This is a genomic window from Dysgonomonas massiliensis (assembly GCF_900240225.1).
GTDB lineage: Bacteria > Bacteroidota > Bacteroidia > Bacteroidales > Dysgonomonadaceae > Dysgonomonas > Dysgonomonas massiliensis.
In genome coordinates this window covers 1-57,671 of the sequence record NZ_OEPV01000002.1, presented here as the reverse complement: position 1 = coordinate 57,671, position 57,671 = coordinate 1, and the positions used below count along the sequence as shown (strand labels likewise).

Below are 57,671 nucleotides of genomic sequence, written 5' to 3'. Positions count from 1 at the left end.
GAATATTTGCCTCAAATTATAGCAACAGCTGCTGTTTTTTTGATAGTTCCGACAATAAAATATCTGATGCGCAAGTATATTCGTTTCTTTACCGAAAGAAGAGGTAAGACCGAAGCGCGTATGTTGCAAGTGATACACCTTACATCGTGGGTTATCAATATATTCGCTATTTTTGTTCTAATAGTAATATGGGGCGTAAAAGCAGAGGATATACTGGTGGCCTTGGGATCTGTACTACTATTTGTGGGTGTTGGCGTATTCGCTCAATGGTCAATCCTAAGTAATGTGACGGCTGGTTTGGTAATTTTCTTCTCCACACCATTCCGTATTGGCGATCGTATTGAAATACACGATAAAGATTTACCAATGAAAGCTACTATTGAAGGCATTATGACATTCTACACACATCTTAGAACTGATGATGGGAGTTTAGTTGTTATATCGAATACCTTATTCCTTCAAAAAACAATATCTTTGTTAGAAGAGAGAATTGAATCATAATTGAAAATAAAAAAAGATGTCTGTAAATAAAGTTATACTAATAGGAAACGTCGGGAAAGATCCTGATGTCAAGTACTTCGATAATGGCAATGCTGTAGCTAACTTCACACTGGCTACAACTGAGAGAGGCTATTCTACATCAAGCGGAGTTCAGGTGCCGGATCGTACAGAATGGCACAATATTGTATGTTGGCGAGGTTTGGCTAAGATTGCAGAGCAATATGTCCGTAAAGGAACAATGCTTTATATCGAAGGTAAAATTCGTACTCGTAGCTACGATGATACTTCAGGTGTGAAAAGATATGTGACAGAAATCTATGTTGATAATCTGGAACTATTAAGTCGTCGTGACCCATCTGCAGCGAACTCGATTAATACACCAGTTCAAAATCCGCCAATCAGCAATATGAATGACACCGGAACTGTTTCGCCGGCCGATATGGAAGATGATCTGCCTTTCTAAAAAAATATGGCTATGCCATCTTATTATCTACTTTTTTCTCTTTTCGTGTAGCAGTGCACCTAAAGAGAAAGAGCAAACAAGTTCTATTCGTAAGACGAATGAACTGGTAAAATATGAAACCGCAAGTTTCTCTTTCGATTACAATAAAGGGCAGATTATTATACCCAAAACAGCCGATTCATCCGATGAAATCTGGTTCGATATCCTAGACTCGGATATTGATGCAACAATCTATTGCTCGTATTTGCCCATAAACCAAGCGAGTCTTTATAAGACACTCGAGGATAGCTATCGTTTAGCATACAGTCATGTGTCGGTTTCTGATGGAATCAGCCAATCGGTTGTATCAAATAATAACCTGAAAACCTATGCTACTATCTACGATATTGATGGACAAGTTGCCACGCCTATTCAGTTTTTCGTGACTGATAGTACATCCCACTTTCTACGGGGATCTTTGTATTATAACAAGGCAGTAAAAAACGATTCGGTAGCCTCAACTACAAAACTGCTTCGCGATGATATACTTACACTGATAAGCAGTCTCCGTTGGAAAGATTAATAGTATATGATAACAGAAACTGCACAGAAGCCTTTTAAGCCAATATTTTTTCTTTATGGACTGCTTGTCTGTATAGGATGCAGTTTATTCTTATATCTCGATTATATTAATCTGGAGTTGTATTATGACGATGCTTATGCATTGCAGATGATCCGATGGGATGTGAATGAAATATTTTCCCTAACAACGCGTTCCGATCTTAATCCTCCGTTGTATTACTTGATGCTTAAAGGCTATACAGCAATTCTGGGAGATTCTGTTTTTGTGGCTCGTACATTTTCTTGTCTTGCTGTATTTGCAACTATGCTTCTAGCTGTATTTCCTATCCGAAAACGATTTGGAGATCGCGTCAGTATATCTTTCCTTATTCTGCTTATACTTTTCCCAATTTCTCAATTTCTTGCTACCGAGATAAGGGTATATTCTTGGGCTATGTTCTTTGTCCTGGCAACGGCGATCTGTGCTTATGATATTTACGAAAAAGGGCGAAATCGGGATTGGATTAAATTCACAATTCTGGCGATCTGTTCGGCATATCTTCATTATTATGCTCTGATCACCATTGGTTGGCTATTCCTGATTTTAGGGGCTTCGCTATTGTTGCAGAAGAAAATGAAATGGGTAAAATTTTCCCTTGTTGCTATTGCTTGTATTATAGCTTATGCACCATGGTTTGTGTATTTGTTTTTCCAATTAGAAAGAGCAAGCGCCTTGTTGCAAGCAAATGCAGTAGGATGGTACGAGCGAATCTATTATTTCTACTACTTCTATTCTATCAAGAAAGAATGGCTCCCATTCTCAGATTCTGCTAAGTCTTTTCTGATGTATGGTGCGGCAATCATTATTGTTTTGCAGATCGTATTGATAGTGAATGCCCTGATACGTGCACATCGAAAAAGAGATAAATTGTCAAAGATCGGTCTTATAGCGCTGGTGCTGTTTATCCTTCCTATTGTTTCGGGAGGGATTGTATCCTATCTGTTTTATCCAATTATAGCTGCACGATACATGACAGTAATGTTTGGATTATGGTTGTTTGCTTTTGCCATTTTTCTTGCTCAATCATTCGAATCGAAACAATTTCGGGTTGTAGGTCTATTATTCCTCCTGTTTCTCGTAGTCTATGGAGGCATGAGATATTATGCGAGCGAAAGGCACTATAAAGAATGGCAGTCAGATTATATGCGTGTCAAAGAATTTGTAGATCCGACCGAAAACAATCATCATATCTTTCTGTCAGAATACTATGCAGCAGATGCTTTGTCTGCATTGAGCGTATATTATCCCGATAATTCTTTCTATGTCCTCATTCAAAAAGGTTGGTATGATGATTTCGCACCATTCCCTTATAAGCAAATCAATCACGAAGAGCCATTTGCTTCTGAATTTATACTGGCTCAGAAAGATAGCTATCATCACAAAAGACTTGCAGTAGCATTCAAAGAAGCCTTGGATCAGAACTTTCAAACGACAGACAGCCTGACGGCTATGGGCGTCAGGCTGTATAAAATGAAAGCCCGATCAGTGAATGAAACTGCTTCGGACTAGAATATCTACAATGGACTGGTAATCTCTATTTTTAGCACAGTAAGACCTGTCTCGTTGGTAACTTCTTTCGTTAGCTCAATGCGCATTAAACCTCCTATGCTACTGTACTTGATTGGCATGCCTGATTCGAGAGCAAAACATCCTTTGGCTTCTGATGTATCAATAGGTAAATAGACTATATCATTTGGTTTATCGAGCGTAATATATAGAAAGTGCTTTCCTTCGATTGTTTTCTGGGTTAGATAAATCCCCTTGTCTACTTCCATTTTCACGGGGCTAGCTCCGTATACAGCTTCTCCGTTCGAATACAGCCATGCTCCCATTTCGCGTAGACGTCTTGTTGCTGCCGAAGGAAATGTTCCATCAGGTTTAGGACCTATATTCAGTAGATAGTTCCCGCCTTTCGATGTGTTATTTACCAGATAGCCAAGCATGCGGCTTGAAGATTTCCAGTTGTAGTCGTAAGCATGCCATCCCCAAGAATGCACCATCGTAGCCGGTGTTTGCCAAGGTTTATCCAGCATTGATTCGGGGTATTTGTTGTCCAAAAGTTCAAGGAAATCGATATTATCTCCAGGATTAGAGAATGCTATTCGGCCATTGATCAGACATTTGTCGCTATTCGATCTGACCAAGGCGATCAGTTCGTCTCGTCTGGCTTCGGTGATATGTACACCTTCGGTCCCCCATGTGTCGAACCATAGCAAATCTGGATCGAACATATTTATCAATTCCTTAACCTGAGGAAGAGCTTTTTGCTGCCAATATTTCTCGAATTCGGCATCCGTGCGTTGCTCGTGCCATTCGGGTAATGCTCCTTGCGGATGCTCCCAATCTTGCCAATGCGAATAATAAAATCCATATTTGATACCGTATTTCTTGCAGGCATCCACTAGCTGTCGAAGAATGTCCTTTTTGTACGGAGTGTTCATTATATCAAAATCGGATACTTTTGAGTCCCAAAGCGCGAATCCATCGTGATGTTTGGATGTTATAACAAAGTAGCGTGCTCCGGCATTCTTTACTTCTTTTATCCATGCATCAGCATCGAAATCTGTCGGATTAAATTTGTTTATCAGAGGTTGATACTCTTTGGCAGGAATGTCCAATCGCATTTGTATCCATTCGGCATACCATGTCTGTCCATTCGGGAATTGTTCTTTATCTACGTCCGGAGTCAGGATAATATCTTTGTATTTTCCCTCAAGAATAGAGTATAATCCCCAGTGTACGAATATTCCAAATTTTGCATCTCGAAACCATTCGGACTGTTTTGGATCAATTGACAATTTCTTCTGTGTCTGCGACTTGGCTGTGCCTGCTGTCGCCATCATAGCAATGACTAAGAGATAAAAGGTTAGTTTTTGGGTCATAAGTAGTATTATTTAAAGAAATATTTCACACCAATAGTCAAATTGGTCTTTTGTTTTAGTTCCGAATTTACTAAGCTGAGCTCTGACCTTATCAACGCTTTTTTCGGTCATGTCGCCCGACTTGGAAAAGAAGCAGTCGGCAAAACAGATAATTTGTTCTTCAATACTGATCGGAATCATATCCCGAAGCGGAAGAGGTAATTTCTGACGCTCTATATCTTCTACGCTAAGTCCCGTTCCGGTATGTCGTTCGCAAACCAATGCGTGTTTGGGCAAGCCTTCATTACGCAGAATATCTGCTCCCAGATATCCGTGGCAAATATAAGGCTTTTTTCCATGACAAAAGATCGAAGGGGCATTAGTTAAGTAAATACCTATATCGTGCAGCATTGCTGCTTCGGATATAAATTGAGTATCTGTATTCAATTCGGGGTGATTTTTTGCAATGCTCAAAGCTTTATTCATCACCTGCGCACTATGTTTGACAAGAAGTTTGTACAAGTCGCTGTTCTTGTCATAGTACTTCTCAATAATATCTAAAGGGTTCATCGTGTCAACTATATTTTAATTACATTTGCTACTAACTATTACTTACAAAATAACAAAATAACTCGATATAATGAAGCAAATTCAGCGAATAGCTTTTGTTCTAATCTTATCTTTTTGTTCTGTTTCTCTTCTTTTCTCGCAAGAAGTAAAAGTTGGAGCAGACCGTCTTGATAACTTGTTGCCAATGCTCGAAGGTAAAAAAGTTGCATTGGTTATCAATCAAACATCCGTTTTATCCGATAAAACCAGCCTTTTGGACACTCTCTTGAGCAGTAATGTTCATATCGAAAAAATATTCGCTCCCGAACATGGATTTCGCGGAACAGCCGATGCCGGCGCGCGTATTAAGGATGGGCACGATCCCATAACAAAGATAAAGGTAGAATCGCTTTATGGAAAAAATTATAAACCCTCGAAAGAACAGCTCGATGAAATCGATATCGTTGTGTTCGATATTCAAGATGTAGGAGCTCGTTTCTATACTTATATCAGTACGATGCACTATGTGATGGAGGCTTGTGCTGAGAACGGTAAAGACTGTATTATCCTCGATCGTCCGAATCCGAATGATCACGTTGCAGGTCCGGTTCTGGATATGAAATACAAGTCTTTCGTAGGAATGCACCCTATCCCTGTGCAGCATGGTTTAACTGTAGGAGAATTGGCTATGATGATCAATGGCGAAGGTTGGCTGGCTAACGCTGCGAAATGCCGATTGTTTGTCATTCGTGTTGATGGCTGGAAACATGGTCAGCCGTTTAGCTTACAGATTGCTCCATCGCCCAATTTGCCGAACGATCAGTCGATAGCTGTTTATCCATCTCTATGTTTTTTCGAGGCTACCAAAGTGAGTGTTGGTCGAGGGACAGACTTTGCTTTTCAGGTTGCCGGAGCTCCTGGTAAGCAAAACGGGAACTTTGTATTTACACCTCAATCCAGAGAAGGTGCTCGCAGTCCGATGCATCAGAATGTAAAATGCTATGGTGTTGACTTACGTGATCTGAAGACCGATGGAAAGCTGGATATCAGCTATCTGTTGGATTTCTATAAAAAGTCGGGCAAAGGGGCTTTGTTCTTTTCAAGCCGCCAGTTTATGGATATGCTCTCGGGTTCGGATAAGCTTCGTAAGCAGATAATCAATGGCGAAACGAAAGAATCTATCGAAAAAAGCTGGGAGGAGGACCTTGAGGCTTATCGTGTATTGCGTGCAAAATATCTATTATATCCTGATAAAGATTAGTAGGCTGATAATCAGATTATATTTTGTTAAAAAGTAACACTTGTGTACAGGTTTTGTGCGAATTTACAACTGAAAATTTTCCCATAAGATTTCAAATTGATCGCCTGATATTTCGATAATATCCCATCGATCATAATAATCTGTTAAGCTTAAGTTTGTATCAACCCAAAATCCATAGTTTTTCTCGAAAGGACTTATAATTATTACATTTCCATTTTCATCTAACCCAATTTCTCTATTTGTGTAATTGTTTACTGTATCATATTCGATGCACCAATATTTTACAGAGTCGTATTTCTCCTCGAAGTTAGGATTAGCTTTAGGTATTATTAGACGAAACAGTCTATCCATATTTTTTTCAAAAATAGAATGCTTAGTCTCTCTTGACTGAACAAATCTTGGCTCAAATTTAAAATATTCCATATTTTATAGATAAACTTCCAATAGATTTATCAAAACACCTTATCAATAATATCCTTAGCGACTTCTGTTTTCGATTTCAACGGGAAATCTTGTTTCGATCCCGATCTAGATAGAAGTGTGATTTTATTTGTGTCGTGCTGAAAGCCTGCGCCTGCGTCATTTAGTGAATTCAGTACGATGAAATCGAGATTTTTACGCTCCATTTTGCCTAAAGCATTCGATTCTTCATCGTTGGTTTCAAGGGCAAATCCTACTAATGTCTGATTCGCTGTTTTCATTTTGCCAAGCTCGGCAGCGATATCTTTATTAGGAACAAGTTCGATATTCAAATCATCACCCGTACGCTTGATTTTCTGCGTAGCCTGCTCTTTTACTCTGTAATCGGCTACGGCTGCACAAAGAATAGCACAATCCATATCACGAAAAGCAGCTACTGAAGCCTGATACATTTCTTCGGCCGATTCTACATCAATGCGTTTGATGTTTGGCGAAATTGTTTTTAACGAGACCGGTCCCGCTACAAGAGTAACCTCTGCTCCGCGAGCAGCGCATTCTTCGGCTAGAGCAAAGCCCATTTTACCCGACGAATAGTTGCCGATAAAACGTACCGGATCTATTTTCTCATAAGTCGGCCCTGCTGTTATCAGTATTTTTTTTTTAGAAAGGCTGTTTTGTTTTTCGAAGAAATTGATCACATATTCGAGAATCTTCTCAGGCTCTTCCATACGACCCTTGCCTATCAGATGACTTGCCAATTCGCCCGAAGCCGGTTCGATAATATGATTCCCATAAGAGCGAAGAATATCCAGATTGCGGTGTGTAGATGGATGTGCAAACATATCCAAATCCATTGCCGGAGCTACAATAATTGGCGCTTTCATCGACATATAAGTTGTACAAAGCATGTTGTCGGCTATACCGTTTGCCATCTTTCCGATAGTTGCAGCCGTTGCCGGAGCTATGACCATCAGATCGGCCCACAAGCCTAAGTCAACATGACTGTGCCAAGTACCGTCGTTTGCCGTGAAAAATTCGCTAACTACGGGTTTTCCGGTTAATGCCGATAGTGTAACCGGAGTTATAAACTCTTTGCCCGAAGGTGTCATTACGATCTGAACTTCAGCTCCTGATTTGATGAATAAACGAGCCAATGAAGCAGCTTTGTATGCTGCTATACTTCCGGTTATACCCAGTACTATATGCTTGCCTTTTAGTGTCATTTCTTTTGATTGTAAATTACACGACAAAGATACATGATTCTGATATAATGACAAGGTTTTTATTTCGAATAGAATTTTAATTGATCATGAAAAAGGAATTTGTTCGATATTGCTAAGTCGCATTACGGCTTTTTCTTTACTTTTGTACGTTTGCCTTTGAAAAAACAATTATAAAATAAATATTATGGTCGAAGTTCTTCAGAAAAAATTGAGCGACTCTAAAGGTGCACGTTGGACCGTGCTGATTTTAGTTTCGTTTACTATGCTTTGTGCATACTTCCTTACCGACGTAATGTCGCCGTTGAAACCAATGCTTGAATCTCAATTAGGTTGGACAAGTACTAATTATGGGGTATTTACAAGTGCTTATGGTTGGTTTAATGTATTCTTGCTGATGCTTATCATCGGAGGTATTATCCTTGATAAGATGGGGGTTCGTTTTACTGGTTTAATGGCTTGTGTATTAATGATTGGAGGGTGTTTCCTAAAGTATTATGCAATTGCAAATTTGACAGGAGCGGTTGGTGAGGTAGTAGGTATACCTACTCAAGTATTTTATGCTTGTTTAGGTTATGCTATTTTTGGTGTTGGGGTAGAAATTGCCGGTATCACAGTATCAAAAATTATTGTTCGTTGGTTTAAGGGTAAAGAAATGGCTTTAGCGATGGGGATGGAGATGGCTTGTGCTCGTATAGGTACTGGCTTGGCTCTGGGTATTACTCCTTTCATTGCATCAAGCTTCAATAGCGTGTCAGCTCCAATTCTATTAGCTTTAATTTTGTTATGCGTCGGCTTAATCGCTTTTCTTGTTTTCGTGGTAATGGATAAGAAGCTCGATGCTTCAATGGATACTTCGGAAGAAGAGGCAGAAGAGCCTTTTAAAATTAAAGATATCGGATTGATTGTTACTAATAAGGGTTTCTGGTTGATTGCTATTTTGTGTGTATTATTCTACTCAGCTGTATTCCCCTTCTTGAAATATGCCTCAGATCTGATGGTTAATAAATATGGATTAGAGGAGAAATATGCAGGCTTAATTCCAATGCTTCTTCCATTCGGAAATATTTTACTGACACCTTTATTTGGATTCTTGTATGATAAAAAAGGACGTGGAGCAACATTGATGATCATCGGGTCGGTATTACTGATTAGTGTTCATTTATTGTTTAGTCTCCCTATGTTTAATGTATGGCAATTTGCTGCATTTGTTACAATAATTTTAGGTATTGCTTTCTCTCTTGTACCTTCTGCAATGTGGCCTTCAGTACCCAAAATTATACCAGAGAGACAATTGGGAACAGCATACTCATTGATCTTTTGGGTTCAAAACTGGGGTTTGATGGGTGTTCCATTACTGATAGGTTGGGTTCTTGACAAATATTGTATCGTTGGCACAAGAATTGTTATAGATGAAAAGATAGTTGATGGTGTAGCTACTATTGTGGAAAGAACAGTAAATGTATATGACTATACTCTTCCTATGACTATTTTCACATGTTTCGGAGTTCTTGCTTTATTTGTTGCCTTATTATTGAAACGAGAAGATAAGATTAAAGGCTACGGGCTGGAGCAACCAAATATTAAAGCTTAGTCATACTTATGATTTAAAATATATCGCAAAGAGCTGTTCGTTAAATATTTCGAGCAGCTCTTTTTTTTGGCTCTGTAAATAAAAAATAACTAAACAGAGAAAAAGATTTTTATTGAAAAAAACTATTTTTGGAAATAAATATAGAAGAAATATATGTGTGGAATTGTAGGTTATATTGGGTTTAGAGAAGCCTTTCCCATCTTGATAAAAGGACTTCACCGATTAGAATACCGTGGATACGACAGCTCGGGAGTAGCAATCATTAATTCGGAGAATACACTATCAGTCTACAAGGCTAAAGGCAAAGTAGCCGATCTGGAAGAATTTACGAAAGACAAGGATACAACTGGAACTATTGGCATAGCTCATACACGTTGGGCTACTCATGGTGAACCAAATAATATCAATGCCCATCCGCATTATTCGCAATCCGAATCGTTAGCTCTGATTCATAACGGAATCATCGAAAATTATGCTGTTCTGAAGTCTGAATTGATAAATAATGGTTACACATTCTCGAGTCAGACCGATACAGAAGTACTTGTGCAATTTATCGATTATATCAAGACGTTAAATAATTGCGACCTTTTCACCGCTGTGCAGATTGCATTGAATCAGGTTGTAGGTTCGTATGCAATTGCAGTCCTCGAGAAAGGAAATCCCGATCAGATTATTGCAGCCCGTAAAAGTAGTCCTTTAGTAGTCGGTATCGGTGAAAACGAGTTTTTCTTGGGTTCCGATGCTTCGCCTATCATCGAATATACCGACAAAGTGGTGTATTTGGACGATGAAGAAATAGCTGTTATCAAACGAGGAGAACCTCTGAAAGTGGTTACTATCACAAATGTAGAGAAGACGCACGAAATCAAAAAGCTTGAGATGAATCTGAGCGAGCTTGAGCGTGGCGGGTATCCTCATTTTATGCTGAAGGAGATCTTCGAGCAACCTCAGACTTTAGCAAGCTCGATGAGCGGTCGTGTGAATATTGAAGGAACCGAAATCGCTCTTTCGGGAATTATCGATTATAAGGAGAAATTTATCAATGCACGTCGTGTCGTTATTGTGGCTTGTGGAACATCTTGGCATGCCGGATTGATCGGCGAATATCTGATTGAAGATTTTTGCCGAATACCGGTCAAAGTCGAATATGCGTCTGAATTCCGTTATCGCAATCCGGTGATTTATTCAGATGATGTAGTTTTAGTAATATCTCAGTCGGGCGAAACAGCCGACTCGTTGGCAGCTATCGACTTGGTAAGGCAGACCGGAGCATTTATCTATGGAATTTGTAATGTAGTAGGATCATCTATTCCGCGTAAAACCGATTCGGGTTCATATACGCACTGCGGACCTGAGATTGGTGTGGCTTCAACCAAAGCTTTTACTTCGCAGGTAATGGTTTTGACGATGATGTCTCTTGCGATAGGTAAAGAAAGAGGCACAATCAGCCAAGAACAATATCTGAATATAGTAAAAGAACTTCAGTCAATACCACAAAAGATAGAACGTGTCTTAGAGCAGAATGATGCTATAAAATTATTGTCGCAAATATTTACCTATGCCCACAATTTTATATACCTTGGGCGTGGTTATAATTACCCGATTGCACTGGAAGGAGCATTGAAACTGAAAGAAATTTCATATATTCATGCCGAAGGATATCCGGCAGCCGAAATGAAGCATGGGCCGATAGCACTTATTGATGCTGAAATGCCTGTGGTAGTGATTGCGGTGAATGATAAGATATACGAAAAAACTGTCAGCAATATTCAGGAAATCAAAGCACGTAAAGGGCGGGTTATTGCCATCTTGAATGAAGGTAATGAAGACCTGAAAGCAATGGTAGATCATTACATCGAGGTTCCTGCAACCGAAAACGAGTGTTTGTCTCCACTCCTTACAACAGTTCCTTTGCAGTTGCTTGCCTATCACATTGCTGTCAACAAAGGCCAGGATGTAGATATGCCTCGAAATCTGGCCAAATCGGTAACTGTTGAATAATATTTAAAACGCAAAATGTCTCGAAAAACAGCCTTTCCTCCGATAGTTGATCAACATACAAAAATATTGATGTTAGGTACAATGCCTAGCGAGGAATCGTTGAAAAGACAAGAATATTACGGCAATCCGAAGAATCAATTTTGGACACTTTTATTTACTGTGTATAAGCAGCCATTCGTAAGCGATTATCGTGAGCGAGTGGCTTTTTTGCACGAGCAACATATCGGAATTTGGGATGTCTTGCAATCCTGCGAAGGTGAGGGTAGTCTCGACTCGAAGATCAAGAACGAAAGAGCAAACGATTTCAGTACATTCTTTGAGCGATATCCACAGATAGAATCAATCTGTTTTACCAGTAAAAAAGCCGAACAATTCTATAAAAAATATGTAGGTCTGGATAATCAACGGTCTTACTTTGTATTATCATCTCCAAGCCCAGCCAATGCTCGGATGAGCTTTGCTGAAAAATCCCATCAGTGGCGGGATTTATTGGAAAGAATATTATCTTTGCCTTAAAGACAAAAAGGAATATGCCATGGCTCTAAAACAACAGCTTCAACAGAAACAGCAACAAAAGCTATCGCCTTTGCAAATGCAGGTGATAAAGCTAACTGAGCTGCCTTCTCTCGAATTTGAAGAGCGAATTAAGCAAGAGCTTGAGGATAATCCGGCTCTGGAAGAAGGTCAGGAAATAGGAGATAACATCGATTCGAACGAAGATATCGAAGGGAATGATGTCACGCAGGAAGATATCACCTTAGGTGATTATATGAATGAAGAAGAAGTTCCTGATTATCGTTTGGCGGATAACAGTAAGCGTGTTCCCGATAGACAAGAGATTCCTTTTGCTGTTGCCGAAAGTCTTGGCGAGTATCTCTTGGATCAGTTGAAGGAGTGCGATCTGAGCGAAGAAGATAGGGAAGGCGCAGAATATATTATCGGAAACATAGACGATAGCGGCTACTTAGAGCGCAATCTACAAGCTATATCCGACGATTTGATTTTTCAACAGAATATTGATCTTTCGGCCGAACGATTAGGCGAAATACTTAAAGTTATACAGAATTTCGATCCAGCAGGAGTAGGTGCACGCGATCTTCAAGAATGCCTCTTGTTGCAACTCGAGCGCGAAGAAAAAACAGAATCGGTTGAAGTTGCTATTCGTATAATTCGCGATAAATTCGAAGAATTCACTAAGAAACAATACGATAAGATAACCCGCTCACTTGGCATTGACGAGTCTGAGTTGAAAGATGCAATTGCTGAAATTACTTCTCTCAATCCTAAACCTGGAAATAACTGGGGCGACTCGTTAGCTCTATCGATGAATACGATTGTTCCGGACTTTATAGTTGAAGTTCATAACGGAGAGCTGTATTATAGTCTGAACAATAAAAATGTACCCGAATTGCGTGTAAACCGTGAATACTCGGATATGCTTTCGGGTTATGCAGGCAATAAAGAATCGATGTCGGACGATGCTAAAAATGCTGTACTTTTTGTAAAACAGAAACTCGATTCGGCACGATGGTTTATCGAAGCAGTTAAGCAACGTCAGGAAACGCTTCAACGGACGATGAAAGCGATAATTGATCTTCAATACGACTTCTTTATGACGGGTGAAGAAACCCAACTGCGACCGATGATTCTGAAAGATGTTGCCGAGCGTACGGGATATGATATATCTACTATATCGCGAGTAAGTAATAGTAAATATGTGCAGACAAATTTCGCGATTTATCCGCTTAAATACTTCTTTTCAGAATCAATGCAAACCGATAGCGGAGAAGAAATTTCATCGCGCGAGGTGAAAGCAATTCTGAAAGAGTGTATAGATAATGAGAATAAAAAGAAACCTTTGACTGACGATCGTCTATCCGAGATCTTGCGCGAAAAAGGTTACATCATAGCCCGACGAACCGTGGCTAAATACCGCGAGCAGATGAATATTCCGATAGCTCGTCTGCGAAAAGAAATTTAAATGAAGTTTTTAGAATTGGCATCGTGTATAATTTCCATAGTACTTCATCCGCTGTTTATGGCAGTTTATGGAGTTTCTCTTTTATTCGTACTTACAGATATGCATGTAAGTATGGGAACCTATTTCTGGTTCATTTTGCCGGTATTTATTCTGTCATGTCTGATGCCCGCCAATGGTATTTTTCTGATGAGGCGATTTAATCTGATAACAGATTATAGCTTGTCCAATAAAAAGGAGCGATTCGGACCTTTTATCATCACGTTTGTCAGTTACGCGATTTTGTTATTGTTCTATTATTACCGTACTAACGTTTCATTTTGGTTTATCGGCACATTGACCGTGCCCTTAGCTTTGCTTATAATAGCTTCGGTTATCAATATTTGGTGGAAAATTAGCACACATATGATAAGTATCGGCGGACTGATAGGTTGTATCTTGTCTATTGCATACATGGTTAAAGGTGCCAATCCGTATTGGTTATTTATTGTTTTGTTCCTTTTGGCAGGATGTTTGGGCACAGCCCGTCTTATTCTGAAAAGACATACACCGGCTCAAGTATACACGGGATTTTGTCTCGGACTGATTGTTTCGTATTTTTGTATCTACTATAGTATAAAAATTACTATCTTTAAACTCATATTTTGAACTATAAATATTAAATATTAATCAGCTTAAATTTTATTGATTATGAATTTTCCTGAAAATCTTAAATACTCGAAAGACCACGAGTGGATCAGAGTAGAAGGCCAAACAGCTTTTATCGGTATTACAGACTTTGCTCAGAGCGAATTAGGTGAAATCGTTTATGTAGATATTAATACAGAAGGCGAAACATTGGCTCAGAACGAAATTTTCGGATCTATCGAAGCTGTTAAGACAGTGTCGGATCTATTCATCCCGGTTGCAGCAGAGGTTTTGGAAGTTAATGCCGATTTGGAAGACAATCCTGAACTAGTGAACGAAGATCCATACGGAAAAGGATGGATCATAAAAGTTGAAATTAAAGATGCGGGCGAGCTAGATGGCTTGTTGTCGGCAGCTGATTATAAAGCACTGATAGGAAAATAATTTTTTTAAAATTGATGACACCAATTGTAAGTATTATAATGGGGAGCACGTCAGACCTTCCGGTAATGGAAAAGGCGGCGAAGCTTTTCGATGAAATGGGTGTGCCTTTCGAAATGAATGCTCTTTCGGCACATCGCACTCCAGAGAGGGTTGAGGCATTTGCAAAGAATGCAAAAGAAAGAGGCATAAAAGTAATAATTGCAGCAGCAGGAATGGCAGCTCATCTGCCGGGCGTGATTGCATCGATGACACCGATACCGGTTATTGGGGTTCCGATCAGTGCATCGCTCGATGGTATGGATGCTTTGCTGGCAATCGTTCAGATGCCTCCCGGAATACCTGTTGCTACAGTTGGTATAGATGGAGCATTGAATGCTGCTATACTTGCATTGCAAATGATCGCTACGGGCGATAATGAATTGCAAGAAAAGTTGATCGCTTATAAAGAGGCTTTGAAAGGCAAAATTGAAAAAGCCAACGAAGACTTGAGTAAAGTGCAGTATAAATACAAAACAAATTAATTTTTCTAGAAACGAAGCTAATGAGTACAGAAGATATTCGTTCTATTCTGGAGCACGAAGCTAAGGCCATTCTAAACATCCCTATTAGTGATGCTTTCGATAAAGCGATTGACCTTATTGTTGAACAGGTTAATCAGAAGAAAGGGAAGCTGATAACAAGTGGAATGGGTAAAGCCGGTCAGATTGCGCAGAATATTGCTACGACATTCTGTTCGACGGGAACTCCTGCAGTGTTTTTGCATCCTAGCGAAGCACAACACGGAGATCTGGGTGTTCTTCAGGAAAATGATGTTATGTTACTGATTTCTAATTCGGGGAAGACTCGCGAAATTGTTGAGTTAGTCCATTTGACCAGAAATCTGAACGATAAAGTGAAATTTATCGTTATAACGAGCGATCCTGAGAGCCTTTTAGCTCAGAATGCTGATATTTGTTTGTTGACTGGCAATCCGAATGAAGTGTGTACTTTAGGATTGACACCTACAACATCAACGACAATGATGACCGTAATAGGCGATATATTGGTAGTGGGAACAATGAGAAAAATTAGTTTCTCGGCTACCGATTATGCAAAACGTCATCATGGAGGATATCTAGGCGATAAATCGCGCGATATGAGCAAATAAGACGACAGATGTAATATACAGAAGGAGGAGCTAAAAGCTCCTCCTTTTTTTATGGTAGATTATTTATCCTTCTTATAAAACCATTTCTTTTTCAATAACCAATTGGTAGAATCAATTTTAGTGTCGAGACGGTTAAATACATATTCAGGATTACTGTCATCCATTTCTTTTATTAAGCTATTGTTTATAATGAGAAAATCCACTTTTCCCAAAGCAATTCCTCCCATAACACCATGATTGATTATAAACTGACACTTTATAGTATCTTTTGATATGATATATCTTCCCCATGATCCTGGAATTACACTTCTTTCTTTAAACGATTTATGTGGATTATTATCGTTAAGATAACAAACTAGTCCATCAGTATAAAAGATATAATTATTATAAGTTTTTGAATCATTTACGCTTGGCGAGGATTCTCTACTCATGTAATATCCATTGATATTAATAATGGTATCTAAACCAGTATATGCTCCATCATATCTATATTTAAAACCTGCAGGCTTACTATAGAAAGTACCGCATGAATAAATTGTGATAATAAAAATACAAGTAATCAGAATATTTGTGATCTTCATGTTGCTATATCTTACTTATTCTTTGTCATTGAATCTGATACTAACATGAGATGCATCGCAGAACGGCTTGTTTCTTGATGCTCCACATCTGCATAATGCTACTCTGACTCGTTTTTCGTATATATTTCCTTTAGCTCCCTCAAGTAAGAAATCGCCACGTACATATATTCCTGCACTGACACCTTTCGGTGGATCTTGTGCTATTGCCATTACGGATTCGTAGTCTTCCTCTACTAAGTTTCCATCTACGACAGCTGTAAGACGGCCTGCCGGACAAGCAGAAGCTCCTTCTATAGCTTCTTTTTTGAATTGCGGATTGTCTGAATTTTCAGTCAAAGTCCATACATCACCGTGTTCGCGATGGCAGAAGCGGGCAAATGCACAGCGGTTGTCATCCAATAAGTCCATTTCGGGACCTTCGAATACGTCGACTCTTGCCTCGTATGGAGTATTATCGGCCGTTTCGGTTCCATCAAAGCCGATTTTGACGTGCGTTCCATCGCAGAAAGGTTTATTTTTCGAAGCACCGCATCTGCACAGATGGTATTCGTCTTGTTCTGGATATTCTTTAGTTTTCACTGCACGAAGAATATCTTCATGTTTAGAAGTCTCTTCAATTAGCTTTTTGAGTCCGCTGACAACGTAGGGGCCATTAGGAGCGATTTTAATTTTAAACATAACTCTTAAATTTTTGATGTGTATTGGGTCTTTTCAGTCTAATAAAATTACACAAAAGAATTTGATTAATGAAAGTATCTCTGAAATAATAAAAGAGGATAGAACCATGTTGTTCTATCCTCTTTGGTAAATTATGAAATTAGTAGTTGATTATTATTTTTTCACCTTTGCTAATCTGCCGATGATGTCTAATAATTCAACGATTCTTACTTCTTCTTTTTTTATTATTGTCAACTTTTCCAGCCCTTCGGGTGTAAGCGCAAAATACATTTGTCGTTTGTCTTCTTTCCCGAGTCTTCTCTCTACTAGTCCTTTTGATTCTACAGCTTTTATGACTTTCGACATATTAGATGGTGTAAGTCCTAGTCGTTCGGCCAAATCTGTTGATTTCAATACTTCGTCTCTCAAGCTGCAGAGCATCATGCCTTCGTTGAGGCATAGACCATGCTCGTGCTGAAAAGCTTCTTCGAAGTCGCGTATTGATCTGAATATATCTCGTAGTGAACAAAGTGGTTTCATTCTATATTATCTCCTTCTGTTGTTTTCTTTTTATTTCGCCCAAAGATAAGGTCAAAAATCAGACTTCCGAACAATCCTCCCCAAAGAATCATTGCCCAAGGCGAAGATTTCAAAGGACAAGTTCCCGTTTCGCAGCCTACGAAGTGCCAGTACAGATACCCTCCTATAGCCCCTATAGCTGCTCCTGCGATATATGCCCATTGTTTTTTTATAAGTGTAAGTAATTTATCCATTTTTGTCTGTATTTAGATGAATAGATTTGTATTCGATTGATCGGCTCTGTCCAGATAAGCGGCTACACCGCCAATAGTGATATTGTCCATCAATTCTTCTTTCTTGATGCCCATTACGTCCATCGACATCGAGCAGGCTATAAACTCAACTCCATTGTCAATAGCTTGTTGCATCAGGCTTTCCAAGCTCTCGATGTTCTTGGATTTCATGATATAACGCATCATTTTGCTACCCATACCCCCCATATTCATCTGCGAAAGCGTTAGCTTTTTACTGCTCGAAGGTAGCATCATTCCGAACATCTTACCAAGAAAGTCTTTCTTTACTTTCGGCTTGTTTGCTTTTTTGATGACATTCAATCCCCAAAACGTAAAGAATATGCTGACTTTTTTACCACTGGCAGCAGCACCATTGGCTATGACAAACGACGCAAGAGCTTTATCCAAATTGTCGCTGAATACGACTATTGTTTTGTTATCGTTCGTTTTTACTTGCTTTACGGGGCAAACGTCCTCTTGTCCAAGCTTTTCTATTTGAGCTATAATTACTCCTCCCGAGTTGTTGATATCAACTAGCTTTGCACCGACCATATTGCACCAGCCTTTGAGGTCTTCACCGAATGCTTGATCGGTTACTTTTATTTCCAGTCTTTCACCTTCGCCGATATTGTCGTAATGTTTTTTCAACTGCATGATTGGGCCGGGACATTGCAGACCGCACGCATCTATCGATATTGCTTTTTTGTCTGATAAATTCATCTTCTTTTCTTCCGATTGTTGAGATTCTTTTGGAGCTTGGACTTCATTTTTGGCCTTTTTATCGGCTAATAGTGTTGAATACATTTTGTATCCACCCGACAGATTATATACATTGTCGAATCCTGCTAGCATTAGCATTCTAGAAGCTACATAGCCTCTGAGTCCGGCAGCACAATAGATCACTATTTGTTTATCTTTTGGTAATTCATTAGTTCTCTTTCGGAGGTCGTTAACGGGAATATTTATTGCACCTTCGATGTGTCCCATTTGATATTCGTCTGTTGTACTTACATCTAGGATAATGGTTTTATTTCTATCTAGGTTTTCTATTTCTTCAGCCTGAATTACTTTTACTTTTCCCATAATAATATTTTCTGCTGCGAAGCCCGCCATATTTACCGGATCTTTGGCCGACGAATAGGGTGGAGCATAGGCATGTTCTATTTCTGTTAAATCGTATATTGTTCCGCCTTGACGAATCACTTCAGCGAGTAAATCTATTCGTTTATCAACTCCATCGAATCCAACTACCTGAGCACCTAGAAGCTTACCATCTGGTATTGAGAAATTGATCTTAATTGTCATCGGTAATGCATTTGGATAATATCCTGCATGCGAGGTTCCGTGTGTGTATGAAGTACTATGCTCAATGCCAAATCTGTTTAGGAGTTTAGATGAAGCTCCCGTAGCAGCTACTGTCAAGTCGAAAACTTTAGCTATCGATGTGCCGATAGTACCTTTATATTTACGATTGTTGCCTTGGATAATATTATCAGCCACAATTCGTGCTTGTTTGTTGGCAGGCCCAGCAAGTGGAATTAATGAATACTGACCAAGTACTGGATTGAATACTTCTATGGCATCACCCAATGCATATATGTCTTTGTGCGAAGTCTGCATGTATTCGTCCACCTTGATACCCCCAAGTGAGCCTATCTCCAAGTTTGCGGCTTTTGCGAGTTTCGTTTCGGGGCGAACACCAATACTAAGAATTACCATATCGGCATCGATTGCTTTACCGCTTTCTAACCTGACATTAATTCCGTTATCTTTTTCTTCGAAAGCACTTACTCCTTCTTCCAGCATCAGGCTTATACCTTTACTGCGTAGATGTTGATGAACCATAGCTGCCATTGTATAGTCAAGAGGAGCCATTACTTGATTTGCTTTCTCTACTATTACAACTTCTAGGCCTGCATCGTGTAGATTCTCGGCCATTTCTAAACCAATGAATCCTGCTCCTACTACTACAGCTCTGCGTGGTCTATTCTGATCAATATAGTTTTTGATCATATCGGTATCCGGAACGTTACGTAGCGAGAAAATTTTTGGATTGTCTATTCCTGCTAATGGAGGTTTAATTGGTTCAGCTCCCGTAGAAATAATAAGCTTGTCGAACTTTTCAGTATACTCTTCGCCGTTCGAAAGATTCTTTACTGTGAGTGTATTATTCTCTGGATCTATGGCAGTAATTTCCGACTTAACTCGAATATCAATATTAAAACGAGCATTGAATCCTTCTACAGTCTGAACAAACAAACGATCGCGATCGCTGATTGCTCCGCCTATGTAATACGGCAAACCACAGTTTGCGTATGAAACATACTCTCCTCGTTCGAATAGAACGATTTCTGCTTCTTCACTTAATCTTCTTAAACGTGCTGCTGCTCCTGCGCCTCCAGCTACTCCTCCTATAATTGCGATTTTCATATTTCTTTGTTTTATTATTTCTGATGGAAAATATTTACAAAGGAAATGAAAATAAATCAACAAACAAATATTATAGGTAAAATCTAATGCTTATTTCGAAATCTTATGAAATACTTTTATCTCAATAGATTGCTCATGAAACAGTATATTTTGTTAATTTTGAATAAACTTAACTTAAAAGCAAAATACACATGAGAAAAATCTTAGCACTAATCGTTGTATCGATCTTATTATTATCGTGCAAAAGTGATCCGGCAACCCTTACTTTCAATCTTGAAGCAGGAAAGTCTTACAGACAAGTAACCAATAATAAATCGGTAGTAGTCCAGGAAATGAATGGGCAACAGATGAAAATTGAGATGGCGATGCAAGCTACTGTTGCATATCTGGTGAAAGCTGTAAACCAAACAAGCTATGATATAGAGGTGCAGTACGAAAGTACAACTATGACCATGACTATGCCTAATGGGGCTCTTACCTTTTCATCGGAAAAAGAGGCAGAAGCTAACGATTTTGTGTCCCCTATGCTGAAAGCTATCAAAGGAAAGGCATTCAATATAAAAATGGATAAATTGGGCAAGGTTTTAGAAATAACGGGAGTTGATGCCCTATGGGAAGACATGACTGAAGTTCTTACAAATCTGCCAGAGGCTCAGGCTGAGCAATTGAAAAAACAAATTATTGATTCTTTCGGTGGAGAAGCTCTTAAAGGAAATCTAGAAATGGCAACAGCCATTTATCCAGAAAATCCGGTGAAGAAAGGTGATAAATGGAATACTCAGACGGAGCTTGCTACAATAATGAAAGCAAAAGTGTCGACAGATTACGAACTTGTTGATATATCAGGAGAATATGCAACAATAAAAGGAGTTTCTACGATTGAACCTGAAGGTGAACCCGAGTTCAAAGAGCAAAATGGTATGCTTATGAAGTTTGATTTGAGAGGTACTATGCAATCTGAAATTAAGGTAGATAAAGCCTCTGGATGGATTATTGAAGCTAAGATTAGTCAGGAAATGAAAGGAAATACTGCTCTAAAAGGTGAAGGAGTGCCGGAAGGTCTATTGATTCCAATGACAGTAAATAATGAAATGTTGATAACAAACTAATATTTATAGTATAATAAAACGAGCCTTGAAATTTTTCAAGGCTCGTTTTGTTTATTGATACTTTACATTTATTGTACAACTTCTACCCATTGTCCAGTTGTTCGGCAGTGGATATCAGGGCTATACATCGCTTCGCAAGACACGGCTGGCAGATAGAATCGACCGCAATACGCCGCCTGAAGACGAACTTTCACAGTTCGCGAGTATCCTCCACGGACATTGAAATAGCTTAGAACCCTATCATCGCGAATATCCTGGTAATTCAATGACGAATTGGTATTTGCTCCTTGATCAAACAATCGTTCGTTGAATATTTCCCAACCCGAAGCAAAGATGTGACTCAATGCTAGGTCGGTAATATATTGTCCCGAGATGTTCTGTATGACAACATTCGCATAGAACTCAGTTCCTTGTTTAAGCGAGTTTACATTAATATTACGTCCATCCAAATCGGTGTATGTAACATAAATATTCATGCCTTCACTAGCCGCCGGAGTCTTGTCTTCAATTGGTTTTGTTCGGGCAGATAAGCGAACAAATACATCGCCTTCACCTTTATTTTGGAATTCTACATTGATATTGTCAGTAGGCTTGATGTCGATATTATGTATAGCTGTACTGCTTGTTGGCGCATTTACAGATTTACCATTTATCTTAAGAGTATAGCTTATCGGACCTTTACCCATCTTTTCTCCGAGCTTAGACATTGCAATCAGTGCATAAGCTGCCGATTGAGTCGATAGGTACGAACGTCCGCTCAGGTCTCGCGCTACTTGGTGCGATAAATTCAGAGCATTGCTTGTCTTACCCATTAGCAGATAAGTTTCCATAATCATCGCAATATCTCGAGTCGAAGAGCCATAGGTATCATTGTTGAACGAATAGCTGTCAATTTGGTCTGTAACGTTATTTACCAACTGATTTGCAGCATCTTTCTTGCCCGAAAGCATATAGGCTGCTGCCAGTCGCCAACGAGCTTGTACTGATAGGTCTTTCGTCTCTTTCAGTCTGTTCATCGAGCTTAGATCAGGACTTTCAGCTAAAGCGAGAGTATACAAACGATAAGCTTGCTGTAAATCGTTCATCTGATATGTGTAATAAGTTTTATTACCACGTTGTGAATCCCAGTATTTAGCAGAGTTTTTCTGATAAGTAATCCACTTGTCAAGAACCGATTTTGGTACTTGATAACCTGCACGTTTAGCTTCGACAAGGAAATGACCTGCATAGGTTGTAACCCATTCAGTCGGGTAACGATCGCCCGGCCAATAAGCAATACCTCCATCCGAAAGCTGACGCGCTCCGATAATCTTTATCGCTTCTTTGATATGATAATCAGCCTTGTCTTTCAATTTACCCTCAATCGGAATAAGTTTACCGAGATAAAGCTGAGGAAAAGCGGCCGATGTCACTTGCTCTGAACATCCGTGCGGATAATTGAAAAAGAATTCAAGATGCTTGTTGAGGTTCAATCCCGGTATGCGCGATATTTCCAGTTTTGCCCAATCGTCGGATTGAATATTATCCATTGTCAAATCTAGTGAAGCTGATTCTTCCGATGAAACCAATGCATCTTTGATAAGAATTGCTGCCGGATTCGGATTACGTATTGCAATCTCTATGCTTTCACTAGCTGTTTCGCCGCCTCCGTTAGCATTTATCGTAACTTTCTCGGCTCCTATCTTATTGGCAACTTTTACTTTGAAGTAAACCATTTTATCGCCCGTTTCGCTAAAGGTTACAGTTTTGCTTGTGCCATCAGTAAACTCGAACAAACCTTGCGATTTGACGCTTACATTTACTGATTTTACTTTGCTGTCCATAGCAAATACATTTACCGGAAGCAATATTTCTTCGCCCGGACCAGCTACTCGCGGCAGTGTAGTAAGTATCATCAACGGATTTTTTACCTGAACTGTTTTCTCGGCACTACCATATGCTCCTTTCGCATTTCCGGCAACTACCATTGTGCGTACAGAGCCTATATATTGAGGTAGTTGTATTTTATGGGTATTGGTTTTTCCTCCCGATAATGTAAATGGTCCGATAAACTTAACGACAGGTTTGAATCTATTTACGCTCTTCTTTTCCTGACCGCTGACCATTTTATTTTCCATTTCATCGCCACCACCAATGCTCAAAAGCGGAGCGAATTTGCCAGCATGAGCGCCGACTACCAAGTCGAACATATCCCAAGTGCGGATCCCAAGAGATTGACGGGCATAGAACTCAGGCCAAGGATTTGGTGTCTTGAATGCTGTCAGATCGAGCAATCCATCATCTACGATAGCAAGCGTGTAAGTCATATTTTGCTTATTCTTTTCGCTTACTGATACCGAAAATTCTTTTTCCGGACGAAGGTCGTTCGGCATTGAAATCACAGGTTCTAGTTTCGTCATTTTGTTGTTTACTGAAACATTGATCACCCCATACATACGCAACGGAGATTCATTCTCGGTCTGTGCATGCGGTTGAATGAGTGAAGCACCTACGTAAAAATTTGGAGCCATTTCTTCGGTAATAGTAAACGTGTGTTTTGTATCATCGTTAGCACTTGTATTTACCCAAGTTTTAGATAAAATTCTGGTTCCGTCTTCGATTGTTATCAAAGCTCGTCCATCGCTACTCTTAGGCAGAATTACTGTTGCTTTATCGCCAACTTCATACGAATTTTTATCAGTCGAGAACGAAAGCATTGTAGCTCCTCCGGCATCTTGTTTGTTTGATCTGCCTCGCCATGAAGGCCAGTCTACATAGACTATCTTGCCCGTAGTGTGGCCTCCCTCATTGTCATGAGCCATTATCAGATAACGACCCCACGATGGATAGTCGATCTGGAAGCTGACTTTACCTTTTCCGTTACGTGTTGAAGTTTCTTCGTTGAAAACGACTTCTGCTGATGTACTGTTGATATACGAAGCCAAATCATCGTGACTGCGGCTCCACCACCAAGACCAATTAAGTTTGTAGACTTTTACTCTGATTGATGAACTGTTTTTCGGCTTGCCGTCAGCTCCCAGAGTTGCTATATTTACGTCAATTGGACTATCGGTTTCTAACCAGTCGTAATCGTTCTCATTATTAGTCTTGATACCTACATATGTGCTATACGGCGAATATGGAGCCGATTGTGTAAAGATGCTGGCATCACCTCCGGTTTCGAATACTCTCGAAATGAATGTAGCCTGCAATAATCCCGGAGCACTTGCAGCCTGAGGTAGGGGGGCATTGACGCTGGCATATCCATCCGAGTTTAAGTTCCCATTGAAAATGGTATAAGTATCGGTATAGAAATTCGAAGTCGGGTCGTTGAATGCATATTGTTCATACCCTTTGAATGGGGTACTTATTGCATTCAGACGCATTTCGACAGTAGCTTTCAGATTAGAAGCTGCAGCACCATGTAGCCATTGTGAAGTCAATGAACCCGATATGGTTCGTGCTGAGGCATCGACAACATCTCCCGCATCGAAACGTATTTTTAATCGGTTCGGTTTTACTGTTTCAATTTTCAGAGTCTTGAAGAATGTTGCTCCACCTACCGAAACTTTGGCACGCCAATCACCCGTAATGTCGTCTTCGTGTGTAGCCATTCGGAAAGGATAGAATCCTTCGACACCTTCGGTACAAGTATAGTTCTTATAAAGCTGTCCGCGAGGAGTGAAAAGTTCCAGTGAAACCGGGTGATTTTTAGGTAATGTTTTGTTTTTATCTTCAAGGATGAAAGTGACATAAATAGAATCGCCCGGACGCCATACGCCACGTTCGCCATAGATATAACCTTTCAAACCCTTCTGTATTTCTTTCCCGCTGACATCGAAATTACTCAACGAAAGCGATAGGTTAGGAGCTACTTTAAGATACCCTTTTTCATTGCCATTTGTGGCAACTATAACATATGGTGCTCCCCCTTTGTACGAAATGTTCACAAATCCGTCCCCGTCAGTTTTTCCGCTACCTATACGTTGCATTTGCAGATTATATACATCTACAGTAGCTCCGCTGATAGGTTTGGTAGTAAGAATATCGGTGAGAGCGACGAACAATGTTTTATCCTTACCTTGTTTGGCTGTCATACCAATGTTTGAGGCTAATACAATACAAGATTTTACTTTATTTGTGTAGAAAGATGATGTACAAGGATTGTCGCGATCTTGCCAATTGTAGTCGCTCCAGTCTACATCGCCTTCGTAATAATAGTAATAGCCTTCCGAGTCGCTAGCATCCCAAGCTGCAGTATCGTCGTCGGTCAGATTTTCGAACCTTTCAAGAGCTGCATCTTGTGGTCTTGCTGCCTGATTGTCGCCACATGGATATAGTGAATAGTCTTTATTCATGCGCAACTCTATCTGGTAAATAGCTCCGGGGTCTTTTTCTATCATCGACGAAAGATCAAGATTGAAAGTATTACTTTCTCTCAGGTTGATAGTTGGGTCAATATCCAATCGAACGCGTTTTTTAAGTTCCAAACGCCCGTAGCGTTTCAATTCGCGATTGTTTCCAAGATCGTTTACCTGTAGATATGCTAAAATATTGCTTTGGTATATTTTGATTACGCGGATATCCACAGCCCAAAGATTTGTCGCTTGTATTGGCACAACAAGGCTCTCAGCATTAGGTAGGATATTTCCCGAACTTTTCACAAACTCTACATTCGGTTTGGTATTGTAGAAATTGACCGAGTGCGAAGCATCACTTTGCATGCGGTTGCCGTTGTAGTTTTGAATCTCTTTGTGTAGATTGATTATCACGCTGCTTATGTCTTCAGCCTGATTGTTGAGGTATACTTTCAGGACATTGCCTTGTTTATCGAAAGAATAATTTGATGCACTGAGATTCATCAAACCTTGAATGCTTTGACTAGCCGATAATGGATCGCTGAAAGTGACACGGATGCATTCTTTAGGCTCGTAAGTAGCTCTTACATCAATAATCTTGAATTCGCTGTTGATAGCCGGAATTTCTATTTTTAATTCCAGATCTTCAGTCTTGGCTTTTATCGGTGAGCCTTTTACATTTAGCGTATATGTTACATCGTTTTTCTCCTTACGCAATAAACTGTCAATAATTATAGAATAGATTCCTGCATCTTCGGTTGGAGTAACTTTTATCGTTGCTTCCTTGTTGGCTCCTGATAGTGAAAGCATTTTTTTTACATTATCTATACTTACATTATCAGCCAAAGTGAGTGATCCTTTGACACTGTTCCAAGTCACATCGTTGTCTTTTGTTGGAGAGTAAGGCAAGAGATCTACGCGAAAAGCCTGATCAGGCGTACTTACTCTGAATTTGAATTCCTTAAAATCGGAATCGACATTGATTACTTTTCCGAGTTTAAAAGTTACATCGTATTTTGTTCCTGGCTTCAGTTCACCTTCGTCGGGTACAAACTGAATATTACGCGTGCTTGTCCAGTACGCTTTTCCTTTGATAGATGGCGATACACTGAATAGCGCATCTTCGATAGGCTTATTTAGCTCTACAGAAGCTAAATCCTGAGTCAGTTCTATCTGTATGGGCGATGAAGTGGAAATACGGCCGTATGAGAAAGCAGAGATGTAGCTGGAAAAAGCCGGATCAATTTTGGGTTCGGGGCCACTGGCTCCTTTACTCCCACAGGCGGTCATTAATATCGATGTTGATATAAATACCAATGACAAGTAGATGTAGTGTAGTGTTTTGTTCATTCTAAAGTCTTGTTATGGGTGTTATATAGTTCAGCGTATCAACAAATATAGGCTAAAAAAATTATATCTTTGTATGTTTAAAAAACATAAAAGGAGAAAGATTAGAAATAGAAGATGAATTTACTGGATAAAATAAAGAAAGTTTACGGTGCTAAACATGCAAAACCAAAGTATGGCGCATTAGACCTCTTCAAATATATTGGCCCGGGTTTATTGGTAACTGTGGGCTTTATTGATCCCGGAAACTGGGCGTCAAACTTCGCTGCCGGGTCGGAATTTGGTTATACGCTTTTGTGGGTAGTGAGCTTATCCACAATCATGCTTATTATTCTTCAGCACAATGTAGCCCATCTGGGTATTACAACCGGATTGTGTCTTTCTGAAGCTGCAAATAAATATTTGCCTCGTCCCGCTTCACGATTTATACTTTGGTCGGCTATTGGAGCTTCTATATCTACTTCATTAGCCGAGATACTTGGAGCAGCAATTGCTCTGAATATGTTATTTGATATTCCTATTAAGATAGGAGCATCTCTTGTAACAGTATTTGTATTTATCATGATGTTCTCGAATTCGTATAAGAAAATCGAGCGTTATGTGATTGCTTTTGTATCGCTTATTGGATTGTCGTTTATCTATGAATTATTCCTTATTGAAGTGGATTGGGGCGAGGCTGCCCGCTCTTGGGTAGTTCCGAGTGTTCCCGAAGGAAGTATGCTTCTCATAATGAGTGTTCTTGGAGCAGTAGTAATGCCGCATAATTTATTCTTACACTCGGAAGTGATACAGAGCCGCGAATGGAATCTGAAAGATGAAGAAGTAATTGAAAAGCAGCTCAAATACGAGTTTTTCGATACGTTGTTCTCTATGGTTATTGGGTGGGCAATCAACAGTGCAATGATCTTGTTGGCGGCAGCTACTTTTTATAAAGAAGGAGTTATTGTTGATGATCTTCAGCAAGCGAAGTCACTCTTAGATCCACTGTTGGGCGAAAATGCCGGTGTCGTTTTTGCTCTGGCTCTATTGTTTGCAGGTATATCTTCGACTATGACTTCGGGTATTGCTGCAGGTTCAATATTTGCAGGAATGTACGACGAACCATATAATGTGAAGGATCTTCACTCGCGTACGGGTGTACTTATCTCATTTGGAGTGGCTCTATTGATTATATTCGTGATTGGAGATCCTTTCATGGGGTTGATTATTTCTCAGGCAATATTGAGCCTTCAATTACCTTTAACGGTGTTTTTGCAAGTACGTTTGACCTCGTCCGAGAAAGTGATGGGTAAGTATGCAAACACAAAGTCAACGAAGTATCTTCTCTACTTGATAGCAACTGTAGTTACAGTGTTGAATATCATGTTGTTGATTAGTTTCTTCTTCTGATTGACAACTTTAAAATCTTGAATTTTTTACAGCATTAGATCAGATCCTTTTTACTGATGTGTGAATGTTAAAAGGCAGTGGTTTAACTAGATAACCTATCATGTTGATTGAGTTTAAATAGTTAAAATGCAAATTTTCGTGAAAAAATAAATAGTTTCATTTGGAACAATTTCAAATAAAACATACCTTTGCCGCCGTTCAATTATAAATTTGATTATACATGACTAAAAAGATTACATTACTCGTAGCATCTGTGATGTTGAGTTTTTCGGCGGTTTTTGCCGGAGGAGTATTGACTAATACGAATCAAAGCGCTCGATTTATCCGTTTGGTTGCACTTGATGCAACAACAACTGTTGATGGGGCATATTATAATCCTGCAGGTTTAGCTAAATTAGGAAGAGATGGTTTCCACTTCTCATTTTCTAATCAAAGTGCTTTTCAAAAAAGAATTATTACAACAACTTATGCTCCTTTCGCCATGAATGGAGGAAATGCAACAAAGCAATTTATTGGTGAAGCGTCGGCTCCTATTGTTCCTAGTTTGCAAGCGGCATACAAAAAGGGCAAATGGGTATTGTCAGGAAGTTTAGCTGTTACAGGCGGCGGTGGTAAGGCTACATTTAATGATGGTTTGGCTTCTTTCGAAGGAATGATGTCTGTTACTCCTGCAATTATAGCTAAGGGTTTTGCAGAACAAAATAATTTGCCAATAGGAAACGATATATTTAAAGGAGTAGGCTATTCTTTGGATCAGTACATGTCGGGTTCTTCATATATATATGGTGCTCAGATAGGAGGTACATATGCAATCAATGATATGTTTTCGGTCTATGCAGGTTTCAGATTGAATATTGTGAATAATAAATACGAAGGATATCTTCGCGATCTTAAAATAAAAGTTGCAACTCAAGGCTTGGAAGGTAAGGGTTATCCTGATGGAGTACACGTGATGAATCCGGGAGAGGCTTTAAATCAGGCAGCTGCTGACGCTTTGGCTAATGGAGATGAGGCAACAGCTAATTCTTTGGGCTTGTTGGGTTTGGCTACAACAGAAGACGGAGCTAGATTGAATAGTAAACAATCAGGTTGGGGTGTTTCTCCTATTTTAGGATTCAATTTCAATTATAAAAAATTGAATATTGGTATCAAATACGAGTTCAAAACCAACTTGAACGTAGAAAATAAAACGAAGATAGACAACACAGGTATGTTCAAACATGGTGTGAATGTAGCGCACGATATACCAGCACTACTTACTATTGGTGCATCTTACGAAGTACTTCCAAAATTAACTCTTAATGCTGGTTATCATAGATTCTTTGATACAGATTCGGATGTAGAAAGTAGTAGTAATACTCTTAAAATCAACAAAAATAGATATATCACAGGTACTGACGAATATTTGTTTGGTGCTGAATATAAGATCAATGATATTTTCCTAGTGAGTGTTGGAGGTCAAATGACAAGATACGACTTGGAAGACAAGTTCCAATCAGACCTAAGTTTCTCATTGAATTCATATTCAATTGGATTTGGTGGAGCTGCTAAAGTTGCTAAGAATGTACTTATAAATGTTGGTTATTTCTGGACGGAATATTCTGATCAGACTATAAATAAGGCTAATTACTTGGATAATGCAAATTTCCCAATACCAGGAAAAACTGTATATTCTAGAAAAAATAAAGTTTTTGCAGCGGGAGTAGAATTCTCGTTCTAAGATACGCTATATATCATATACGGATTCTCCGGGGATTGATATTTTTGACTAACTTTGCTATCTCATTTATAACGAATAGCAATGCAAAGAACAGAAATATCAACTCTCGGAGAATTTGGTTTAATAGAGCACTTGACAAAACATATCGAATTGAAAAATCCGTCGTCGGTAAGAGGCGTTGGAGATGACGCTGCCATATTGAATTATGACAATAAAAAAGTATTGGTAACTACCGATTTGTTGCTTGAAGGAATACATTTCGACCTTGTGTATGTTCCGCTAAAACATTTGGGCTATAAGGCTGCGGTTGTTAACTTCTCTGATATTTATGCTATGAATGGTCAGCCGAAACAGATTACTGTTTCTCTGGGCATTTCAAAACGATTTTCGGTTGAAGATCTAGACTCTTTCTACGAAGGGGTATATCTTGCTTGTGAGCAATATGGCGTTGACGTAGTGGGAGGCGATACTTCTGCTTCTTTTACCGGATTAACAATAAGTGTTACTTGTATTGGAGAAGGCGTTGATGGTACTATTGTTTGTCGTGATGGTGCTAAAAATACCGATCTGGTTTGTGTGTCAGGTGATTTAGGTGCGGCATATATGGGCTTGCAATTATTGGAGCGTGAAAAATCCGCCTATAATGGTACAGAAAGTTTTACTCCTGATTTTGCAGGAAAAGAATATCTGTTGGAAAGACAGCTCAAACCTGAAGCAAGGAAAGATATTGTAACTCTTCTAGCTGAGAATGGTATTGTTCCAACATCAATGATTGATATATCGGATGGCTTATCATCTGAAATTATGCATATATGTAAACAAAGTAACGTAGGCTGCCGTATTTTCGAAGAGCGTATCCCGATTGATTATCAGACAGCTGTTATGGCCGAACAATTCAATATGAATGTTACGACAGTGGCTATGAACGGTGGTGAGGATTACGAATTGTTATTTACTGTACCATTGCACATGCATGAAAAAATTTCGAAAATAAAAGGAATACATGTAATTGGGCATATAACAGAAGAAAAATTTGGAAAAATTCTTGAAACTCGTGATGGTGGCGAGATAGAGATAAAGGCACAAGGTTGGCAGCATGGTTAAGAATCCATTCCCGAAAATAAAGAAAAGGTATAAGGTGATAATTTTATTACTTATACCTTTTTTGCTTTATTGGATCTATCTCTCCTCGTTAACTTATACTTATCCTGATCGAGAAGAAATTGACAAACGAGTAAATTATTTGTCGCGCATAATTAATGAGCCTTTGGATGGTAATTCGGCGGTAGTGAAGTTGGGTTACGAGAGTTCCGAGTTCATGCTTTTTAGTTACGCTTATTCTACTTACGCTTTTACAAATTTAATTTGCCGCGATTCGTCTTATATCGAACGTTTAGCACCATTAATGAAAGGATGTATTGATAAAGTTCTGGATAATGCTGTAAGCAGTCAGTATAGAATAGATCAGGATTTATTGCAGTCGGATTCTATACCAGATTATTCAGTTTTGTATTTAGGTCATCTGAATTTGATGTTAGGATGTTATAGATTAATATCGGATGATGAGTCTTATAATCAGCTTAATGATTGTATTTCTGCATCCTTGTTTAGAAGATATGATGAGAAGTCTTTTCTATGTCTGGAATCATACCCAAAAGCAATATGGATTCCGGATAATACGGTTGCCCTTGCTTCACTCAAGCTGCATAGTCATAATGTGGGTAGTAGTTTTGATACGATTTGCGATCGTTGGATAAAATATGCAAAGAAGAATTTTATAGAATCGAAAACTGGAGTTTTGTATTCTACAGTTGATGCATATATAGGAAAAGCTGACGAAGAACCTCGTGGATCGATGTTGGGGTGGAGTATAATGTTCATATATCAGTTCGATAAAGAATTTGCATTAGAGCTGTATAAGAATTATAAGAATTATTTTAGTGATAATCTGGGAGCTTTCAGGCTTTTCAGAGAGCGTACAGACAAGCGTTTTTCGGGTAATTCGGATATAGATTCAGGGCCGATAATTCTTGGATATAGTATTCCTGCTAATGAATTTGCATTAGGTCCTGCTGTTGTTTCGGGAGATTTCAAGACAGCTAAGCAGATCGAACGATTAATAGGGTTGGGAGCATCGACTATAGATGCGAAGAATGAAATAAGATATGATGTGCGTTTCATAGATATGAATATAAGTCCTATGGCTGAGGCTTTGGTTTTAAATTCGTTGACGATGATTCCGTGGATTGATAATTGAATTGCGAGAAGCCGTGTTTTTAGGTGTTTTTGAGTGTGCAAAAGGGTTATTTTGAATTTTGTGCTAATAAATTTGAGAATTTATTTGGAGTAATTGAAAAATAGTCTATCTTTGCATTCGCAATCAAGCAATGGTGCCATAGCTCAGTTGGTAGAGCAAAGGACTGAAAATCCTTGTGTCCCCGGTTCGATTCCTGGTGGCACCACTTTTAAAAGACTTAAAATGAAGCAAATCCTTGAAAGTTAACCCTTTCAGGGATTTTTCTTTTATACCAATTCTCACTTTTTCGGCAAAATTAGGCAACAAATCGTGTGCAAAATCGTGACCAATTTAGAGTCTCGAAAAAAAGGTCACGATTTAGGTCTTAATTCTCTGATTTGCTTATTGTTGAAACTCGCTAAAAATTCAAATAATTATCTTTAAACGATTAAATTTTAGCGTATGAAACGACAAACTTTTAATGTCCTTTTTGTTATCAGAAAGACTAAACTAAAAAAATCGGGGAACACTCCAATTATGCTTCGCATTTCTATGCAAGGACAACAAGCTGAAATCCAATTAAAACGTGATGTAAACCCTGCTCTATGGAATCAGACAAAAGAACGATGTACTGGCAAAGATATAGCCTCACAGGAGATTAATCGTTATTTGGAGTCTGTTCGGCATCGTCTGTATGATATTCATCGTAGAATGGAAGAAGAAGAAAGGTTGATTAACCCCAATGAAATAAAAAGGAAGTTCCTCGGAGTGGATGAAGAACACAAGATGCTCTTTCAAGTATTTCAAGAACATAACGACAGATGTAGAGAGCTGATTGGTAAAGATTATGCTAAGGTTACGATCTCTCGTTTCGATACTTGCCTAAAGTATTTTAAAGAAATGGTATTAACGAAACATAGAGTAAAAGATATTCCTCTGAGAGACGTTAATCATGCACTCATTCAAGATTATATTCATTTTCTGAAAGTGGAAAAGAATCTATCTGAAAACACTTTGATTCGCTATATGAAAGTGATTAAGAAAATAACGAATATGTCTATTGCGAATGATTGGATTCAGAAGAATCCATTTGTCAATATCAAATTTCATGAGCAGGAGGTACACAAAGAATTTCTGACTAAAGAAGAACTGGAGATATTGAGAACAAAGGAATTTGATATTCCTCGTCTTGATTTAGTTCGTGATGTTTTTCTCTTCCAATGTTTCAGCGGATTAGCCTTTATAGATGTATCAGAGTTGAGAGAGGAACATATTGTCCCTGATAATGAGGGTAATTTGTGGATTCGTAAGAGCAGACAGAAAACAAATGTGATGTGTAATGTTCCATTATTAGATATTCCCCTGCAAATATTGGAGAAGTATAAAAACCATCCATTGTGTCAAAAGAAAGGGACACTATTGCCTGTTATGGCTAATCAAAAGATGAACTCTTATCTGAAGGAAATTGCCGATTGCTGTGGAATTAAGAAGAATTTGACCACGCATACAGGGCGACATACGTTCTCTACAGTGGTTGCTCTCGCCAATAATGTTTCGTTGGAAAATGTGGCTAAGATGCTCGGTCATACTAGTACAAAGATGACACAGCGATATGCTAAAGTCTTAGATCAAAGTATCTGGCGGGATATGCAGGGAGTAAAAAAGAAATTCGCAATAAAGTAAGAGGTAAACGGTTGGGTATTGTGAAATACTCAACCGTTTTATTTTTAGAATACATAATAAGGAGTGGTTATCAGATATTTGTTAGATTTGTTGAATCTAATTTGGGAAGAGGTATGGCAGACGAAAATAATGAAGAAAAAATTAGGAGAAAGAAAGATAAAAAACTCTCCAAGCATTTTGATATTTTAGTTGACAATACTAAAATCAAAATTCTAAACTATCATATCAAAGATCATGTAACACCTTTTGAAAATGATAAGGTAATTATATTAATTTCCAAATTGAAGTTCGACAAGATACAACAAACAAAAAATGATGTAATAATTCGGATTAATACAGAAAAAGAGAATATTCTTATTAAGGGTGAATGGAAATATGCTTGGCATAGTGCAGGTAATTACGGAGTTGCTTATTTAATAAAAGATTTTAGCCAAGAAAGATAAGAAATGACTAATATGCAGGGCGAAACCTCTCCTCCAACACCTTCTTTATATCCGACTCTCTAAACAAGATTTTCCCTGGCAACTGGATAAATGGCAAAATTCCGTTATTTCGGTAGTCTTGTAAAGATCGTCGGCTTATTTTAAGAATATTGCAAAGCTCTTCACTTGTCAGATAGCGTTCTCCATCGAACAGAGGTTTATGTGTTTTCATAATATGTTCTATATAGGGCAAAGCATCTTTCAGAGTTTGCAAAAGCTCTTGGCTATCTTCGTTTGTATAAACTTCCATTCAAGTTATTTTTTGGGTTTACCTTTTTCAATCAATGCCTTAACATCATTGATATGATAGTAGATTTTCTTTCCGATGGTAGAAAAAGCAAGCTTCCCTCTTTCACGAAGAGATTGTAGATAACGAGGCTTTACATTCAACGAACGAGCCAACTCTTTCCCCTCTATCCATTCTTGTTCGATAGATAGACTTTCAGTTGAAGGTTGATTTTTAGAAAGTTTTGCCAACTGTTCTAATTTTTGTTTGAATGAATCAAAAGATTCTCTTTCTATTCCTACTATATCCATATCCTGCGATTTTTTACAAATATAGACTTGTAAAAGATTGGTTTTCAGAAATGCACTTTTGTGGCAGTAGTTGTGTACTATTGTCTTTCTTTCATCTGAACACGAAGATATAAGCAAGAGAATAACTAAATCAAGGTCAGGCTCTACGAGTTTGTACAAATAATCTTCCTCTACGAGCGTATTATTTGACAAAACCTTGCTTTTATTATTCTCTTTTTAGGAAGATTGTTTATCAGACAGAAAGAAAAAAATATTATATTTACCTAATAAACCAATATCTACTCTACTTTGAGAGCAATTCTTAAATTGATAATTACAGCGTAATCAGCCTTAAAAACCACAGGTTGATGCTTTTTTGTTCGGAATATTCTTTCTGAATAGGTTTTCATGTATTATAAATTCAAGGTTTCAATGGCGATTTTTTGCCATAAGACTTGATGTTATGTATAATCTAAACAAATCAATTTATGAATTCAAATAATAAAAGCCAGATTATTGGGATTGGACTTACGATTCTAATGTTGCTTTCCCTTTTAAACAGTGGATATTTCTTTTTAGTTGCTGTACAGTTAAATGTTAGCCAATGGCTTGCTTTTAATGCTTGCTCCCTTACGATGATAGTGTATTTAGTATGTTTCACTATTTATCTTGTGCGAAAAGAGAGTTTATGGTTGAGTATTCCTTTACTACCTATGTACTATTATGGAACAATGGGATTATTCCTTATGCCTTGGAACGAAGTAAACATATTTGCCCATGCTACGCATGTTATAATTACAATTACGATTTTGTGGACTCTCTACACGCTTTTGAAGAAGCTAGAATTCGAGATATTAGGAAAAGGCTTATTAGTAAGTATGATTGTTTTTGTTCCTATAATAGCAGTTATTCAAACCTATAACCAAGCGAATTTTGAGGAGTTTATGCAACTATTACAAAATATGCAATAGGGAGTCTAATCCTAGTCCCACACGAGAGGAGAGTATCCCTCTTTTCGTGTGAATCGCTATCAATTAAATATTAACACATTTCTAAATATTTATATTTTGAGAACAATTCTTAAACTTATACTGGCTTAATAGTTAGCCTCATAACCACAGGCTAATGATTATTTCGTTTGAGTATTTCTACTCGAACTGGTTTTTCATTGAATTATTTATCGCTCATGAGATTATCCATATGCTTAATTAAGTATTTGATAAAATTTCTTGGACAGATAGTCTATGCCATGAGTGCTAGTGAAAAAGCAACAACGAATATTAAGCCAATAGAAAAATGAAAAAAGAATATACATGGGAGATAATAGCTAAAAACACTCCTTTAATAAAGAAAAAATGTAGTCATTGTAATTGTAATAGATTTTATTGTAGTGAAAAGTTCAGAATGAATTCTCAAAAGAAGAATGTAGATGTCTGGTTGATTTATAGATGCCTTGAGTGTGATAGTACATATAACGTAAACATATTCTCTAGAGTAAAATCAACTCTATTGAAGAATAGAGAATTATTTCAAAAATTCTCAGATAATGACACTCAAATGTCATGGAAGTACGCTTTTTCTTCAGAGATGGGACGCAAAAATAATATTGAGATAGATTACTCTAATGTTGAATATGAAATACTGCATGATAATATCTCTTTGGTAGATATCGCTAATCACGAGAGTGAGATCATTATATTTAAAATAAAATGTCAATATGAGTTTAATCTCAGATTGACACATGTAATCAGAAGATGTTTAAATCTATCTGCAAGCCAGTTAAATTATCTACTTGAATCGAAATCCATTTACTCGTCTAACATACAGTTAATTAATAATCATCGGGTTAAAAATGGAGATGTCATACAAATAGATAAGGAAAAATTATATATGCTAAAAATATAATACTATGCAAAACTGGGAGTTAACAGAAAAACGTATATATCAACTATTGAAGCACCCTTATCAGATTGATAAATCAATAGTAGAGAATATGACATCTGCATATCTGGAGTTTGTTGAAGAATTATTCACTTATCTGAATGAGGGAAGGGATAACAAATCAATAATTAGAAAACTAAATACAACCCATATAGAATTTGCAACAATAAAGGCTTTTGAGCAATCTCATCCAACTGAAAACAATAAGTTAAAGGTTGTGTTTTTGGATAAATTGATAACCTTAGTTGAAAAGGAGCTGGAACTTCTTTACAGACAAATGGAGTACCCTAAGTTCTTTATCAATATTGAGTCTGAATGGAAATCTCCTATTTGTATAAATTCGGAAGAGATTAAACTCATTGATATTATGGAATTGGCTTGTGGATTCTTTTATCTTGCAAATGGAGTTATACGCATCGATAATAGAGAATTACATCTGATTGATGTTACTCGCTTATTTGAAAAAATATTTAATGTCAATTTGGGGGATATTTACAAGAAAGAAGAAGCAGTTATCAAACGTAGACCGACTAAGATTACAGAATTCTTAGATAGGCTAAAAGCCGTTATTATTCAGAAAAGCATTGAACAGGGTTATAATTTACAATCAGACTTTGAAAAATAATTCAAAATATAAAATTGTAATGTTTTAAATATTAGATAATTGAAAATTATTTATAGGGGAGTAGGTGTACTACTACCCCTATTTTTTTGCTCCGTTCTGCCGAGCTTTGCCCTACCAATCGATTGGAATTAACAGAGGTTTAATTTCAAAACAAAGAATTATGTATTTAGATAATGAAGATTTTTTAGCATGGATGGAAAAACTATCCAAGAAACTTACAGATATAGGTAGAGATCTTAAGCTTGTAATAAATACAGGAGAAGCATTTGCCAACGATGACAAACTTTTGGATAATCAGGATTTGGCTTTTCTATTGAAAGTTTCATATCGTACACTCCAACGTTATCGAAATAGTGGCAAACTTCGCTACTTTCTTGTCAGGCGAAAAACCTTCTATCGTATGGCTGATGTGAAAGATTTTATTCAATCCTATGCCTCTAAGAAAGAAATTGTGATGTTCAACAAGGGCATAGAGGAGGGCAAAATCCTGAAATGATTCTGCATTTATTATATAGCAGAATGAAGCAAAAGAGTGAGGGCTGTGTTTAGTCCATTGCCCTCCCTAAAGACTCCGTATTTAACTCAAACACCCTCGCTCTACCGCTTCGGATTGTTTGGTTAAATTGAGCAAGAGGGAACTGGACTTCCGTCCTGTTCTCCTCTTGCCCTGCGGGGCAAAGCCTTCGGCTTAAGTGCTTTATCTGAAAGCACTGTAATTACACTCCCAATTAGTGTAATCTTTTAAACTCTTAGAATCAATCGTCTAAATGTATGATTTTCCATTAAATAGTAATTACTATGCAAAATCAGAATAGAAAAACCATATTCACCACTATCTCCATAGATAAGGAATGTAGCAAATCTGTAAATAAAATATGTAAACGCTATTCACTGAAAAAGAGTGAAGCGATAAAACTAGCTTTTCAGTATTTGGATAAGGCAAATATCAATCCAAGTGAAACTCCTGAATCAACCAAAGCAGAACTTCGGAAGATTAACAAACGGCAAGACGACCTGATCCGTTTTATCCGACACTATGAAGAAGAACAACTCAATCCGATGATCCGAACAAGTAATTCTATTGCAACAAGATTTGAAAATATTGTCAAATCAATGGAAGATATTATTATCTCTCGCTTACAAGCTAATCAGGAAGGACAAAATAATCTGCTAAGAATGCTAAGTGAAAAATTTTCAAGGCACGCAGATGCGATTAACAATCAAGGGAAACAACTATCAAAAATACAGCAGTCACAACAGAAAGATAATAAGAAACTACTGCAACTAATCTCCCTTTATTCAGACTTGGCAAATTGTGGAGTAATGGAATCCAAGAAAAAGGAAAATCTAAAAGCAGAAATAACCAAACTCATAAACGAGCAATAACACAAGCAAAAAAATGAACATAGATTTTCCACCACCATCGAACGGAGTATATAATAATGCAGGGAGTTGTAGACGCTTGGGCAATTACCTCGAACATGAAGATTTAGAACGGATGGAGAAAGGTATTTATACGGAAGGCTTTTTCAGTCTCACAGAGGAGAATATCTATAAATCGCTAGTTATAAAGGATATTGACAACAATAAGGCTCAACTATTAAAAACGGATGCTAAGTTTTACGCTATCCATATTAGCCCATCGGCTAAAGAATTGCAAGCAATGGGAACAACCGAACAGGAACAAGCCGAAACGATGAAAAAATATGTTCGGGAAGTCTTTATTCCTGAATATGCCAAGAACTTCAATAAAGGCTTGTCGGCAGAGGATATTAAGTTTTATGGGAAGATACATTTTGACCGAGATAGATCGGAGAACGATGACAATAATATGCACTGCCATATTATTGTAAGCCGTAAAGACCAAGCGAATAAAATCAAGCTCTCACCATTAACCAACCATCGCAACACCCAAAAAGGGGTTATCAAGGGGGGTTTTGATAGAACGAATCTGTTTCAACAAGCAGAAAAGGGCTTTGATAAGCTATTCAACTATGCTCGACAACTATATGAAAGCTTCGAGTACTACAATACGATGAAAAATGGAACTATCGCTGACCAAATCAGAATGCAAGAACGAGTTAATGAATTAATTCATCCACTACAACATGATGACATGAATTCAGGAGTTCCCTTAGTCATACAGAAACAAGAAGAGGAGAGAATGCAAAATAGAGGTTTAAAAAGATGAATATTGTTTGTTTTTCATAAAAGATAATTTATTTTATTAAATAAAGCTCTAGAAGATCGCTATAACATAATTAATTTCAGTTAATTAAAGACAGGTTAGGGTAATTGTTAAAAACAGATGTTTTACTTGTTTGTTTATCTATATATTGATATTTTTGCACCTTATGGGCGAAGTAAACTATATAGATAATTTAATGAAACTTGATTTTGAAATTCAGAATCAAGATAGGTCTTCTGTATATCTCGTTTCAAACTTTCATAAATATATGGAAGATGGTAGTATTTCTCCATATATCATTATAGCTTTAGATAAAGCCAAGCTTTTTGATGTAGATGCTGTGTATTTCCGTCTGTTCGATGATGGGCGACCTCCTATGGCACAACTCTATATTTACGATAACATTAATAATAAAAGGGACAAAAATAGGTATGCTATAATTCATCGTGATATATGGAGCGGATGTGAAATTCCTGCTTTTATGATAATTGATAAAACTACTATTAAAGTTTTTGACAGCCGCAAACCTATAGAAATTGGAGAGAATGGTATTATTTCTAATCCTATTGAAATTATTGATCTCCAAATACAGAACGATATTATAGAAAGATATAAGGCTCAGCTATTTGATAATGGAGCATTTTGGGAGAGCCCTATAGCCAAGAATAATTTTGTGAATAATAAAGTTGCTTCTGAAAGACTAATTCAAGGATTAAGAATTGTTCGGGAGGACTTTAATGATAAAATTAAAGACCCAGAACTAGCTGATAGACTACTAATAATATGCATTCTCATCAAATATCTAGAAGAAAATGGGAAAGACCCAAAAACTCAAGAAAATCTAGCTCATAATTTTTTTTTCGAAGCTACAGGACTAAAAACGTTAGAAGAAATAATTCGTAATAACAAAGTCGTAGAACTATTTGACAATTTAGCTAGACATTTTAATGGAGGAATTTTTCAAATAGAAAAAAAATGGGTCGATATTATTAAAGAAACAGATCTTAGTGCACTTGCTCGCTTTTTTGAAGCAGATTATAAGAATCATCTATTTGGATGGAGAGAATACTCATTTGAGCATATCCCGATAGAGTTAATTAGTAATTTCTATGAAGAGTTTCTTCCAAAAGAAGAAAATAGCAAGGGACTAAAAACGAATAAAGCTAAAAATGGAGCTGTTTATACACCTTCATTTGTTGTTGATTTACTAGTTGATGAATGCTTACCTTTAAGTTTAAACTCTGATGATCTTAATGAGAATGTTAAATTGATAGATCCCGCATGTGGCTCTGGCATATTCTTAGTAGTAGCCTATAAAAGGCTTGTTCAGCGATGGCGTATAAAAAATAGAACAGGAAAACAACTTGCAGATACAACTCCAAATGTATTAAAGGAAATACTTCGGAAAAATATTTTCGGAGTTGACCTGCATCACAATTCAACGAATTTATCAATTTTTAGTTTGCAGTTAGCATTATGTTCAATGTTAACACCCAAACAAATCTGGACGGAACTAGATCAATTTGATAATCTTACGAATGAAGGAAATATAGTAAGAAGTGATTTTTTTGACTTTTTACTAAATGAGAATATTAAACATGACTTTGATTTGGTTATTGGCAATCCTCCTTACAAAAGAAATGATATCTTAGTTAGATCATATATTGATAAAATAAGAGACAAATATCCTATAAAATTCGATAATTCGGAAAATGAGTTATCTCTTTTGTTTCTAGAGGCCGTTATGTACTTGCTTAAAGATAAGACAGGAAAATTATGTTTAATTCTTCCTTCTTCTCCTATTTTATATTCTGATAAGTCATTAAGTTTTAGAAAAGGTTTATTTAATACATATAATATTAAGCAGATAATAGACTTGACATTCTTTCGAAGAGTTCTATTTAAATCGTCTATTCCTACTTTAGTAATATTTATCGAAAAGAAAAGACCTATAGAGAAAAATCCTATTACTCATGTAATAGCAAAACGTACAAAACCAAGTAAAGAAAAGTCGTATTTTGAGTTTGATTATTATGACTTCCATGAGGTTCCTAAACAACTATCAGTAGTAGACCCCAACATATGGATGTCTAATTTAATGGGAGGGATAAGAGTTTTCCATTTAGTAAAAAAAATTCAGAAAATGGAACCTAAAATAGATACGCTCAAGGAAAATGGAAAAATTCAAACAGGAGCGGTCTATAGAGAACACTTGCTTTCTTCAAATTCTTTAAATAAGAATGAAAGAGTTGTTAAAAATATACAATTAAACTTTTTAGATAACAAAGATATTACTAACCAAGATTCCGAAATATACTATTGGTCTATTAGACAGACACTTAATCCTAAGACATTTCCTGAAGATTATCTTGAAAAGAATTTGAAAAATAGGACAAAAGTCCCAGACACGATTGAGTTTAGGGGAAGAAAAGAGATTCTATTAGAGCTGAAAGAATATCTTACCAAGTATAAAAGCTTTGTTAGTTTTTATATTGCAACGACAAGTGGTCGTCCTCTAATTCGCCCTTATACAATATATCTTTCAGATATACTGTCATGCCCATATGTAAATAATTTAGAACATTTTTTTACAGAAATCGAAAGGATAACAATAGATGATGTTGCTACATATCAACTAGATGTTTTAGGTAATGGAGAAAAAGCGATAGTTAATAGAAAACTTGCAGACAAAGAAAATATCAAACGTTTCTCAGATATATATTGTAATTTATTAAATATTATTTATGCTGATAAAAATGCAAAATATAGATTAGCGAAACTGACAGAAGGAAATTCCTATTATGCTTGTGATTATATTTATGATAGTAATATGGATAGCATAAGGATGCAAAAGACAGATGTTAATATAGATAACCTACTATACACATCTAATCTTAATAAAAATTACAAATATAGTAGGGTTATGCGTATCTATTATGATAATGGAATACGTATAATAAAACCCAAACAACTACGATATTGGCTTGAATCTATTGCTTTGCGAGATGCAGACGATACTTTTAGTGATATCTTAAATCAAGACTAAGATGGAGAGACAAATTATATCACAAGGCGATAATTTGCCTCCCAAGAAAAAAGTAATAAATAAAGTCTTTGTTCTGATTGACAAAGTTCTATATTCCTTTAAGCCGTTTTCTAAAAAAGAAGATGGATCCACATCCATATCCGAAAATGATATTACACAGGATTTAGAAAGACTTTTAAATGACAAGAGTGAAAGTGAGTTACTCCCTTTTAGGTTTCAAAATCAGTCGAAAGAAGTAGGGAAAAGGTCAACAAGTGATATGGGGATATATTTAAAAGGTACTACTGATCCATATTTTATGTGGATAGAGGCTAAACGTCTCCCAACACCAGAAGCAGGAAATAGAAGAGATGAACGTGAATATGTAGTAGTAGATAAGAAATATGCAGGAGGTGGCGGTATTTCTCGATTTAAAATGGGAGAACATGCTTCTAGATTAACTAACTCTATAATTATAGGTTACATTCAAGATTTTACTTTTGAATACTGGTTCCATAAAGTTAATACATGGATAAAGGAATTATCTATTAACGAGCAGAATTGGGAGGAAAATGACTGTATTATTGAGTATGGAAAAGGATTATGTAAACAATATCAATCTTCACATAGACGTCCAAATGGAACAAATATTGAATTACGCCATTTTTGGGTTGAAGTCTAAAAATTTAGCTGTCTTCTAATAAATAATTAAGCATCCTAAATTTAACTATAATACTAACTCAGACGCACCTTAAATATCTTTTAAATAAATACTATCTTTCCATATATATACCTAGCTGTTATATTCATTATCGGAAGATAATGGATATAATCTTGTTTAAATTAGAAGCAATCATTTAATTATATAATTCTTACAGAATATATTTTCATATGTTATTGAGATAATAATCCTTGCCAATATCGGCAGAATTAGCTACTTTTAAAGCCAGTTTGGATTAATTCTCGCCGATAACAGCAATATATTAGATTTATGCAATATTTATCAGTCAGTCAGTTTGCAGAGAAATGGGGTGTACCTGAAAGAACCATTCGTAACTATTGTGCGACAGGGAAAATAAAAGGAGCTTTCTTAACAGGTAAAACATGGAATATACCCGAAGATGCCCTTTTACCTCAAAAGAGTAGTAGCCGATTTAGTGATAATCCTTTGCTCAATATCCTTAAAGAGCAAAAGGATATGAAACTAAAAGGTGGAATCTACCATCGTACACAGATTGACTTAACTTTCAATTCCAATCGTATAGAAGGAAGTAAGCTAACAGAGGAACAGACTCGTTATATCTTTGAAACAAATACAATAGGAGTAACCAACGAAACCATTAATGTCGATGATATAATTGAGACATCCAATCACTTTAGGTGTATTGATCTGATTATTGAAAAAGCAAAGTCAAAACTTACTGAGTCTTTTATAAAAGAGCTACATTATATACTAAAGTCCAGTACTTCGGATAGTCGAAAAGATTGGTTCAGGGTAGGTGATTATAAGAAGCTACCTAACGAAGTAGGAGGAATGGAAACGTGTCCTCCTGATGAAGTTAAGAATGCGATGAAAGAGCTACTCAATAACTATCACTCTAAGAAAGACAAGACCATTGAAGATATAATTGAGTTCCATTATAAATTTGAATGTATACATCCATTTCAAGACGGAAATGGGCGTGTCGGTCGGCTTATTATGTTTAAGGAATGTTTGGCTAATAACTTGATACCTTTTATTATTGATGAAGATTTGAAATGGTTTTATTATCGTGGATTACAGGAATGGGAAAAAGCACATGGCTATTTAATTGATACTTGCCTGACAGCTCAAGATAAATATAAAGCGATACTTGACTATTTTAAGATTGTTTATTAATCTTCATCTTTAGAATAAGAAAGAACTGATATTTTTCCTATATTTGTGTAAGCAGTTTTGCAACAAGCGAGCGAAACGATGAAAACAAATCGTGTGCTAAATCGTGTGGGTTTGCAATTTTAAGAAAACGTAAAATATTGGTAGTCAATCGAAAGGGTGTAAAAGTTCTCTTTCTGGTGGCACCACTTTAAAAAAATAATAAAACGTTGTAAATGAATAATTTATAACGTTTTTTGTTTTTGATTGGTAAAACATAGGTAAAACATTTGGTTTTTAATATTTATAAATCTGATAATCAATGTATTATGTGTTGCGAATATAGATGTTTTTTTGTAACTTCATGTTACTTTTAAAAATATAACTATGGAAATCGTAAACTATAACGATGTATCACAATTAAAGAATAGTATATTTGATTGTATAGATGTTACCGATAACACAAGAAAAGAATACTTAAGTCGTATTAAAAACTTTATCCATTTTGTAAAACTGCACGGAATTAACCCCAATACTTATTTAGAGTATAAACGTTATTTAGGTTCTATTGACACACTGAGTGTTTCCACAAAGAATAAGTATTTAATTTCTGCCAAGATTTTCATTGATGGTTTAAATAATTTGCAAAGACTACCTTTTCAACTAAATACAAAGGTTAGAGGATTTAGGCAAAGTAAGCTCCATAAGAAAGATGGTCTCAGCGATGAGGATATAGCTAAAATAGTTAATCATTGTTCATTACTAGAGCCAACAATTCAGAATCTACGATTAAAATCCATTTTGTCATTACTTATATTTCAAGGTTTACGCCAAGTGGAAATAGTAAGGTTGGATGTAACGGATATTAATTTAAAAGATAAAACTGCTTTTATTATAGGCAAAGGACAAGATGACAAAGAACTCATTTATTTGCATCCAGAGACTGTAAAAGCTTTGAAAACATATTTATACAAGTATAGAATTCGAGAGGGTGCATTATTCCGAAGTGAGAGCAATTTCTCTTCGGGTAGTCGGTTGACAACAAAATCCATTCGAGAGATAATAAAGAAAGTATTAAACGAATTGAATATTGACGGAAGCACTCACGGTTTCCGTCATTTTTTTATAACCAAATTAATAAAATCATATAAAGGCGAATTATTGACTGTTTCAAAATATAGCCGTCATAGAAGTGTTCAAATGTTAGAGGTATATAATGATGAGATAATAAGAGAGCAGGATTTGCCGCGTTTTTATGATGTATTTAGCAATATTGTACTTTGAGTAATATAAAGACATATGAAAGGAATATTTATTGTTTAGAGGGCAACTGGAATAAGAATCCACGAAGTCATCAAAGTATAAGGCCTATACTTGAATTGCTTCGTACAGTTTCGGGTGTAAAATATATTTATCATAAATGTAATACCAAAGAAGAATTCTTTTATCGTTTGCAGCAATTTACGACAACGAGATATAAGAACTATCCTGTTTTGTATTTGGCATTTCATGGACGTACTAATCGCATTCAAGTAGAGAATCAATATATAACACTAAAAGAAATTGCAACAGTTTTAGAGGGTCAGTTAGTCAATAAAATTGTGCATTTCGGAAGTTGCTCTACTTTACGTACATCTGAAACCAATATTTGCAATTTTATCAAAACTACAAATTGCCAGTTTATTTCGGGTTACTGTAAAGTCGTTGATTTTATCGCGAGTACTGCTTTTGAATTATTATATTTTGATTTATTGCAGAAATTCAGAACTATAAGAAAGATAGATTCTGAGTTATCATATCTATGTGGTGTATTACTTAGTGTAAAGCTTAAGTTTGCGTATTACAATTGACTTTTTATAATTCTGATTGAATCTATTACATAGCTATTCTCAGGCTCAATAAATTTCCAAAAATTAAGATATCCTAACAACCTATAAATATAAATAGGATCTGAGTTGTTAATGTTTTCCATATGTGAAGAGAGCCCTTTGGTTTTTATGTAATATATAGCTTGGCGTATTTCGCGTTTCTTTTTTCGTGGAATGGTTAAATATTCACTGTTAACAGAGATCCCTGTTACTATTTTCTTTTTATTACCTCTAGCAATTCTTGTTTTATTATTATTAACGATAAATCCTTCATCTTCTATTATGTAGGAAATAATATTGATTAATTCATTAGGGATTATATATCCCGAAAATGTTATATCGTCGGCATATCTAGTATAAGTTAATGAATGTTTTTCAGCTAACTTTGATAATCTTTTATCTAATTTGGACAAAATAATATTGCTTAAAATGGGGCTTGTCGGTGCTCCTTGGGGTAAGGAATTATGCTTGCAACATAGATTGGTTAAAGCGGCAGAAATTCTATTATTATAACCAATGTTTTTGAAAACATTATACACCCTTTTCCAACTGATAGAAGGGAAAAAATTAGCTATATCCATTTGTAAAATAGCATTTTGATGCAAATGAGGTTCTGCATTATTAAGTAATGATAGATTGGGAACAAACCCTTTTGCATGAGGAGATATAGGTGCTTTTGCTAATATGTTTTGATATATCCATTTTTGGGTATATTTCAATGATGGGAATGGTGCAGAGATAACACGATCATCCCCATTTCTCTTTTTAATAGTGAAGTCATAATAAAAATGTTTAGAGGAATGAGACATTTTAAGTAAAATATGGTATTTTATTCCAATAAGACATGCTAAGTGATACAAATCGAATATTACGACGGCATTATTCTTCAATAATGTTGCAACATACTTCTTAGCATATGAATTTTGACGTGATGTCAAATCGTTTGCCTTATCAATTTCGTGATACCATATTTCAATATTATTCTGTTGTTCATTCATAACTACTATATACTTATAGAAAAGAGAGTGGCTTCTTTACTTATGGTAAGAAGATCTATTCTTACAATGATAATTGATAATGATAATCTCATTTTTAATGGATTATTATTAGCTAAAAGTGACATTGCAGTACGAGACGAATGCATCTCAAAGTCTAATTCTTTGCCACTCTCCCTCTTTATTTAATAGCAAAATATTTTTTCAGGTATATAAGGTTCATTTATGTGTATTTTTTGATCTTCTTCAATAAGCATATCTTCTGGTATCTTTGTGAATATTTTATCTGATCTTTCCATTAATATTTTAGGAAGATTTTCTTTAATCCATAGTTTACCCTCTTTAGTAGGTTTTATGATCAAGTCTTCTTTTCTGATATAGCCTAATGAGATAAAATTTCTGACACTACGCATTATTTGTGCTGGAGAAAATAATTCTTCTTGATGTATTTTATATATATCAAGTTTTCCTTTCTCATATAATAGAGTTAATATCCTCTTGTCTTCGTACAAATAATTAGTCATAACACTCTTTTAAATAAAGGAGTAATTTTCTTTCCATTTTCTAGTTTTGGCCACCAAAAGATTGGAAATACATTATTGGGAATATTTCCATCTTCAGTACAAAATAGAGCTTCTGCTCCATTCCATCCAAAGTTATATTTCTTTAATTTAAGAGTTCTTTTTTTAAGAGTTATTCTCTTAGCAAGTTTAAGCTCTATCCCTTTCATTATTTTAATATTATTTTCCCTGTCGTTACCTTGAAAATTATCTCTAATCCCTTTATTTAAAAATAAACCTATATGACAGTTATAAGTCCCATTTTCCATAATGACAGGATGAGCATCTTGCATGCCTGCTATCCCAATTATATAAATTTTCGTTTCTTGAAATCGAGGTTTCCAAAACTGCCACCACTTTCGTGTAGGTATATTTTTTTTTAAATCCTTTACTCTACTTGCAATTGTATGCCCTGATCCAATAAAATCATCACAAAGAATAATGTTTTTATAGTCTGTTAATCTTCTGCTTAATAGAAAGTTATCAAATCTGTTGCAAATATTACTTTCATCCCAGTCATACCCTTCAAATTTATTCTTCAGAGAGTTGGCCATCTCTTGAGAGCCATCTGGCTTATTGTCCTTGCATATTGAAACTATTACAGTATTCTCATGAGAACAATTCCATTCGTCAGTTATTACAGAGGCAATTTTCTCTAATCTTTCCTTCTCTTCACTGTGACCCATTACATGAAAATAAGAGAATAATTTTATCATAAGTGCTCTCTCTTCTTCATTAAGAAAACTCCATAAAGATTCTAAACCTTTTACTCTATCTAATAACCAGTCATATTGCTCATATAATTCGTAATGAGAGATGAAGTCACTTTCATTAAGTACATAAGTTGACTTACTTAATATTTTCTTCTTTTCCACTATATGTTTACTTTCTCTCAAATATTAATTATTAGATAAGGGCAATTTGTGTTTTTACTTAAACGTAATTTGTGTTTGTCTATATAATTCCATACCTGGAATATCATCATACATTCCACTTAATTTTTCACGTAGCCTAAACATCCTTTTTTCTGCAGTATCTACTAATTGAGAAAAGGTAGTAACAAAAATTCGTCCTTTATTTTCATCTCCAACAGTGGAGACTGGTTGTATATTAGATGCAATACTATCACCTACAACATAAGCTACAATAGATGTAGCATCCTTCATATGTGCAAATAAATCTTCAACATAAGCATTAGCTTGGTCTCTTTCAGCTCTTTTTATCTCAAAACCACCTCTTTTTAATTCGACTATTAAGAGTCGTTTAACTTCAACTAAGTTGGAATCATATGCGTGTTCCTCTATTCCTGTTGCGGATAAGGTTGTATTGTCTGCTAGAACAACTACGTCTGGACGTTTTTTGTAATTTATATTTACATTAGGATTTATTTTGTCTTTGAAAAGAGTTTTAATTACAGTTTGCATCTGCTTATTAGACGTATATTCTGCTGTATCATATTCGGGGCCAAAAAGCCATCTTGATTCTGTTATCAGTGGATGCAAAACATGCAACTCATCGATAGTCTTATCACTAGATAATTTTCTGATTGCTTCGATTATAGATATTCGTCTGTCAATTTCACTTAAGACAGTGAGCGCGTCTTTTACTGTCCATTTATCTAATATTTGATTAAGACCAGCTATATCTTCCTCATTAAGTTTTGATAGTTTAGCGAGTAATTCTTGTCCGTTCTTGGATTTTTCTAGATTTATTATTGCTTCCACAGCTATAGTTATCGAATCTTGTTTTGCTGTTGGTGTATTGATAGTGATACTTTCAATAACCTCATCTATTTCAAGAAGGGTCAAGGGAGATGCTTCTTTAAGTTTGCCTTTTAATTCTTGTTTTATAAAAGTCTTGGTTTCTTCTATTGTACTTTTAGCTACAGAATCAAACATAGAGTTTACATATTCAGCAACTACTGTATATAAATTTTCGACTCTTATGTCATTTTTGAAGCCACTCCAATCTTCTTTTATAACTTCTTCTAAATTATCACTTTTAATAATAACTGAATATCTTTTGGCTATAGAGGTTCTGCCATCTATGTATAGTTTATCACTTAAAATCCAAGATGGATTGCCTACCAAACGTCCTCTTTGCCAAAAAGCGATTCCTTGAAAAACACTTTTTCTTGCCGTTTTTTTGGAGTCTATAAAATATGCAGTTAATTCTATCCCATCTTTAGATATTAAATTACTAGTGTCTAATAATCCATCTAAATCCTCTAATGGAAGTCTTTCCCTATTTATTTCGATATTAAATTCGGGGTCTAATAAAAATCTTGAAGAAATTATTTCTCGTATTTTATCGACAGTTGGTAAATTTCTATCAACAACTACTTCCAGTGTTGTTCCTTGTTCTGTTGAAGGACTAATATTTTCACTTACTATAGCTAGAGCTTCTCCTTCAACAAGTGTTGAAATAACAGCTTCGAATAAACTTCCATCTCTTGCTGTTTTTACAGTATATTCATCATTGAAGCATAGTAAGCTATGTCTACCAACTCCATTTCGACCATAAGCTATTCGATTTCTTTTTTTGCCATCTGGAAATATTACATTTTTACCCTGATGCTTAAGTCTATTATATCTTAGCTTCATCCATCTCTTGTGAAATTGCTCAGAAGTTAATCCTATGCCATTGTCTTTTACTATAAGTTTATCTCCTTTTTTATCAGGGATAAAAATAGAGACATTAGTTGCTCCGGCATCCCAAGCATTTGCTACAAGTTCAGTTAATGCAATGTCTGTTTGGTTTGCAATTCCACCTAAAGAACGAATTAAATAATCATCTTCAAATAGTGTTCCTTGTATAACAGTATCCTCTTTCATTTTACTCTCTCACTTATGGTGTTGGGTTGGGGTGTGAATCTTATTATTCCTGCTTATTAGATATGGGAAAAGTTGTGAATTTTGTATTTGAAAATTTAATTTTCAGTGTTTCCTCGTATCGTGAATTAGGCTTATTGCTTCTTCAAATTTAGATTTTAACTCATGTATATTATCTGTCTCTTTTAGTGACTGAAATTCTTTCTCCAAATATCTCTTGTGTTTTTTTGCTTGTTGATATTCTTTCTTAGTTCTATATTTTTCTAAATATTCGAGATATAAATCGTAATCTTCAGATGATACAAATATATACTCTTTTACGTCTTTGGGCAATTTTTTGCTATAGTCTTTATCAATATCGTCTAAATATATATCGTCAAATGTTTTTCTTAAGGTTCTTATGAATCTATTATATAGTCGTGGATTAAGCAATTTCTCGGCCGTTAGAGGTTTAATATTTTTAAATCCAAATACATGATATTTTTTCGAGAAAAGCTGTATTTCATAACGTAAGATGTTAGAGGGAACGGTATCTTTTAGCTTTATTTTTCTATATGTTGCTTCGAAAGTTTTATCATAAAACTTAATCTCATATTCTGATAATCTGCAATAGCGACCATGATACTGACTTGATTTAGCAAGTGGCTTCATTAAAGTAAATGGCCATTTTTTTATACGATAGAAGGAAAGCATATCTATGTATATCATCGGCTCTTTAGACATCGGAATGTTTACTCCTATTTCTATGCTAGATAATATAAAACGCTCTAAAGGAATATCCATTAATTTACCTAAGCTAGTTATTGCTTTCTGTGCCTCTGTTACTGAGAAAGTGGAGTAGTTATTGCCTTTGAAAAACTTTTGTAGTGAACCATGACCTCTTAATGTATAAGTTCCATCTTTCGATAAATGTATTTTTATCGTTATAGCATTATTTAGTATCGTTCCGTACTTTGATGTACCTCTTTTTTTATCAAGACCAACCAAATCTAATTCTTCATCGATAGAGCCATATTCCCAGAGACTCTTTTCTATGGCATCAACATCAACATCGTTAATGTAAAAAACGATTTTATCTATCATAGCTACAATAAAAAATCAATAATGATAAATACTGAACTCTAATTATAGCTATAAATAATATGCTATGCAAATCATTATTTAACTTTCAACGTTTGATAATTGTAGTTACAGAACGTTGAATTTTATGACTGTAATTTGTCTATTATAGGTCGTAGAATAGAATCTTTAAAAATTTGGATGCAGTCTTCTATCTTTTTTGTCGAAAATTTTTCATCTAATGGAAACTCAATATAAATATTAGGTTCCTCGTGGTTATTATCAGAATCACATTTCCATTCTTTAGGAATATATTTCTTAAGTTCAGAAATAAATAACTCTGTTAATATGAAGGTCTCAAAATCATTAAAAAGCTGTATGTATATAACATTCTGCCTTTCATCAGATAGGTATCCTATGTATAAATCAAAGCATCTAATTGAATGTCGTTTAGTAATTTTATTTATTGTAGTGGAATATGTAATGCCTATATTAGGCATTAATAGGCTTTCGTTAGCATCATCTTGTGAAAAAACATCAAAATCTTTTTCCCATTCTTCAACATTGAAGTAGGTGGGTAGATTTTCTTTCAAGTATTTATGTATTTTATTTTGTTCTATTGACAAAGCATTGTCTAGTTTATAAACTGTATCAGCTATTACATCTAATAGCATTTGCATATCTTTTAAACATGCAATATTTAATTTTGTAAATTCATTCATTTCTATTTTACCTTTGATTGTACTTCGATATAAAATTTTCTCATAGTATATAATGATAAATCAGAACTTATACTTCTATCATTAAATAATAGTTGATATAGAGTTTTTAAGTAATCTAGTTGTATTGCGTTGTCTGCATCGTTATTTCTTAGCATTGATGAAAATACATTGTAGTAGTCTGTATATATCCATTCATTGTTAGTATATTTTGTATTATCGCAATGACTAAGTAAGATGTATATTTTATTATCAAATGATTTAAAATGACTATCATTTTTTATATAATTGTAATAACTGCTAAGTTGCGTTCCCTTACCACTCTTATTTTTGGAAACCTCACTATATATTTTATTCTCAATTACGATGAGCCACTTTTTATTATTATCGGTTATTAGTAAATCGATAAATCGCTCTACTTTTTCTGTTTTTTTATTCTTAATAGGGTGTTCCACCTCTATTTTATAATTATCTAGTATTATTTGCTGTAAAATAAGCTCTTTATTTTCTATACGATTAATTCTATCAATAAATGAGTACAAGAGCCTGGGTTGTTGCCAAAGATGTTTTAGAAGTAAGGAATGGAATGTTTCCCAATGATGTTTTCTTATTACTTGTAAAACAGATTTTTGCTCAAGGAATGAATATTCTTTAGCAAAAGGCTCAACATACTTTTCATTTAAGCGTTTTTGCTCTATTTCATATAAAGTGTTAAACGTTTCAATCGACTTCAAAAAAAAGTCTTCTAAGGACTGTCTTTGTTGTATAGTCTGATTGAGTTTTTCCTTACTAAGATTTTTTAGTTTATTAATTAGAATTATAAATTGTTCTTCTTGTAGCATGATGCAAAACGTGGACTAAAACTACATTTTCCACTGGGGTATCGCCAAACACCTTGCTGTAAAATGAGTAAAGCCCACGCTAGAACGCAGGCATTACTTCTTAATCTTTTACAGCATTTTAAAAATTTGGCGATTTTCAGTAGCAAAGAATAAAAAGCTAATGCTTTATATCAATATGTATGTTATTTGTTGTTATCTATTCTTTATATTTCAAATTTGATTTATGTAAAGATATAAAAAGTACATCAGTTATTTATATTGCAGTAACAAATATCTTGATCTAATAACTACTTCTTAATCTAACCGCAGTTACTCATCATACCCCATACCCTAAATCAATTTAAGGGGTGGGGTAGCCTTTAAATGCAGTTGCACATTCCTATTATTTTCTTTGTGATCTGTATCTAGAGAATCTATCCATTTTTACTCTTAGCTACCTTACCTATAGGAATGGTTAAGCATAGTTATGTATATTACTGTACTATATAGACTATATGAATATTAAAGATAAACAACATTCACCCGCGCCTTATTTTACTTTTTGTGGGAGTATGCTAGTGCCTATTACTATTGTTTATATACACAACCGCAATTTCTGTGGGTTTTCTATAGGTTGCTATGGTTAACCTAACGTATGTTTTGTGTGTTATCTTTCTGACAATCATAATAGATATAGCTGTTTCCTTTATAGAAAGAACATTTTTGTATTTTGCCTCTTTTCTGTGTTGTTGAAAAAATAGCTTTTTGAGGTTGCATATATTTATTCTAGTTTTGGGGTGTATTTTTCGATTAAAGTATTTATCCTATCTTTTTGATAAGAACAGCAAGAACTCTGTTTGAGGAATTCAACTACGTCTTCTACACGGTATCTAATCGTTTTTCGGCTAACCTTATAATACTTCAATTTGCCTTCGCTACGATAATTCTGCAATGTACGTTTGCTTACCATTAAAATAGTAGCAACATCTTCTGATGTAAAAAATAAATTTGATTTGTCCATAATTATAAATTATCTAATAGTTTAATTGCTTCTTCCATCTCTTGAAATTGAACTTTCGCATATAATTGAGTGATTCTTATATCTCCATGTCCGAGTAGCTCCCTAATCTGATGGAGTTTTGCTTTTTTAAAGAGTAACGCTGTAGCAAAAGAATGCCGACCCGTGTGCGTTGATATATTTTTGTTTATATTAGCTAACTGTGCAATTCGCTTAAGACGTTTGTTTATTATTGCTGTTGCCGAGCTTATTGCATTCAATGATTCTTGGGCTGAAACTTTTTCTACATCTACTTTCAAAATATTGAAAACATAGTTTTCTGGGTCAATTTTCACTCCATTATTTTCTAATATTCTTCGTTTATTATTTAATATCATTCGAGCACCTTTTGATTGAGGTATAGTAAGAGGTTTATCTGTTTTACGCATACGTATTGTTATCTTCTTAGCAATTGTATTTTTCCATTTTAAAGTAAGTATATCAGAGATACGAATGCCGGTGCAACATTCAAATATGAATACTTCTCGAGCATCATACAATGGACTCTGTAATTTTATGTTTAGACCTTTAATTGTTTGTATCTCATTTATATCTAAAACGGGTCTCTCTGTATCCTCTCGTTTAAATTTTATTTTTCGGAATGGATTGTACAGTTCGTCTAAATCATTATTTCGATAAATATCTCCAACCAACTTAGCTAGAGTCTTCATATTGACTGTAGTTGTGTTCCTTGTATTTCCTAAATCATTCATCAAATGATTTTCATATTGTTTTATAAAGTCTAGAGTTATAGCTTTTATTGGTAAGGTCTCTTTCTTTACATATAATCGTAGTTTTTTGATAACTGATTTAGTCTTTTTGTATGTGACATGTTGCCCATTTTTATATAATTGCTCAATATAATTATTCGCATATTCAAATAAATCAATAGATGTTCTGTTATTTATCTTATTTCGTATAGTGGCTATGCTAACAGATTCATTCGTTACGGATAGATGGCAAGTTTCTCGCTCAAGACTTGCTCTCTTATTCGTAATGTCTAAATTTAAGATGTCAGCATTTGGGTGTTGCTTCCTTACACATTGATTTTTATCATCCCAATATTTAGGGTCAACGTGTAATAGCGTTTTATACATAGTTCGTCTGTCTTTAGTTATTCTTAAACATACTGGTGCTTCATTTGTTGATTTTGATAATTTATCTAGTCTGATTATGACTTTAAATTTTATAGTGCTCATATTCTTTACTTTTAATTTTTTAATTGTAGAGTTTCGTGCTTACAAGCTAAGGGGTAAAACATAGGTAAAACATTTATGCCCCTGATTTCAATAAGTATGTGTATAACTTTTGAAAATTCCAAATCAAACATGTTCGCAACATGGTGAAAATCAACAAAAAAATTATTTTAGTTAAAAAATGTGAGAAAATAAAGGCAACCTGAATTAGAACTGGTGGCACCACTTTTAAAAGACTGTAAATCAATGATTTATGGTCTTTTTATTTATATATACTCCTCAAAAAATGGCTTAATTGATAGCTATTCTACACTAATTTACCATAGATTTAACGACTAAAGTTAAACCAAGAGTTAAACCAAAAAACGCAATGAATGCAACGGTTAATGTCTTGTGTTACAAGTCAAAAACACTATCAAACGGAGAGCATCCTTTAGTGATTCGTGTATGTAAAGATGGAAAAAAGAAATATCAAAGTATCGGAATATCTGTAAAACCCAAATATTGGGATTTTGAGAAGAACAAACCGAAACGTAATTGCCCTAATAGAGACCATATTCTAAAACTTATTTCAGAGAAAACGCAAGAGTATAGAGACCAAATTATCGAATTAAAATCTGATAATAAAGAATTTACTGCTAAAACACTGATAGATAAAGTACACAAGCCAACAAAGAAGCGAACAGTTAAAGAAGTATTTGAAGAACAGATACAACGTTTGTTTGCTGAAAAAAGACGTGGTTATGCTTTATCGCATCAACAAGTGTTAAACTCTCTGTTAGCATTTAATAAACATCTAGATATCTACTTTTCAGATATTGATATTGTTTGGCTAAGAAAATATGAAACTTGGCTAAGAAGCAACAATATTTCCACTAATACAATTGGCATTCGTTTTAGAACATTACGAGCCGTTTTCAATATAGCTATTAAAGAGAATATTGTAAAAGCAGAACATTATCCATTTGATGATTATAATGTCTCAAAATTGAAACAAGAAACAGTCAAGCGTTCAATTTCTAAAGATGAGATTATATCTGTTATTACTTATTCTTGCGATGAAAACAGCATTTATCAGAAACTAGCAATTGACTTATTTACATTTTCTTATCTGATGGCGGGTATTAACTTTGTTGATATGGCTTATTTAACGTGGGATAATATAATTGATAATAGGCTTGTATATTTCCGCAGAAAGACGCACAAATTAATTAAGATACCGTTACAAGAAGAAGCAATGAAGATTGTCAGTAAATACGCTGATAATAACAGTTCTTATTTGTTCCCTATTTTGTCAGACTTTCATAAAACCGAAATTCAGAAAGCAAATAGGGTGCATAAAGTGATAACAAAGGTAAATAGAGAGTTAAAGCAGATAGGTAAAGAACTGAATATTCCAATTGATTTAACAACCTATGTAGCACGTCATAGCTTCGCAACTGTTCTAAAACGCTCTGGAGTAAACACAGCAATAATATCTGAATCACTAGGACATAGCTCTGAAAAGGTTACACAAATCTATTTAGACAGCTTTGAGAATAGCCAAATTGATGAAGCAATGAAGAATTTACTTTGATATTTGAGGGAGCTATTAGTTCCCTCTTTTTTGTATCTTGTAAAAAGTTTTAATGTGCAATTATATCTATCTCATAACGTGGATACACAAGAAAAATATATCAGAATTGGATTCTTTGACAATTTCAGAGGAGAGGATAGTGTCTTAATTTCTGTTGATATACATGGTTTACTTCAATTAGAAGAATTATTTGATAAGTTGGCTAACAATTACAATTCTTTTAAAATCGGAGATTTGAAATATATAGACAAAGAATATTCATTAACGTGAGTTCGATATAAGAAAATGATTTTAGAAGATAGTCAATTGGCTATCTTCTATTATATCTACCCTAATCGAAGGCTTTTTCGGTAAGAAACTATATGCTAATAATCCGGCAATCAGATTGG

Annotated in this window: 53 protein-coding genes, 1 tRNA gene and 1 pseudogene (1 of these 55 running past the window's edge); 33 read left to right on the top strand and 22 right to left on the bottom strand. The window is 35.7% G+C overall.

What is annotated here, in order from left to right:
- The 4 genes in view from C1A06_RS02385 to C1A06_RS02370 are tightly spaced (at most 16 nt apart) and all read left to right on the top strand, a layout consistent with a single transcriptional unit that may run on beyond the window.
- On the top strand, window positions 1–501 hold the 3' portion of the coding sequence (locus C1A06_RS02385; RefSeq protein ID WP_101688635.1) for a mechanosensitive ion channel domain-containing protein. The gene continues 15 nt to the left of window position 1, outside the view; 501 of the gene's 516 nt are visible here — the last part of the coding sequence; its start codon lies off the left edge, out of view; the stop codon is at window positions 499–501.
- A 16-nt stretch (window positions 502–517) separates the two neighbouring features.
- Window positions 518–964 carry a single-stranded DNA-binding protein gene (locus tag C1A06_RS02380; RefSeq protein WP_101688634.1) on the top strand — a complete coding sequence of 149 codons (447 nt, stop codon included), beginning with the start codon at window positions 518–520 and terminating at the stop codon, window positions 962–964.
- Window positions 912–1,526: a gliding motility lipoprotein GldD gene (gldD, locus tag C1A06_RS02375; RefSeq protein WP_159461373.1), complete on the top strand. Its 615-nt coding sequence runs from the start codon at window positions 912–914 to the stop codon at window positions 1,524–1,526. Before C1A06_RS02380 ends, gldD begins: the two co-directional genes overlap by 53 nt.
- Before the next feature lie 6 nt (window positions 1,527–1,532).
- Window positions 1,533–3,074, top strand: coding sequence for a glycosyltransferase family 39 protein (locus C1A06_RS02370; protein WP_101688632.1), 1,542 nt, complete (start codon window positions 1,533–1,535; stop codon window positions 3,072–3,074).
- 5 nt (window positions 3,075–3,079) lie between these two features.
- On the opposite strand, the gene C1A06_RS02365 is transcribed toward C1A06_RS02370, so the two are convergent.
- Together C1A06_RS02365 and C1A06_RS02360 are read right to left on the bottom strand one after the other, a co-directional pair.
- Window positions 3,080–4,447 (bottom strand): alpha-L-fucosidase, encoded by a 1,368-nt coding sequence (locus tag C1A06_RS02365; protein WP_221405672.1) that lies wholly within the window; start codon window positions 4,445–4,447, stop codon window positions 3,080–3,082.
- Window positions 4,448–4,459: 12 nt separating this feature from the next.
- Window positions 4,460–4,996, bottom strand: a complete 537-nt coding sequence (locus C1A06_RS02360) for an HDIG domain-containing metalloprotein (RefSeq protein WP_101688630.1) — start codon at window positions 4,994–4,996, stop codon at window positions 4,460–4,462.
- Window positions 4,997–5,066: 70 nt separating this feature from the next.
- On the opposite strand from C1A06_RS02360, the gene C1A06_RS02355 reads away from it, so the two are divergent.
- Window positions 5,067–6,236, top strand: coding sequence for an exo-beta-N-acetylmuramidase NamZ family protein (locus tag C1A06_RS02355; RefSeq protein ID WP_101688629.1), 1,170 nt, complete (start codon window positions 5,067–5,069; stop codon window positions 6,234–6,236).
- Window positions 6,237–6,299: 63 nt separating this feature from the next.
- Here C1A06_RS02355 and C1A06_RS02350 read toward each other — a convergent pair whose 3' ends face one another.
- Window positions 6,300–6,587: a hypothetical protein gene (locus tag C1A06_RS02350; protein WP_145996326.1), complete on the bottom strand. Its 288-nt coding sequence runs from the start codon at window positions 6,585–6,587 to the stop codon at window positions 6,300–6,302.
- A 101-nt stretch (window positions 6,588–6,688) separates the two neighbouring features.
- Window positions 6,689–7,879, bottom strand: a complete 1,191-nt coding sequence (gene coaBC, locus C1A06_RS02345) for a bifunctional phosphopantothenoylcysteine decarboxylase/phosphopantothenate--cysteine ligase CoaBC (protein WP_101688627.1) — start codon at window positions 7,877–7,879, stop codon at window positions 6,689–6,691.
- Window positions 7,880–8,063: 184 nt separating this feature from the next.
- Between coaBC and C1A06_RS02340 the strand changes: the two genes are divergently transcribed.
- From C1A06_RS02340 to C1A06_RS02305, 8 genes are all read left to right on the top strand, one after another.
- Window positions 8,064–9,470, top strand: coding sequence for an MFS transporter (locus tag C1A06_RS02340; protein ID WP_101688626.1), 1,407 nt, complete (start codon window positions 8,064–8,066; stop codon window positions 9,468–9,470).
- Window positions 9,471–9,623: 153 nt separating this feature from the next.
- Window positions 9,624–11,471 carry a glutamine--fructose-6-phosphate transaminase (isomerizing) gene (gene glmS / locus C1A06_RS02335; protein WP_101688625.1) on the top strand — a complete coding sequence of 616 codons (1,848 nt, stop codon included), beginning with the start codon at window positions 9,624–9,626 and terminating at the stop codon, window positions 11,469–11,471.
- Window positions 11,472–11,486: 15 nt separating this feature from the next.
- The gene (locus C1A06_RS02330) at window positions 11,487–11,987 is read left to right on the top strand and encodes a DNA-deoxyinosine glycosylase (RefSeq protein WP_101688624.1); all 501 of its coding nucleotides are present in this window, start codon (window positions 11,487–11,489) and stop codon (window positions 11,985–11,987) included.
- Between the two features lie 19 nt (window positions 11,988–12,006).
- Entirely contained in the window at window positions 12,007–13,452 is a 1,446-nt protein-coding gene (gene rpoN / locus C1A06_RS02325; protein ID WP_101688623.1) for an RNA polymerase factor sigma-54, read from the top strand.
- Window positions 13,453–14,097, top strand: coding sequence for a phosphatase PAP2 family protein (locus tag C1A06_RS02320; protein ID WP_145996325.1), 645 nt, complete (start codon window positions 13,453–13,455; stop codon window positions 14,095–14,097).
- Window positions 14,098–14,139: 42 nt separating this feature from the next.
- Entirely contained in the window at window positions 14,140–14,520 is a 381-nt protein-coding gene (gene gcvH / locus C1A06_RS02315) for a glycine cleavage system protein GcvH (protein ID WP_101688621.1), read from the top strand.
- 14 nt (window positions 14,521–14,534) lie between these two features.
- Window positions 14,535–15,041, top strand: a complete 507-nt coding sequence (gene purE, locus C1A06_RS02310) for a 5-(carboxyamino)imidazole ribonucleotide mutase (protein WP_101688620.1) — start codon at window positions 14,535–14,537, stop codon at window positions 15,039–15,041.
- A gap of 20 nt (window positions 15,042–15,061) precedes the next feature.
- Complete coding sequence (locus C1A06_RS02305) at window positions 15,062–15,667, top strand: SIS domain-containing protein (RefSeq protein WP_101688619.1); 606 nt, start codon at window positions 15,062–15,064, stop codon at window positions 15,665–15,667.
- Window positions 15,668–15,726: 59 nt separating this feature from the next.
- On the opposite strand, the gene C1A06_RS02300 is transcribed toward C1A06_RS02305, so the two are convergent.
- The 5 genes from C1A06_RS02300 to C1A06_RS02280 form a co-directional block, all read right to left on the bottom strand.
- The gene (locus C1A06_RS02300) at window positions 15,727–16,098 is read right to left on the bottom strand and encodes a hypothetical protein (RefSeq protein ID WP_159461372.1); all 372 of its coding nucleotides are present in this window, start codon (window positions 16,096–16,098) and stop codon (window positions 15,727–15,729) included.
- A gap of 165 nt (window positions 16,099–16,263) precedes the next feature.
- Window positions 16,264–16,926: a CDGSH iron-sulfur domain-containing protein gene (locus C1A06_RS02295; protein ID WP_101688617.1), complete on the bottom strand. Its 663-nt coding sequence runs from the start codon at window positions 16,924–16,926 to the stop codon at window positions 16,264–16,266.
- A gap of 153 nt (window positions 16,927–17,079) precedes the next feature.
- Window positions 17,080–17,445 (bottom strand): MarR family winged helix-turn-helix transcriptional regulator, encoded by a 366-nt coding sequence (locus C1A06_RS02290; RefSeq protein WP_101688616.1) that lies wholly within the window; start codon window positions 17,443–17,445, stop codon window positions 17,080–17,082.
- Window positions 17,442–17,678: a DUF6132 family protein gene (locus C1A06_RS02285; protein WP_101688615.1), complete on the bottom strand. Its 237-nt coding sequence runs from the start codon at window positions 17,676–17,678 to the stop codon at window positions 17,442–17,444. Before C1A06_RS02285 ends, C1A06_RS02290 begins: the two co-directional genes overlap by 4 nt.
- Window positions 17,679–17,690: 12 nt before the next feature.
- A complete protein-coding gene (locus C1A06_RS02280; protein ID WP_101688614.1) occupies window positions 17,691–20,147 on the bottom strand; it encodes an FAD-dependent oxidoreductase in 2,457 nt (818 codons plus the stop codon).
- Window positions 20,148–20,338: 191 nt separating this feature from the next.
- Here C1A06_RS02280 and C1A06_RS02275 point away from each other — a divergent pair, with 191 nt between their 5' ends.
- On the top strand, window positions 20,339–21,256 hold the full coding sequence (locus C1A06_RS02275) for a DUF6263 family protein (protein ID WP_101688613.1): 918 nt from the start codon (window positions 20,339–20,341) through the stop codon (window positions 21,254–21,256).
- A gap of 68 nt (window positions 21,257–21,324) precedes the next feature.
- Here C1A06_RS02275 and C1A06_RS02270 read toward each other — a convergent pair whose 3' ends face one another.
- Complete coding sequence (locus tag C1A06_RS02270) at window positions 21,325–26,943, bottom strand: alpha-2-macroglobulin family protein (protein ID WP_245871984.1); 5,619 nt, start codon at window positions 26,941–26,943, stop codon at window positions 21,325–21,327.
- A 114-nt stretch (window positions 26,944–27,057) separates the two neighbouring features.
- Here C1A06_RS02270 and C1A06_RS02265 point away from each other — a divergent pair, with 114 nt between their 5' ends.
- The 7 genes from C1A06_RS02265 to C1A06_RS02230 all read left to right on the top strand — a co-directional run bounded on the left by C1A06_RS02265 (window position 27,058) and on the right by C1A06_RS02230 (window position 34,411).
- Window positions 27,058–28,329 (top strand): Nramp family divalent metal transporter, encoded by a 1,272-nt coding sequence (locus C1A06_RS02265; protein ID WP_101688611.1) that lies wholly within the window; start codon window positions 27,058–27,060, stop codon window positions 28,327–28,329.
- Window positions 28,330–28,549: 220 nt separating this feature from the next.
- On the top strand, window positions 28,550–30,049 hold the full coding sequence (locus C1A06_RS02260; RefSeq protein WP_101688610.1) for an OmpP1/FadL family transporter: 1,500 nt from the start codon (window positions 28,550–28,552) through the stop codon (window positions 30,047–30,049).
- An 81-nt stretch (window positions 30,050–30,130) separates the two neighbouring features.
- Window positions 30,131–31,153: a thiamine-phosphate kinase gene (gene thiL, locus C1A06_RS02255; protein ID WP_101688609.1), complete on the top strand. Its 1,023-nt coding sequence runs from the start codon at window positions 30,131–30,133 to the stop codon at window positions 31,151–31,153.
- A complete protein-coding gene (locus tag C1A06_RS15220) occupies window positions 31,146–32,306 on the top strand; it encodes a hypothetical protein (protein ID WP_245871983.1) in 1,161 nt (386 codons plus the stop codon). Before thiL ends, C1A06_RS15220 begins: the two co-directional genes overlap by 8 nt.
- 132 nt (window positions 32,307–32,438) lie before the next feature.
- A tRNA-Phe gene (locus C1A06_RS02240) sits at window positions 32,439–32,511 on the top strand.
- 236 nt (window positions 32,512–32,747) lie between these two features.
- Entirely contained in the window at window positions 32,748–33,968 is a 1,221-nt protein-coding gene (locus tag C1A06_RS02235; protein ID WP_101688608.1) for a site-specific integrase, read from the top strand.
- 20 nt (window positions 33,969–33,988) lie between these two features.
- Complete coding sequence (locus C1A06_RS02230) at window positions 33,989–34,411, top strand: hypothetical protein (RefSeq protein WP_145996324.1); 423 nt, start codon at window positions 33,989–33,991, stop codon at window positions 34,409–34,411.
- Window positions 34,412–34,418: 7 nt separating this feature from the next.
- Here C1A06_RS02230 and C1A06_RS02225 read toward each other — a convergent pair whose 3' ends face one another.
- Both C1A06_RS02225 and C1A06_RS02220 read right to left on the bottom strand, forming a co-directional pair.
- On the bottom strand, window positions 34,419–34,700 hold the full coding sequence (locus C1A06_RS02225) for a helix-turn-helix domain-containing protein (RefSeq protein ID WP_101688606.1): 282 nt from the start codon (window positions 34,698–34,700) through the stop codon (window positions 34,419–34,421).
- A 5-nt stretch (window positions 34,701–34,705) separates the two neighbouring features.
- Window positions 34,706–34,987 carry a helix-turn-helix domain-containing protein gene (locus C1A06_RS02220; RefSeq protein ID WP_101688605.1) on the bottom strand — a complete coding sequence of 94 codons (282 nt, stop codon included), beginning with the start codon at window positions 34,985–34,987 and terminating at the stop codon, window positions 34,706–34,708.
- Between the two features lie 467 nt (window positions 34,988–35,454).
- Between C1A06_RS02220 and C1A06_RS02215 the strand changes: the two genes are divergently transcribed.
- From C1A06_RS02215 to C1A06_RS15320, 11 genes are all read left to right on the top strand, one after another.
- Window positions 35,455–35,937 carry a hypothetical protein gene (locus C1A06_RS02215; protein WP_101688604.1) on the top strand — a complete coding sequence of 161 codons (483 nt, stop codon included), beginning with the start codon at window positions 35,455–35,457 and terminating at the stop codon, window positions 35,935–35,937.
- A 325-nt stretch (window positions 35,938–36,262) separates the two neighbouring features.
- Window positions 36,263–36,871, top strand: a complete 609-nt coding sequence (locus tag C1A06_RS02210) for a DUF1062 domain-containing protein (RefSeq protein ID WP_101688603.1) — start codon at window positions 36,263–36,265, stop codon at window positions 36,869–36,871.
- A 4-nt stretch (window positions 36,872–36,875) separates the two neighbouring features.
- Window positions 36,876–37,532: an RteC domain-containing protein gene (locus C1A06_RS02205; protein WP_101688602.1), complete on the top strand. Its 657-nt coding sequence runs from the start codon at window positions 36,876–36,878 to the stop codon at window positions 37,530–37,532.
- 160 nt (window positions 37,533–37,692) lie between these two features.
- Window positions 37,693–38,028 (top strand): helix-turn-helix domain-containing protein, encoded by a 336-nt coding sequence (locus tag C1A06_RS02200; protein ID WP_101688601.1) that lies wholly within the window; start codon window positions 37,693–37,695, stop codon window positions 38,026–38,028.
- Window positions 38,029–38,330: 302 nt separating this feature from the next.
- On the top strand, window positions 38,331–38,918 hold the full coding sequence (locus tag C1A06_RS02195; protein WP_101688600.1) for a BfmA/BtgA family mobilization protein: 588 nt from the start codon (window positions 38,331–38,333) through the stop codon (window positions 38,916–38,918).
- Window positions 38,919–38,931: 13 nt separating this feature from the next.
- Window positions 38,932–39,723 (top strand): DUF5712 family protein, encoded by a 792-nt coding sequence (locus C1A06_RS02190; RefSeq protein WP_221405671.1) that lies wholly within the window; start codon window positions 38,932–38,934, stop codon window positions 39,721–39,723.
- 163 nt (window positions 39,724–39,886) lie between these two features.
- On the top strand, window positions 39,887–42,766 hold the full coding sequence (locus C1A06_RS02185; RefSeq protein WP_101688599.1) for an HsdM family class I SAM-dependent methyltransferase: 2,880 nt from the start codon (window positions 39,887–39,889) through the stop codon (window positions 42,764–42,766).
- Between the two features lies 1 nt (window position 42,767).
- The gene (locus tag C1A06_RS02180) at window positions 42,768–43,427 is read left to right on the top strand and encodes a hypothetical protein (RefSeq protein ID WP_101688598.1); all 660 of its coding nucleotides are present in this window, start codon (window positions 42,768–42,770) and stop codon (window positions 43,425–43,427) included.
- A gap of 309 nt (window positions 43,428–43,736) precedes the next feature.
- Window positions 43,737–44,624, top strand: coding sequence for a Fic family protein (locus C1A06_RS02175; protein ID WP_101688597.1), 888 nt, complete (start codon window positions 43,737–43,739; stop codon window positions 44,622–44,624).
- Window positions 44,625–44,987: 363 nt separating this feature from the next.
- On the top strand, window positions 44,988–45,884 hold the full coding sequence (locus tag C1A06_RS02170) for a tyrosine-type recombinase/integrase (RefSeq protein ID WP_245871982.1): 897 nt from the start codon (window positions 44,988–44,990) through the stop codon (window positions 45,882–45,884).
- Entirely contained in the window at window positions 45,881–46,450 is a 570-nt protein-coding gene (locus tag C1A06_RS15320; RefSeq protein WP_306346011.1) for a DUF6642 family protein, read from the top strand. Before C1A06_RS02170 ends, C1A06_RS15320 begins: the two co-directional genes overlap by 4 nt.
- Here the strand turns inward: C1A06_RS15320 and C1A06_RS02160 are convergent.
- The 9 genes from C1A06_RS02160 to C1A06_RS02120 all read right to left on the bottom strand — a co-directional run bounded on the left by C1A06_RS02160 (window position 46,441) and on the right by C1A06_RS02120 (window position 55,709).
- Window positions 46,441–47,466, bottom strand: a complete 1,026-nt coding sequence (locus C1A06_RS02160) for a retron St85 family RNA-directed DNA polymerase (RefSeq protein ID WP_101688595.1) — start codon at window positions 47,464–47,466, stop codon at window positions 46,441–46,443. The two genes, C1A06_RS15320 and C1A06_RS02160, sit on opposite strands and share 10 nt — an antisense overlap.
- 182 nt (window positions 47,467–47,648) lie before the next feature.
- On the bottom strand, window positions 47,649–47,987 hold the full coding sequence (locus C1A06_RS02155) for a hypothetical protein (protein ID WP_101688594.1): 339 nt from the start codon (window positions 47,985–47,987) through the stop codon (window positions 47,649–47,651).
- Window positions 47,984–48,898 carry a phosphoribosyltransferase-like protein gene (locus C1A06_RS02150; protein WP_145996323.1) on the bottom strand — a complete coding sequence of 305 codons (915 nt, stop codon included), beginning with the start codon at window positions 48,896–48,898 and terminating at the stop codon, window positions 47,984–47,986. The genes C1A06_RS02155 and C1A06_RS02150 overlap by 4 nt, the downstream gene beginning before the upstream one ends.
- Window positions 48,899–48,952: 54 nt before the next feature.
- Window positions 48,953–50,857: an ATP-binding protein gene (locus C1A06_RS02145; protein WP_101688592.1), complete on the bottom strand. Its 1,905-nt coding sequence runs from the start codon at window positions 50,855–50,857 to the stop codon at window positions 48,953–48,955.
- A gap of 102 nt (window positions 50,858–50,959) precedes the next feature.
- A complete protein-coding gene (locus tag C1A06_RS02140) occupies window positions 50,960–51,937 on the bottom strand; it encodes a hypothetical protein (protein ID WP_101688591.1) in 978 nt (325 codons plus the stop codon).
- Between the two features lie 122 nt (window positions 51,938–52,059).
- Complete coding sequence (locus C1A06_RS02135) at window positions 52,060–52,635, bottom strand: hypothetical protein (RefSeq protein ID WP_101688590.1); 576 nt, start codon at window positions 52,633–52,635, stop codon at window positions 52,060–52,062.
- 2 nt (window positions 52,636–52,637) lie between these two features.
- Window positions 52,638–53,474 (bottom strand): PD-(D/E)XK nuclease family protein, encoded by an 837-nt coding sequence (locus C1A06_RS02130; RefSeq protein ID WP_101688589.1) that lies wholly within the window; start codon window positions 53,472–53,474, stop codon window positions 52,638–52,640.
- Between the two features lie 760 nt (window positions 53,475–54,234).
- A complete protein-coding gene (locus tag C1A06_RS02125; protein WP_101688588.1) occupies window positions 54,235–54,474 on the bottom strand; it encodes a helix-turn-helix domain-containing protein in 240 nt (79 codons plus the stop codon).
- Window positions 54,475–54,476: 2 nt separating this feature from the next.
- A complete protein-coding gene (locus C1A06_RS02120; RefSeq protein ID WP_101688587.1) occupies window positions 54,477–55,709 on the bottom strand; it encodes a site-specific integrase in 1,233 nt (410 codons plus the stop codon).
- Window positions 55,710–56,076: 367 nt separating this feature from the next.
- Between C1A06_RS02120 and C1A06_RS02115 the strand changes: the two genes are divergently transcribed.
- Window positions 56,077–57,282 carry a site-specific integrase gene (locus tag C1A06_RS02115; RefSeq protein ID WP_101688586.1) on the top strand — a complete coding sequence of 402 codons (1,206 nt, stop codon included), beginning with the start codon at window positions 56,077–56,079 and terminating at the stop codon, window positions 57,280–57,282.
- 291 nt (window positions 57,283–57,573) lie between these two features.
- Here the strand turns inward: C1A06_RS02115 and C1A06_RS15395 are convergent.
- Window positions 57,574–57,671, bottom strand: a pseudogene (locus tag C1A06_RS15395) (IS982 family transposase); the annotation flags it as partial.

What these genes read in the sequence shown, in the direction of transcription:
- C1A06_RS02380 (WP_101688634.1), top strand. Translation starts at nt 518, where the DNA reads ATGTCTGTAAATAAAGTTATACTAATAGGAAACGTCGGGAAAGATCCT.
- gldD (WP_159461373.1), top strand. Translation starts at nt 912, where the DNA reads ATGACACCGGAACTGTTTCGCCGGCCGATATGGAAGATGATCTGCCTT.
- C1A06_RS02370 (WP_101688632.1), top strand. Translation starts at nt 1,533, where the DNA reads ATGATAACAGAAACTGCACAGAAGCCTTTTAAGCCAATATTTTTTCTT.
- C1A06_RS02365 (WP_221405672.1), bottom strand. Translation starts at nt 4,447, where the DNA reads ATGACCCAAAAACTAACCTTTTATCTCTTAGTCATTGCTATGATGGCG.
- C1A06_RS02360 (WP_101688630.1), bottom strand. Translation starts at nt 4,996, where the DNA reads ATGAACCCTTTAGATATTATTGAGAAGTACTATGACAAGAACAGCGAC.
- C1A06_RS02355 (WP_101688629.1), top strand. Translation starts at nt 5,067, where the DNA reads ATGAAGCAAATTCAGCGAATAGCTTTTGTTCTAATCTTATCTTTTTGT.
- C1A06_RS02350 (WP_145996326.1), bottom strand. Translation starts at nt 6,587, where the DNA reads ATGGATAGACTGTTTCGTCTAATAATACCTAAAGCTAATCCTAACTTC.
- coaBC (WP_101688627.1), bottom strand. Translation starts at nt 7,879, where the DNA reads ATGACACTAAAAGGCAAGCATATAGTACTGGGTATAACCGGAAGTATA.
- C1A06_RS02340 (WP_101688626.1), top strand. Translation starts at nt 8,064, where the DNA reads ATGGTCGAAGTTCTTCAGAAAAAATTGAGCGACTCTAAAGGTGCACGT.
- glmS (WP_101688625.1), top strand. Translation starts at nt 9,624, where the DNA reads ATGTGTGGAATTGTAGGTTATATTGGGTTTAGAGAAGCCTTTCCCATC.
- C1A06_RS02330 (WP_101688624.1), top strand. Translation starts at nt 11,487, where the DNA reads ATGTCTCGAAAAACAGCCTTTCCTCCGATAGTTGATCAACATACAAAA.
- rpoN (WP_101688623.1), top strand. Translation starts at nt 12,007, where the DNA reads ATGGCTCTAAAACAACAGCTTCAACAGAAACAGCAACAAAAGCTATCG.
- C1A06_RS02320 (WP_145996325.1), top strand. Translation starts at nt 13,453, where the DNA reads ATGAAGTTTTTAGAATTGGCATCGTGTATAATTTCCATAGTACTTCAT.
- gcvH (WP_101688621.1), top strand. Translation starts at nt 14,140, where the DNA reads ATGAATTTTCCTGAAAATCTTAAATACTCGAAAGACCACGAGTGGATC.
- purE (WP_101688620.1), top strand. Translation starts at nt 14,535, where the DNA reads ATGACACCAATTGTAAGTATTATAATGGGGAGCACGTCAGACCTTCCG.
- C1A06_RS02305 (WP_101688619.1), top strand. Translation starts at nt 15,062, where the DNA reads ATGAGTACAGAAGATATTCGTTCTATTCTGGAGCACGAAGCTAAGGCC.
- C1A06_RS02300 (WP_159461372.1), bottom strand. Translation starts at nt 16,098, where the DNA reads ATGAGTAGAGAATCCTCGCCAAGCGTAAATGATTCAAAAACTTATAAT.
- C1A06_RS02295 (WP_101688617.1), bottom strand. Translation starts at nt 16,926, where the DNA reads ATGTTTAAAATTAAAATCGCTCCTAATGGCCCCTACGTTGTCAGCGGA.
- C1A06_RS02290 (WP_101688616.1), bottom strand. Translation starts at nt 17,445, where the DNA reads ATGAAACCACTTTGTTCACTACGAGATATATTCAGATCAATACGCGAC.
- C1A06_RS02285 (WP_101688615.1), bottom strand. Translation starts at nt 17,678, where the DNA reads ATGGATAAATTACTTACACTTATAAAAAAACAATGGGCATATATCGCA.
- C1A06_RS02280 (WP_101688614.1), bottom strand. Translation starts at nt 20,147, where the DNA reads ATGAAAATCGCAATTATAGGAGGAGTAGCTGGAGGCGCAGGAGCAGCA.
- C1A06_RS02275 (WP_101688613.1), top strand. Translation starts at nt 20,339, where the DNA reads ATGAGAAAAATCTTAGCACTAATCGTTGTATCGATCTTATTATTATCG.
- C1A06_RS02270 (WP_245871984.1), bottom strand. Translation starts at nt 26,943, where the DNA reads ATGAACAAAACACTACACTACATCTACTTGTCATTGGTATTTATATCA.
- C1A06_RS02265 (WP_101688611.1), top strand. Translation starts at nt 27,058, where the DNA reads ATGAATTTACTGGATAAAATAAAGAAAGTTTACGGTGCTAAACATGCA.
- C1A06_RS02260 (WP_101688610.1), top strand. Translation starts at nt 28,550, where the DNA reads ATGACTAAAAAGATTACATTACTCGTAGCATCTGTGATGTTGAGTTTT.
- thiL (WP_101688609.1), top strand. Translation starts at nt 30,131, where the DNA reads ATGCAAAGAACAGAAATATCAACTCTCGGAGAATTTGGTTTAATAGAG.
- C1A06_RS15220 (WP_245871983.1), top strand. Translation starts at nt 31,146, where the DNA reads ATGGTTAAGAATCCATTCCCGAAAATAAAGAAAAGGTATAAGGTGATA.
- C1A06_RS02235 (WP_101688608.1), top strand. Translation starts at nt 32,748, where the DNA reads ATGAAACGACAAACTTTTAATGTCCTTTTTGTTATCAGAAAGACTAAA.
- C1A06_RS02225 (WP_101688606.1), bottom strand. Translation starts at nt 34,700, where the DNA reads ATGGAAGTTTATACAAACGAAGATAGCCAAGAGCTTTTGCAAACTCTG.
- C1A06_RS02220 (WP_101688605.1), bottom strand. Translation starts at nt 34,987, where the DNA reads ATGGATATAGTAGGAATAGAAAGAGAATCTTTTGATTCATTCAAACAA.
- C1A06_RS02215 (WP_101688604.1), top strand. Translation starts at nt 35,455, where the DNA reads ATGAATTCAAATAATAAAAGCCAGATTATTGGGATTGGACTTACGATT.
- C1A06_RS02210 (WP_101688603.1), top strand. Translation starts at nt 36,263, where the DNA reads ATGAAAAAAGAATATACATGGGAGATAATAGCTAAAAACACTCCTTTA.
- C1A06_RS02205 (WP_101688602.1), top strand. Translation starts at nt 36,876, where the DNA reads ATGCAAAACTGGGAGTTAACAGAAAAACGTATATATCAACTATTGAAG.
- C1A06_RS02200 (WP_101688601.1), top strand. Translation starts at nt 37,693, where the DNA reads ATGTATTTAGATAATGAAGATTTTTTAGCATGGATGGAAAAACTATCC.
- C1A06_RS02195 (WP_101688600.1), top strand. Translation starts at nt 38,331, where the DNA reads ATGCAAAATCAGAATAGAAAAACCATATTCACCACTATCTCCATAGAT.
- C1A06_RS02190 (WP_221405671.1), top strand. Translation starts at nt 38,932, where the DNA reads ATGAACATAGATTTTCCACCACCATCGAACGGAGTATATAATAATGCA.
- C1A06_RS02185 (WP_101688599.1), top strand. Translation starts at nt 39,887, where the DNA reads ATGGGCGAAGTAAACTATATAGATAATTTAATGAAACTTGATTTTGAA.
- C1A06_RS02180 (WP_101688598.1), top strand. Translation starts at nt 42,768, where the DNA reads ATGGAGAGACAAATTATATCACAAGGCGATAATTTGCCTCCCAAGAAA.
- C1A06_RS02175 (WP_101688597.1), top strand. Translation starts at nt 43,737, where the DNA reads ATGCAATATTTATCAGTCAGTCAGTTTGCAGAGAAATGGGGTGTACCT.
- C1A06_RS02170 (WP_245871982.1), top strand. Translation starts at nt 44,988, where the DNA reads ATGGAAATCGTAAACTATAACGATGTATCACAATTAAAGAATAGTATA.
- C1A06_RS02160 (WP_101688595.1), bottom strand. Translation starts at nt 47,466, where the DNA reads ATGAATGAACAACAGAATAATATTGAAATATGGTATCACGAAATTGAT.
- C1A06_RS02155 (WP_101688594.1), bottom strand. Translation starts at nt 47,987, where the DNA reads ATGACTAATTATTTGTACGAAGACAAGAGGATATTAACTCTATTATAT.
- C1A06_RS02145 (WP_101688592.1), bottom strand. Translation starts at nt 50,857, where the DNA reads ATGAAAGAGGATACTGTTATACAAGGAACACTATTTGAAGATGATTAT.
- C1A06_RS02140 (WP_101688591.1), bottom strand. Translation starts at nt 51,937, where the DNA reads ATGATAGATAAAATCGTTTTTTACATTAACGATGTTGATGTTGATGCC.
- C1A06_RS02135 (WP_101688590.1), bottom strand. Translation starts at nt 52,635, where the DNA reads ATGAATGAATTTACAAAATTAAATATTGCATGTTTAAAAGATATGCAA.
- C1A06_RS02130 (WP_101688589.1), bottom strand. Translation starts at nt 53,474, where the DNA reads ATGCTACAAGAAGAACAATTTATAATTCTAATTAATAAACTAAAAAAT.
- C1A06_RS02125 (WP_101688588.1), bottom strand. Translation starts at nt 54,474, where the DNA reads ATGGACAAATCAAATTTATTTTTTACATCAGAAGATGTTGCTACTATT.
- C1A06_RS02120 (WP_101688587.1), bottom strand. Translation starts at nt 55,709, where the DNA reads ATGAGCACTATAAAATTTAAAGTCATAATCAGACTAGATAAATTATCA.
- C1A06_RS02115 (WP_101688586.1), top strand. Translation starts at nt 56,077, where the DNA reads ATGAATGCAACGGTTAATGTCTTGTGTTACAAGTCAAAAACACTATCA.